This is a genomic window from Collinsella sp. AF31-11, from assembly GCF_003475605.1.
Lineage (GTDB): Bacteria > Actinomycetota > Coriobacteriia > Coriobacteriales > Coriobacteriaceae > Collinsella.
In genome coordinates, this window is the sequence record NZ_QRQS01000008.1 from 57672 (window position 1) to 115342 (window position 57671).

At 60.0% G+C, this 57671-nt stretch carries 48 protein-coding genes and 2 tRNA genes (2 of these 50 cut by a window edge); 42 read left to right on the forward strand and 8 right to left on the reverse strand.

The window, feature by feature from the left end; genetic code table 11:
- The 27 genes from ftsH to DWZ22_RS06650 form a co-directional block, all read left to right on the forward strand.
- Positions 1 to 1853 carry the 3' portion of an ATP-dependent zinc metalloprotease FtsH gene (gene ftsH / locus DWZ22_RS06515; RefSeq protein WP_199407087.1) on the forward strand. It extends 40 nt beyond the left edge of the window, so only the last 1853 of its 1893 coding nucleotides appear in the window; its start codon lies beyond the left edge, outside the window; it ends in the stop codon at positions 1851 to 1853.
- Between the two features lie 81 nt (positions 1854 to 1934).
- A complete protein-coding gene (locus DWZ22_RS06520) occupies positions 1935 to 2390 on the forward strand; it encodes a DUF523 domain-containing protein (protein ID WP_117799234.1) in 456 nt (151 codons plus the stop codon).
- A 563-nt stretch (positions 2391 to 2953) separates the two neighbouring features.
- Entirely contained in the window at positions 2954 to 5731 is a 2778-nt protein-coding gene (ileS, locus tag DWZ22_RS06525; protein WP_369833903.1) for an isoleucine--tRNA ligase, read from the forward strand.
- Between the two features lie 258 nt (positions 5732 to 5989).
- Entirely contained in the window at positions 5990 to 6571 is a 582-nt protein-coding gene (lspA, locus tag DWZ22_RS06530; RefSeq protein ID WP_118345419.1) for a signal peptidase II, read from the forward strand.
- A complete protein-coding gene (locus DWZ22_RS06535) occupies positions 6571 to 7584 on the forward strand; it encodes an RluA family pseudouridine synthase (protein WP_118405731.1) in 1014 nt (337 codons plus the stop codon). The genes lspA and DWZ22_RS06535 overlap by 1 nt, the downstream gene beginning before the upstream one ends.
- 82 nt (positions 7585 to 7666) lie before the next feature.
- Entirely contained in the window at positions 7667 to 8962 is a 1296-nt protein-coding gene (locus DWZ22_RS06540; protein WP_118405732.1) for a glycosyltransferase family 2 protein, read from the forward strand.
- A gap of 78 nt (positions 8963 to 9040) precedes the next feature.
- Entirely contained in the window at positions 9041 to 9466 is a 426-nt protein-coding gene (locus DWZ22_RS06545; protein WP_118273430.1) for a prepilin peptidase, read from the forward strand.
- 31 nt (positions 9467 to 9497) lie between these two features.
- Positions 9498 to 10745 (forward strand): deoxyguanosinetriphosphate triphosphohydrolase family protein, encoded by a 1248-nt coding sequence (locus tag DWZ22_RS06550; RefSeq protein WP_117742834.1) that lies wholly within the window; start codon positions 9498 to 9500, stop codon positions 10743 to 10745.
- A gap of 60 nt (positions 10746 to 10805) precedes the next feature.
- Complete coding sequence (locus tag DWZ22_RS06555; RefSeq protein ID WP_199406626.1) at positions 10806 to 12155, forward strand: replication-associated recombination protein A; 1350 nt, start codon at positions 10806 to 10808, stop codon at positions 12153 to 12155.
- 95 nt (positions 12156 to 12250) lie between these two features.
- A complete protein-coding gene (locus DWZ22_RS06560; RefSeq protein ID WP_117735058.1) occupies positions 12251 to 12829 on the forward strand; it encodes a hypothetical protein in 579 nt (192 codons plus the stop codon).
- A gap of 1 nt (position 12830) precedes the next feature.
- On the forward strand, positions 12831 to 13208 hold the full coding sequence (locus tag DWZ22_RS06565; protein ID WP_022094590.1) for a hypothetical protein: 378 nt from the start codon (positions 12831 to 12833) through the stop codon (positions 13206 to 13208).
- 1 nt (position 13209) lies between these two features.
- Positions 13210 to 14001, forward strand: a complete 792-nt coding sequence (locus DWZ22_RS06570; RefSeq protein ID WP_117735059.1) for an RNA polymerase sigma factor SigF — start codon at positions 13210 to 13212, stop codon at positions 13999 to 14001.
- On the forward strand, positions 13998 to 15410 hold the full coding sequence (locus tag DWZ22_RS06575) for an AI-2E family transporter (RefSeq protein WP_118405733.1): 1413 nt from the start codon (positions 13998 to 14000) through the stop codon (positions 15408 to 15410). The genes DWZ22_RS06570 and DWZ22_RS06575 overlap by 4 nt, the downstream gene beginning before the upstream one ends.
- Positions 15411 to 15850: 440 nt before the next feature.
- The gene (gene alaS / locus DWZ22_RS06585; protein WP_118405734.1) at positions 15851 to 18508 is read left to right on the forward strand and encodes an alanine--tRNA ligase; all 2658 of its coding nucleotides are present in this window, start codon (positions 15851 to 15853) and stop codon (positions 18506 to 18508) included.
- A gap of 17 nt (positions 18509 to 18525) precedes the next feature.
- Positions 18526 to 18954, forward strand: coding sequence for a Holliday junction resolvase RuvX (gene ruvX, locus DWZ22_RS06590; RefSeq protein WP_117742838.1), 429 nt, complete (start codon positions 18526 to 18528; stop codon positions 18952 to 18954).
- 355 nt (positions 18955 to 19309) lie between these two features.
- Positions 19310 to 20332: an endolytic transglycosylase MltG gene (gene mltG, locus DWZ22_RS06595; protein WP_117877143.1), complete on the forward strand. Its 1023-nt coding sequence runs from the start codon at positions 19310 to 19312 to the stop codon at positions 20330 to 20332.
- Position 20333: 1 nt separating this feature from the next.
- Complete coding sequence (locus DWZ22_RS06600; RefSeq protein ID WP_117646451.1) at positions 20334 to 20831, forward strand: YqeG family HAD IIIA-type phosphatase; 498 nt, start codon at positions 20334 to 20336, stop codon at positions 20829 to 20831.
- Between the two features lie 8 nt (positions 20832 to 20839).
- Positions 20840 to 21373: a shikimate kinase gene (locus DWZ22_RS06605; protein WP_117735064.1), complete on the forward strand. Its 534-nt coding sequence runs from the start codon at positions 20840 to 20842 to the stop codon at positions 21371 to 21373.
- Positions 21370 to 22479, forward strand: a complete 1110-nt coding sequence (locus tag DWZ22_RS06610; RefSeq protein ID WP_118405735.1) for a hypothetical protein — start codon at positions 21370 to 21372, stop codon at positions 22477 to 22479. Before DWZ22_RS06605 ends, DWZ22_RS06610 begins: the two co-directional genes overlap by 4 nt.
- A gap of 133 nt (positions 22480 to 22612) precedes the next feature.
- Entirely contained in the window at positions 22613 to 23743 is a 1131-nt protein-coding gene (locus DWZ22_RS06615) for a Xaa-Pro peptidase family protein (protein WP_117762923.1), read from the forward strand.
- Positions 23744 to 23902: 159 nt separating this feature from the next.
- Positions 23903 to 24466: an elongation factor P gene (gene efp / locus DWZ22_RS06620; RefSeq protein ID WP_118288930.1), complete on the forward strand. Its 564-nt coding sequence runs from the start codon at positions 23903 to 23905 to the stop codon at positions 24464 to 24466.
- 24 nt (positions 24467 to 24490) lie between these two features.
- The gene (locus DWZ22_RS06625; protein WP_006233982.1) at positions 24491 to 24853 is read left to right on the forward strand and encodes an Asp23/Gls24 family envelope stress response protein; all 363 of its coding nucleotides are present in this window, start codon (positions 24491 to 24493) and stop codon (positions 24851 to 24853) included.
- Positions 24854 to 24856: 3 nt separating this feature from the next.
- Positions 24857 to 25444: a transcription antitermination factor NusB gene (gene nusB, locus DWZ22_RS06630; RefSeq protein WP_147352276.1), complete on the forward strand. Its 588-nt coding sequence runs from the start codon at positions 24857 to 24859 to the stop codon at positions 25442 to 25444.
- A gap of 2 nt (positions 25445 to 25446) precedes the next feature.
- Complete coding sequence (locus DWZ22_RS06635) at positions 25447 to 25686, forward strand: exodeoxyribonuclease VII small subunit (RefSeq protein WP_006233978.1); 240 nt, start codon at positions 25447 to 25449, stop codon at positions 25684 to 25686.
- Between the two features lie 34 nt (positions 25687 to 25720).
- Positions 25721 to 26524 (forward strand): TlyA family RNA methyltransferase, encoded by an 804-nt coding sequence (locus DWZ22_RS06640; protein WP_233505053.1) that lies wholly within the window; start codon positions 25721 to 25723, stop codon positions 26522 to 26524.
- Positions 26521 to 27381, forward strand: coding sequence for an NAD(+)/NADH kinase (locus DWZ22_RS06645; protein ID WP_117735069.1), 861 nt, complete (start codon positions 26521 to 26523; stop codon positions 27379 to 27381). The genes DWZ22_RS06640 and DWZ22_RS06645 overlap by 4 nt, the downstream gene beginning before the upstream one ends.
- Positions 27371 to 28999 (forward strand): DNA repair protein RecN, encoded by a 1629-nt coding sequence (locus tag DWZ22_RS06650; RefSeq protein ID WP_118405736.1) that lies wholly within the window; start codon positions 27371 to 27373, stop codon positions 28997 to 28999. Before DWZ22_RS06645 ends, DWZ22_RS06650 begins: the two co-directional genes overlap by 11 nt.
- A 59-nt stretch (positions 29000 to 29058) precedes the next feature.
- Here the strand turns inward: DWZ22_RS06650 and DWZ22_RS06655 are convergent, their stop codons facing one another.
- Positions 29059 to 29916: a MurR/RpiR family transcriptional regulator gene (locus DWZ22_RS06655; protein WP_118273438.1), complete on the reverse strand. Its 858-nt coding sequence runs from the start codon at positions 29914 to 29916 to the stop codon at positions 29059 to 29061.
- Positions 29917 to 30188: 272 nt separating this feature from the next.
- Here DWZ22_RS06655 and DWZ22_RS06660 point away from each other — a divergent pair, with 272 nt between their 5' ends.
- The 10 genes from DWZ22_RS06660 to DWZ22_RS06705 all read left to right on the forward strand — a co-directional run bounded on the left by DWZ22_RS06660 (position 30189) and on the right by DWZ22_RS06705 (position 41029).
- Positions 30189 to 32198, forward strand: coding sequence for a fructose-specific PTS transporter subunit EIIC (locus DWZ22_RS06660; protein ID WP_118405737.1), 2010 nt, complete (start codon positions 30189 to 30191; stop codon positions 32196 to 32198).
- 421 nt (positions 32199 to 32619) lie between these two features.
- Positions 32620 to 32883 carry an HPr family phosphocarrier protein gene (locus DWZ22_RS06665; RefSeq protein WP_022094575.1) on the forward strand — a complete coding sequence of 88 codons (264 nt, stop codon included), beginning with the start codon at positions 32620 to 32622 and terminating at the stop codon, positions 32881 to 32883.
- 133 nt (positions 32884 to 33016) lie between these two features.
- Entirely contained in the window at positions 33017 to 34720 is a 1704-nt protein-coding gene (gene ptsP, locus DWZ22_RS06670; RefSeq protein WP_118405738.1) for a phosphoenolpyruvate--protein phosphotransferase, read from the forward strand.
- Between the two features lie 74 nt (positions 34721 to 34794).
- Entirely contained in the window at positions 34795 to 35727 is a 933-nt protein-coding gene (locus DWZ22_RS06675) for a 1-phosphofructokinase family hexose kinase (protein WP_117735074.1), read from the forward strand.
- 189 nt (positions 35728 to 35916) lie between these two features.
- A complete protein-coding gene (locus DWZ22_RS06680) occupies positions 35917 to 36849 on the forward strand; it encodes a 1-phosphofructokinase family hexose kinase (protein WP_118405739.1) in 933 nt (310 codons plus the stop codon).
- 198 nt (positions 36850 to 37047) lie between these two features.
- Positions 37048 to 38442, forward strand: coding sequence for a CCA tRNA nucleotidyltransferase (locus DWZ22_RS06685; RefSeq protein ID WP_118405740.1), 1395 nt, complete (start codon positions 37048 to 37050; stop codon positions 38440 to 38442).
- 227 nt (positions 38443 to 38669) lie between these two features.
- Positions 38670 to 38746 (forward strand) — tRNA-Glu (locus DWZ22_RS06690).
- Positions 38747 to 38768: 22 nt separating this feature from the next.
- Positions 38769 to 38845 (forward strand) — tRNA-Glu (locus DWZ22_RS06695).
- A gap of 148 nt (positions 38846 to 38993) precedes the next feature.
- Positions 38994 to 40301 (forward strand): lysylphosphatidylglycerol synthase transmembrane domain-containing protein, encoded by a 1308-nt coding sequence (locus tag DWZ22_RS06700; protein WP_118405741.1) that lies wholly within the window; start codon positions 38994 to 38996, stop codon positions 40299 to 40301.
- A 116-nt stretch (positions 40302 to 40417) separates the two neighbouring features.
- A complete protein-coding gene (locus DWZ22_RS06705) occupies positions 40418 to 41029 on the forward strand; it encodes a TetR/AcrR family transcriptional regulator (RefSeq protein WP_118405742.1) in 612 nt (203 codons plus the stop codon).
- A gap of 100 nt (positions 41030 to 41129) precedes the next feature.
- Here DWZ22_RS06705 and DWZ22_RS06710 read toward each other — a convergent pair whose 3' ends face one another.
- From DWZ22_RS06710 to metK, 6 genes are all read right to left on the reverse strand, one after another.
- Positions 41130 to 42344 carry an ABC transporter permease gene (locus DWZ22_RS06710; RefSeq protein WP_118405743.1) on the reverse strand — a complete coding sequence of 405 codons (1215 nt, stop codon included), beginning with the start codon at positions 42342 to 42344 and terminating at the stop codon, positions 41130 to 41132.
- The gene (locus tag DWZ22_RS06715) at positions 42341 to 43114 is read right to left on the reverse strand and encodes an ABC transporter ATP-binding protein (protein ID WP_118405744.1); all 774 of its coding nucleotides are present in this window, start codon (positions 43112 to 43114) and stop codon (positions 42341 to 42343) included. The genes DWZ22_RS06710 and DWZ22_RS06715 overlap by 4 nt, the downstream gene beginning before the upstream one ends.
- Positions 43114 to 44550: an efflux RND transporter periplasmic adaptor subunit gene (locus DWZ22_RS06720; RefSeq protein ID WP_158573309.1), complete on the reverse strand. Its 1437-nt coding sequence runs from the start codon at positions 44548 to 44550 to the stop codon at positions 43114 to 43116. The genes DWZ22_RS06715 and DWZ22_RS06720 overlap by 1 nt, the downstream gene beginning before the upstream one ends.
- Positions 44551 to 44682: 132 nt before the next feature.
- Complete coding sequence (locus DWZ22_RS06725; protein ID WP_158553112.1) at positions 44683 to 46398, reverse strand: L,D-transpeptidase; 1716 nt, start codon at positions 46396 to 46398, stop codon at positions 44683 to 44685.
- Positions 46399 to 46547: 149 nt separating this feature from the next.
- On the reverse strand, positions 46548 to 48155 hold the full coding sequence (gene sdaAA, locus DWZ22_RS06730) for an L-serine ammonia-lyase, iron-sulfur-dependent, subunit alpha (RefSeq protein WP_118405746.1): 1608 nt from the start codon (positions 48153 to 48155) through the stop codon (positions 46548 to 46550).
- A gap of 343 nt (positions 48156 to 48498) precedes the next feature.
- Positions 48499 to 49779, reverse strand: a complete 1281-nt coding sequence (gene metK, locus DWZ22_RS06735; protein ID WP_118405747.1) for a methionine adenosyltransferase — start codon at positions 49777 to 49779, stop codon at positions 48499 to 48501.
- A gap of 363 nt (positions 49780 to 50142) precedes the next feature.
- Between metK and gltX the strand changes: the two genes are divergently transcribed.
- The 5 genes from gltX (at position 50143) to DWZ22_RS06760 (ending at position 57489) form a co-directional block, all read left to right on the forward strand.
- The gene (gene gltX, locus DWZ22_RS06740) at positions 50143 to 51618 is read left to right on the forward strand and encodes a glutamate--tRNA ligase (protein ID WP_118405748.1); all 1476 of its coding nucleotides are present in this window, start codon (positions 50143 to 50145) and stop codon (positions 51616 to 51618) included.
- Between the two features lie 210 nt (positions 51619 to 51828).
- Complete coding sequence (gene priA / locus DWZ22_RS06745; protein ID WP_118405749.1) at positions 51829 to 54282, forward strand: primosomal protein N'; 2454 nt, start codon at positions 51829 to 51831, stop codon at positions 54280 to 54282.
- Positions 54283 to 54300: 18 nt separating this feature from the next.
- The gene (gene def, locus DWZ22_RS06750; protein ID WP_117742857.1) at positions 54301 to 54837 is read left to right on the forward strand and encodes a peptide deformylase; all 537 of its coding nucleotides are present in this window, start codon (positions 54301 to 54303) and stop codon (positions 54835 to 54837) included.
- A 328-nt stretch (positions 54838 to 55165) separates the two neighbouring features.
- On the forward strand, positions 55166 to 56086 hold the full coding sequence (fmt, locus tag DWZ22_RS06755; protein WP_118405750.1) for a methionyl-tRNA formyltransferase: 921 nt from the start codon (positions 55166 to 55168) through the stop codon (positions 56084 to 56086).
- A complete protein-coding gene (locus tag DWZ22_RS06760) occupies positions 56083 to 57489 on the forward strand; it encodes an RsmB/NOP family class I SAM-dependent RNA methyltransferase (RefSeq protein WP_233546465.1) in 1407 nt (468 codons plus the stop codon). The genes fmt and DWZ22_RS06760 overlap by 4 nt, the downstream gene beginning before the upstream one ends.
- Before the next feature lie 140 nt (positions 57490 to 57629).
- On the opposite strand, the gene DWZ22_RS06765 is transcribed toward DWZ22_RS06760, so the two are convergent.
- Positions 57630 to 57671, reverse strand: partial view of an FmdB family zinc ribbon protein gene (locus tag DWZ22_RS06765; protein ID WP_118405751.1) — the end only. 195 nt of this gene lie beyond the right edge of the window; the window shows 42 of its 237 coding nt (coding positions 196-237); the start codon falls outside the window, past its right edge; its stop codon occupies positions 57630 to 57632.

Genomic DNA, 57671 nt, shown 5'->3' on the forward strand with positions numbered 1-57671 from the left:
TCTACGTGCTCATCGCCTTCGTCGTCTACCTCGTGCTCTCGACCGTTCTGTTCCCCAACATCGGTCACACGCAGCAGATTACGAAGACCGATTACTCGACGTTTGTCAAAGCGCTCGATAAGAAGAGCGTTGACAAGGTCGAGTACAACACGGACGATTACTCGATTTATTACACCAAGAAGGGCGAGGACGAGAACATCGCCTACAAGACGACCGGTGTGCCGAATGACGCGGGCTTTACCGATCGCGTGCTTGAATCTGGCGCCTCGCTTGAGTCGGTCGTTCCCGATAAAAACTCGGGTTTGATGACCTACTACCTGCTCACCCTCATTCTTCCCATGGCGATTTTCTTCCTGATTGGCTGGTGGCTCAACCGCCGCATGAAGAAGGCCATGGGCGATGACGGTCCGTCGATGAACTTTGGCGGCGGCGGTTTTGGCGGCGGCGGACTGGGTAAGTCCGGCGCGCGCGTGATCGCCTCCAAGGACGTGGGCGTGACCTTTAAGGACGTCGCCGGCCAGGAAGAGGCCAAGGAGTCCCTCAAGGAGGTCGTCGACTTTCTGGAGAAGCCGCAGCGCTACGAGGAGATCGGCGCCAAGCTGCCGCGCGGCGCTCTTCTTGTTGGCCCTCCGGGTACCGGTAAGACCCTGCTTGCCAAGGCTGTTGCCGGCGAGGCGGGCGTGCCGTTCTTTAGCATTTCGGGCTCTGAGTTCGTTGAGATGTTTGTTGGTCGCGGCGCTGCTAAGGTGCGTGACCTGTTTAAGCAGGCAAAGGAAAAGGCCCCGTGTATCGTCTTTATCGATGAGATCGATACCATCGGTAAGAAGCGCGATGGCGGCGGCTTTAGCGGCAACGACGAGCGCGAGCAGACGCTCAACCAGTTGCTGACCGAGATGGACGGCTTCGATAACCACAAGGGTATTGTCGTCCTTGCTGCCACCAACCGCCCCGACAGCCTCGATCCGGCCTTGCTGCGCCCCGGCCGTTTTGACCGCCGCATTCCCGTCGAGCTGCCCGACCTGACCGGCCGTAAGAACATCCTCGAGCTCCACGCCAAGAGCGTGAAGACTCAGCCGCCGATCGATCTGACCGCGATTGCCCGCGCCACACCCGGTGCCTCGGGCGCCGACCTGGCCAATATCATCAACGAGGGCGCTCTGCGCGCCGTTCGCGAGGGTCGAAAGCGTGCAACCCAGGACGACTTCGAGGAGTCGGTGGAGGTCGTTATCGCCGGCCAGCAGCGTAAGTCCACGGTGCTGTCCGACCACGAGAAGCAGGTTGTTTCCTACCACGAGATTGGCCATGCCATCGTCGCTGCCCGCCAAAAGGGCTCTGCTCCGGTCACCAAGATCACCATCGTGCCGCGCACGAGCGGTGCTCTTGGCTATACCATGCAGGTCGAGGAGGACGAGCGTTTTCTGACCACGCGCCAGGAGGTGCTCGACAAGCTCGCTGTCTACTGCGGAGGACGTGCTGCCGAGGAGCTCATCTTTGGTGAGATGACGACCGGCGCGGCCAACGATATCGAGCAGGCCACCAAGCTCGCCCGCAACATGGTGACGCGTTTTGGTATGTCCGATGAGTTTGGCATGATGGCGCTCGGTACCGTTCAGAACGCGTATCTCAACCAGGACACGTCGCTCACTTGCGCCCCCGGTACGGCCGAGCGCGTGGACGCGATTGTCGCCAAGCTGATCGAGGATGCGCATGATCGCGCCCTGCAGATCCTCAAGGAGAACAAGTTTAAGCTTCACGAGCTGGCTCGTTATCTGTACAAGAAGGAGACGATTACGGGTGAGGAGTTCATGAACCTCCTCATGCGTGAGAATCCGCTGATGCCAAAGCAGCAGTAAAGCCGCGGCCGAGCCAGTGATCGCCGACGCCCCATTTGAGCAGCTTTCTCAAATGGGGCGTTTTGCTTGAGAGGGATGGAAATGAAGATCGTGGTGAGCGCCTGCTTGATGGGCGAGAACTGTAAATATAACGGGCTTGACAATTACCATCGCAAGCTGGTCGAGGCTTGCGAACGTACGGGGACCGAGGTCCTGCTGGTGTGCCCTGAGGTTTTTGGCGGTCTGCCTACGCCGCGCAAGCCGTCCGAGATTGTGGACGGTGAGGTCCGCACCTGCGAGGGCACCTCGGTCGATCGCGAGTTTCGTCTAGGTGCCCAGCGTGCGCTCGATATGTGCGAGCACTTTGGCGGCCCGTCCGAGATCGCTGCGTGCTTCCTTCAGGACCGCAGTCCCTCGTGTGGCGCGGGTCGTATCTATGATGGAACCTTTAGCGGTACGCTCATCGCGGGCAACGGTGTCTTCGTCGATCTACTGCTGCGCCACGGTTATCGCGTGATTCCGGCTAGCGAGTTCGACCCCAGCATGCTGGAGCAATAAAAAACCACCACAAAGGTGCCTGTCCCCTTTGTGGTGGTTTTGGTAGGTTAGGCGAGGAGCGTGTGACCGTAGGCGTTGGCCGCCCGGTATTTTGCTCCAAGAGAAAGTCCACAGCCGCGAGATTTTTCGAACGTATAAAACCAGTGTTGAGGGTTTTTTGCCGGCGTTGACCGTGCTACTATACAGCGCATAAGCGTTGATGGGGACGAGTAGTCGGCCATCCGCATGCTACAGAGAGCGGGGAGCGCTGAGAACCCGTGCATGCGACCGATGAAAATCACCCCGGAGCTGCGGTCCCAACGGACGCGCCGCACAGGCACGTCTTAGTAGACATCGCCGAGATGGTCGTCGATACAGGCCAGCCGAGTAACGGATGCGAGCGCGTGGCGACGCGGGCGAGGGCATCTAAGCTGGGTGGTTAAGCGAAGAGCTTTTACGGGCAGTCTGCCCGTTTTGTGGCGCTTCGTCCCAGCTTGTAGGGACGGGCGCTATTTTTGGTGCCCAGAGGGCGTGTGCGCCCACGACATGAAAGGGGTACCGTGGCAAACGAGTACAAGCAGACGATGAATCTGCCCAAAACCGGATTTCCCATGCGTGCCGGTCTTTCCAAGTCCGAGCCCAAGCGACTCAAGGACTGGCAGGACAACAAGGTCTACGAGCAGGTTTTGAAGAAGAACGAGGGTCACAAGAAATTCGTGCTGCACGACGGTCCTCCGTACGCCAACGGCCCGATCCATATCGGCCACGCCATGAACAAGATCTCCAAGGACATGATCAACCGTTACTGGATGATGCAGGGCTGCGAAGTTCCCTATGTCCCCGGTTGGGACTGCCATGGCCAGCCAATCGAGCACAAGGTCGAGGAGAAGCTCGGCACCGAGAAGTTCAACCAGACCTCCACGGCTAAGATTCGCGAGCTTTGCAACAAGTTCGCTGTCGAGAACATCGAGTTGCAGAAGGCCGGCTTCCGTCGCCTGGGCGTGCTTGGCGACTGGGACAACCCCTACCTGACGCTTTATCACCAGCACGATGCCGCCGACATCGAGGTCTTTAAGGCCATGTTCGACAAAGGCATGATCTATCGCGGCCACAAGCCGGTTCACTGGTGCAAGCATTGCCATACCGCGCTGGCCGAGGCCGAGATCGAGTACTCCGACGAGACGAGCCCCTCCATCTACGTCCGCTTTGAGATGACTTCCAAGCCCGCTGGCCTCGAGAGCTTCGATGGCCCGGTCGACTTTATCATCTGGACGACTACGCCGTGGACTATCCCCTCCGACCAGGCAGTCTCCCTCAAGCCCGGTGCCGCCTACGTCGCCGTTGAGCACGACGGCCGCGCCGAGGTCATGCTCGAGGACCTGGCTCCCAAGTGCTGCGAGGAGTTTGGCTGGGAGTACACCCCGGTCACGGTCGACGGCAAGCCCTATGTGGTTCCCGCCGAGACCTTCCACCACATCCACTACAAGCAGCCGATCTTTGACGGTGTTGAGGGCGTGGCGCTGCTGGCCGATTACGTCGGTGTCGATGACGGTACCGGTATTGTCCACAACTCGCCCGGTCACGGCGTCGACGACTACTTCGCCTGCCTCAAGGAGGGCATCACCGACATCTGCATGCCGGTCGACGACGACGGTAAGTTCTACACCGGCGAGGAGTTTGGCACCGGTGGTCCCTTCAGCGGTATGGACACCGACGAGGCTAACCCGCACATCATCGAGTTCCTGCGCGAGCGCGGCACCCTGGTTCTCGAGAAGAAGATCACGCACAGCTATCCGCACTGCTGGCGCTGCAAGCACCCGGTGCTCTTCCGTGCCACCGACCAGTGGTTTGTCTCGATGGACAAGACCGGTTTGCGTGAGCAGGCTGGCAAGGAGGTTCGCGAGAACGTCAAGTGGTATCCGGCTCACGCCGCCAACCGCATCGGCGCTATGGTCGAGCAGCGTCCCGACTGGTGTATCAGCCGCCAGCGCAACTGGGGCGTGCCTATCCCCAGCTACACCTGCGCCGACTGCGGCGAGAAGGTCATGAACGACGCCACGCTCGACGCCGTCATCAAGCTCTTCCACGAGAAGGGCTCCGATGCCTGGTTCACCGACGCTCCCGAGAGCTATCTGGGCGAGGCCTGCGTCTGCCCCAAGTGCGGCGGCCATCACCTCAAGGCCGATAAGGACATCCTCGACGTATGGTGGGACTCCGGCGTGTCTTGGAAGGCCGTCTGCGAGTATCGTCCCGAGCTGGAGTACCCGGCGGACGTCTACCTCGAGGGTTCCGACCAGCACCGAGGTTGGTTCCAGAGCTCGCTGCTCACCTCGGTGGGTGCCAACGGCCACGCTCCGTACAAGGCGGTCGTCTCGCAGGGCTTTACCCTCGACGGCCAGGGCCGCAAGATGTCCAAGTCGCTCGGCAACGTCATCGACCCCAACAAGGTCTGCGACGAGATGGGCGCCGACATCATCCGTCTGTGGGTTGCCTCCGTCGACACCAGCTCCGACGTCTCCATCGACCACGAGATTCTCGCTCGTACGTCCGATGCCTACCGTCGTTTCCGTAACACGCTGCGCTTCTTGCTCTCCGAGCTCGAGGGCCAGTTTGAGCCCGAGACCGACGGCGTCGCCTTTGCCGACCTGCTGCCGCTCGACAAGCTCATGGTCGCCCGTCTGACCCAGGTCCAGGCTGAGGTCGACGACGCCTACGCTAGCTACGAGTTCCCGCGCGCCTACCGTGCGCTCTACGACTTTGTGGTTACCGAGCTTTCCAACGTGTACCTTGACGCCCTGAAGGACCGTCTGTACTGCGACAAGCCCGGCTCGCTCGAGCGTCGCAGCGCCCAGACCGTGCTGGCCGAGCTCTTCTCGATGCTCATGCGTGACCTGCAGCCGATCTTGTCCTACACCGTCGACGAGGCCATGGCCTATGCGCCTGCTGGCTGCGTCGATCACCAGAAGTACGCCGCGCTGCTCGATTGGTACAAGTCGCCCATCACGGTCGACGAGGCCAACGAGTTTGAGGGTGTGCTCGAGGCTTCGCTCGAGCTCCGTGGCGCCGTGACCAAGGCCCTTGAGGATGCCCGTTCTGCCGGCACCTTCACCAAGAGCCAGCAGGTCCGCGTCAAGGCGGTCGTTCCCGCCGAGATGTATGCGCTGCTGACTGGCGATAAGGCTGTCGACTTGGCCGAGTTCTACATCGTATCCGATGTTGAGCTGACCCAGGGCGAGGAGCTTTCCGTTGCCATCGAGGCTGCCGAAGGCGAGTGCTGCGACCGTTGCTGGAACTACCGCACCACCGTCGGCGAGTACAACGGCCACGCGCACATCTGCAAACGTTGTGCCGAAGCTCTTTAGTTACGCGGTTTTACCAAACCGCGTAACCAGTTGACGCTGCAAACCCGCCAGAGCGGCAATCTGCCTTTCAACTTCGGCGGCATGACCAGAAGGTCAATGCCGCCTTGTTTCAAGGCACCTTGCTCGCTCTGGCGGGTTTTCGCTGTCGGTAACGAATCATCGGCTATTTCGTTGCTGGTCAATATAAGATATTGATTTGCGTTAAACGTAATTCGATGTTCTTGAGGGTAGGGGATTTCTTTGGGTCGTGGTGCGGATATGACGCCGTCTTTGCGTTGGCGGTTGGGTGTTGCTGGTAGCGTGGCGCTGGTTGTGCTGCTTCTTGACCAGCTGACCAAGCTTGCGGTTCGTGCCGTGGGCGATGCTCTGCATATGACCGTTATCCCCGGCGTGATTGACTTTCTGTTTGTCCGTAATATCGGAGCTGCCTTTAGCATGGGCGAGGGTCATGGCATTGCGTTTGTCGTGCTGGCACTTGTCGTCATCATTGCCATCGCGGTGTATCTTGTTCGTGTGCCTCAGCTTGCTCGCCTGGAGGTCGTTGGTATGGCTATGGTCGCGGGCGGTGCCGTCGGCAATGCGATCGATCGTTTGACCTTTGGCTTCGTGACCGATTTTATTGCCACCACCTTCATCGATTTCCCCGTCTTTAACGTTGCCGATATCGGCATTACGGTCGGTGTCGTGCTGGCGCTCATCGGCTACATGTTCTTGAGCCCTGCTGCTCGTGAGGTCGATGCGACTGCCGAGCTCAACGCTCGTGACGAGGCCCGCGCCAAACGCAAAGCCAAGCAGCGTGGGGAGCGCGCCCGCAAGATTCGCGAAAGGAATGAGCGCTAATGGCCGACATTCATATTCTTGTTGCTGACGATTCCGCTGGTCAGCGTCTCGACGCCTATCTGGGTGCCAACGACGGCTGTCCCACACGCTCTGCCTGCGCGCATCTGATTGAGGGCGGCGCCGTTGCCGTCAACGGCGAGACCTGTCTCTCCAAAAAGTACGCCGTGCGAGCCGGCGACCGTATTTCGGTCGATTTGCCCGAGCCGCACGACCCGACCGACGTGATACCCGAGGCCATCCCGCTCGACATTCGCTATGAGGATGACTATCTCATTGTGCTCTCCAAGCAGCGCGGCCTGGTGTGCCATCCTGCGCATGGTCATGAGAGCGGTACGCTCGCGAATGCCCTGGTCTATCACTGCGGTATCGACCATCTGGGCACCGTGCAGGGCGAGGATCGCCCCGGCATCGTGCATCGTCTGGATCGCGACACTTCGGGCCTTATGCTTGCGGCCAAGGACGACGACACCCAGCGCGCGCTCCAAAATCTTATCCGTACGCGCACGCTCGACCGCCGCTATATCACGCTCGTTCACGGACATATCGCTATGGATGAGGGGACCATCAACACTGGTATCGCCCGCTCTACGCGTGACCGCGTCAAGATGGCAGTCTCAGATGATCCCTTTGCCCGCCAGGCCATTACGACCTTTAAGGTCCTCGAGCGCTTCGATTCCACGCGTTTTGACGATGGCTATACGCTCGTCGAGTGCCACCTGTTTACGGGCCGCACACATCAGATTCGCGTGCATATGCGCCATATCAACCACGGCTGCGTGGGCGATCCACTCTACGGCAAGTGCGATGCACGCGCCGATCAGGGTCTGACCAGGCAATTCCTTCATTCCTGGCGCGTCTCATTCGACCATCCCGTGACGGGGGAGTGCATTGAGTGCCGCGACGAGCTGCCGTGGGATCTCGCTGCGGTTCTTGACGACCTGGCCCCGCGCTCGCTTGGTCGCACCGCTGCCGGCGACGAGATCGTTCCTCAGCTCGGTCTTCTCGAAGCCTAGTCAGTATTAGGTGGTTTCTTGAACGCCCCTAGCCTGCGGTAAAATATACTGTTGTTTACGTAACGCGTTCCTGGGAGCCTGCATGCTCGCCTATTTACAAACCAACACGCCCATCGTGATCTTTAACCAGATTGTGGTTACGCTGCTCACGGTCTGCTTTCTGTACCAGGTCGTCTTCTTTGTCATTGGCGCCCTGCGCGGTGAGGTTGCACCTCCCAAGGCCAAAAAGCTCCATCGCTATGCCTTCTTCATTGCGGCGCATAACGAGGAGGCGGTAATTGCCAATCTCGTGCGCTCCATCAAAGACCAGGACTATCCGTCCGAGCTTATCGAGGTCTTCGTGGTTGCCGATGCCTGCACCGATAACACGGCGCAGCTCGCTCGCGAGGCTGGCGCCATCGTCTATGAGCGTAATGACCTGGCCCGTAAGGGTAAGAGCTGGGTCATGGACTTTGGTTTTGACCGCATTCTTAACGAGTATCCCGATATCTTTGAGGGCTACTTTATTTTCGACGCCGACAACGTTATCTCCCGCGATTACGTCTCCAAGATGAATGACGCCTTTGACCAGGGCTTCCATGTGGTCACAAGCTACCGCAACTCCAAAAACTTTGGTAGCTCGTGGATCTCGGCTGCCAACGCCACTTGGTACCTGCGCGAGGCGCGTTTCCTCAATAACGCACGTAATATCTGCAAGACTTCCTGTGCCGTTTCGGGTTCGGGCTACCTTATCTCGGCGAGCGTGATCGAGGGCATGCACGGTTGGCAGTTCCATACGCTGACCGAGGACATCCAGTTCACCACGTTCTGCGCCATTCACGGCATCCGCATTGGCTATGCGCCGGCGGAGTTCTTTGACGAGCAGCCCGTGACGTTCAAGGCATCCTGGAAGCAGCGTATGCGTTGGACCAAGGGCTTTTACCAGGTGTTCTTTACGTATGGTAAGCACCTGGTCAAGTCGACCTTCCGCTATCATCGCTTTGCCGCATATGACATGTTTATGACCATCGCTCCGGGCATGCTTCTGTCCCTGATTTCCATGCTAGCCAACGCGACGTTCCTTATCGTGGGTGGACTCTCACACGGCTTCTTGGCTACCGAAGTCGAGATGCAGGCTTGTGCCGCCTCGCTCATTATGACCTTCGCGATGATGTACCAGACCTTCTTTATCCTGGCGCTGCTCACGACCATCTTTGAGTACAAGCACATTCACTGCGCTCAAAAGTGGCGCCTGGTGACCAACCTGTTTACCTTCCCGATCTTTATGTTCAGCTATATTCCCATCACGGTGGCCGCACTGTTCCTAAAGGTCGACTGGGTCCCGACGCAGCACGCCGTCAACGTTACCCTCGACGAGGTCATGCAAGGCGCTAAATAACCACCACCAAAACCACCACAAAGGGGACAGGCACCTTTGTGGTGGTTTTTGCTTTTGAGCAGCTGTTCATGGAGGTGCATGATGTTCTATATCCCATTTTGGATCTGCGCCTTTGCCGGTGCGGTGGTTGATGCCCGCGAGCGGCGGTACCCGAATGAGCTTGCCGGCGCGTGCGCGGTGGCGGCGTTTGCGGGCGTTTGGCTCGACCTTGGTTTGAGCACAGCGCTTGACCACGCGGGTCTAGCCGTCATCATGTATCTTGCTCTCGTGCTGACTGAGTCCCTCTGGCGTCGTCTTCGCCAAACCCCGGGCATCGGCATGGGAGATGCCAAGGCGCTCTTCGCGCTTTGCACGCTCGACCCTATGGGTGGCATCGTGGCATTTGCCGCCGCGCTCCTGGCCCTTGCCCTCTCCTGCCTCATCACAAAATCGCGCTCCCTGCCATTGCTCCCGTTTTTGGTGCCGATTTTTGCCATAATCGAGGTCGTGGGCTGCACATTGTAACCGATTGCGCATCCTTCTTAAGGAGCATGCCATGGCAACTAATCAAGAAACGGCCGTCATAAAGGCGCGCATGGACCGTATTCCCTCGGCGTTGTCGTCCGAACTTGTCGAGCGCATTGCCGCCGATCGTGCTTCGGGCTATGTCAACCCGTGTCGTTGCAACGACGACCAGGTCATTCGTCGTGTTGATCGTGTCGCCGACAAAGGTACGCTTATGCGTCCAGCGTTTATGCGCGATACCGAAAAGATACTTCATCTTCCGGCGTACACCCGTTATGCAGGCAAAACGCAGGTCTTTAGTTTCCGTAGCAATGACGATCTGTCACGTCGCGGTTTGCACGTGCAGCTTGTTTCGCGCATCGCACGCGATATCGGCCGCGCCTTGGGGCTCAACTGTGATCTGATCGAGGCGATTGGCCTGGGCCACGACTTGGGGCACACGCCCTTTGGCCATGCCGGTGAGCGATTCCTCAACGATATTTACCACGAGCGCACCGGCCGCTTCTTTTTCCATAACGTGCAGTCGGTGCGCGTGCTCGATGCCCTGTATGGCCGCAACGTATCGCTCCAGACGCTCGACGGCGTGCTATGCCATAACGGCGAGTACGAGCAGCGCGTGTTTGAATTGTCGGATATGGGCTCCTTTGACCAGTTCGATCGGACAGTTGAGGACTGTATCGCCACGGGCTATGGCGCTATTGAGCACCTGCGTCCCATGACGCTCGAGGGCTGCGTCGTTCGCATTTCGGACATCCTCGCCTACGTCGGTCGTGACCGTCAGGATGCGATCGCGGCGGGCCTGCTTTCGCCAGACGCTTTTGATGATGGCCGGGGCGGTGCCTACAACAGTTGGATCCTCACGCACGCTTCCATCGATATCGTCGAGCACAGCTATGGCAAGCCGCGCATCGAGATGAGCGAGGACCTGTTTGAGGAAATACGCCGAGCCAAGCGCGAGAACTACGAGAAAATCTATAGCAAGGGCGGTATCGAAGGCGACTCCGAAGCGGAGCTGCGAGAGGCCTTCGAAAAGCTCTACGGCCGTTGCCTGCGGGACATAAACGAAGGCGACGAGTCTTCGTACATCTTTAAGCATCACATTTCTCGCATTGAGCAGCAGCTTTCTTACTACGATCGCGTGTATGCCTGGCAGGACGACAAGGATCAAGCCGTGGTGGATTACATCGCGAGCATGACGGACGGTTATTTCTGCGAGCTCACGAGCAAGCTGTTCCCGGGTTTAAAGTTTCCGCACCGCACCTATATTAACGAACGGTAGTTCGTATCCTTTCGGTATACTGTTGGTCAACAACGATTTTGATTGATGCACGGGATGGCTATGGACGACCTTTTTTCTGCCTCGACGCGCGAGCGTTCCTTTAGAAATGCGCCGCTCGCGGTGCGCATGCGCCCCAATTCGCTCGATGATTACGTGGGCCAGCAAAAGGCCGTCGGTAAGGGCTCATGGCTGCGTGCCGCGATTGAGCACGACGTGCTATCGAGTGTGATTCTGTACGGGCCGGCCGGTACGGGCAAGACGACGCTGGCCCACATTATCGCCAACCATACCAAGAGCGAGTTTGTCGAGGTCAGCGCCGTCACGGGTACTGTGAAGGATCTGCGCCGCGTGATTGACGAGGCAAAGACGCGCCTGAATACCTACGACCGTCGCACCATCCTGTTTATCGACGAGATTCATCGCTTTTCCAAGTCGCAGCAGGATGCCCTGTTGCATGCAGTCGAGAATCGTACCGTCATTATGATCGGCGCCACGACGGAGAACCCGTACTTCGAGGTCAACTCGGCGTTGCTCTCGCGTGGTCGCGTGGTGGAGCTTGAGCACTTAAAGGACGAGGATATTGCGACGCTTATCGAGCGTGCGCTCGAGGCGCCGCAGGGTCTGAACGGCAAGTTCTCGGCCGATGAGGATACGGTTAAGACCATCTGCACGCTGGCCGCCGGCGACGCTCGCTCGGCGCTCACGACGCTCGAGCTTGCGAGCGAGATTGCCGTCACGCGTCCCGATACCGAGGGAACGCCAGCGCCTGCGGCGGGGGAGCGCTATCCCATTACCGTGGATGACGTGAAGATTGCCAATCCGCGTCGCGGTTTTTCGTATGACAAAAACGGCGACATGCACTATGACATTATCAGTGCGTTCATCAAGTCCATGCGCGGCAGCGACCCCGATGCCACCATTTATTGGCTCGCGCGCATGATCGATGCGGGTGAGGATCCTAAGTTTATCGCCCGCCGCATTATGATTCAGGCTTCTGAGGACGTTGGTAATGCCGATCCGCAGGCACTTTTGGTGGCGCATGCTGCCTTTAAATCTGCTGAAGTTATTGGCTATCCTGAATGTCGCATTAACCTGGCACAAGCTGCGCTCTATGTGTGCTTGGCGCCTAAGTCCAATGCGTGCGAGGCCTCGATCGATGCGGCGCTAGCCGATATCCACAGCAGTGGTCTTCGCGAGGTGCCCAGTTACCTACGCGATCGCCATCGCCCTGGTAGCGATGAGTACGGCGTTTACAAGTATCCGCACGATTATCCCGAAGGCTGGGTCGATCAGCGCTACTTGCCCGACGGCCTGGAACATGGTGCCTTTTGGCAGCCTGCCGGCCGCGGTTGGGAAGAGTGGCGTGTGGAGCAAAGCGAACGTGACCGTAGCGGTAACGCGCCCAAGTAGGTCATTGGCACCTCGCACATTCCCTTTGGGTATCTTTCCCCTTCTTTGGGGTACCATGAACAGCGTCTGTATTTCGATTTTTCCGGGAGGCTTGTATGAGTCCCATTCAAATTGCCCTGCTGGTGCTTGCCATTGCCGGCGTGTGGGCTATCGCTGAGCTCGCGCTCACGCTGCGCAAGACCCGCACCGTTGTCGACTCGCTCGATAAGACCGTAACCGACCTCAACAACACTATCGCCGAGGCGCAGCCGGTGGTGGCAAAACTCGATGGCGCTGTCGACGAGCTTACACCGGCACTTGCCCAGATTGAGCCGCTGCTTAAGTCGAGCAAGACCGCCGTTGACGCCCTGACGTCCAACCTCGTTGAGGTTGAGGCCGTCGTTCGCGACATTTCCGAGGTCACGGGCAGTATGGCCGAGGCCAGCAACGCCGTGTCGAGCGTGACCGATTCTGCCGCCGGTGCCGTGCAGAAGCTGTTCAATAAGGTGAAGGCACCTGCAGCTGACGCCGAGCGCAAGCTCGCCGCTGCCGCTGCGGAGGCCGAGCAGCCCACCGAGCGCGTCCTAATTGGCGAGGACGAGGCCGCCGATGGCGCAGATGTGGCTCACAAGTCTGTAGCCAGGCCGGCTCAGTATTACACCTATACGCCCGCCGAGACCTCTGAGGAGTCCTGAGATGAGTAGCGAAGCAACCTGCCCCATCACGCTTACCGTTGCTGGTGACCCGCGTCTCGCTCGCCTTGTGCGCATGACGGCGGCCAACGTTGGTGCCCTGTGCTCCATGTCTGTCGATCGCATCGAGGACATCCGCATGGCTGCCGAGGAAGCCTTCATCTTTGGCTGCACGGCTGTTGATTCCGACGATATCTCGATCAAATTCGATGTCGACGAATCGCACGTGGGCATGACCTTTACCTTTGGCGATCAGGCGACTGTCGATGAAGACGACCAGGCTGCGGTGTATGCCGAGCTCATCCTTGCAAGCGTGTGCGACTCCTACGAAAAGACCGCTGCGCCCCTGACGCTTTCCCTCGACCTCAAGGCGGATATCTAATATGACCGAACGTTCCCGGAGCGGCAAGACCGCTTGGGATAAGGAGAAAACCCGCGAGCTGTTTCGCCGCTACAAGGAGACCGGTGATCCGGACGCCCGCGAGCAGCTCGTCATGTCCCATATGAACCTGGTAAGGTTTCTTGCCAACAAATTTAAGAATCGCGGCGAGCCACTCGATGACCTTTTGCAGGTCGGCTATCTGGGCTTGCTCAAGGCTATCGACCGCTTTGACCCTGAACGCGGACTTGAGTTCACGACGTTTGCGACACCCACTATCCTGGGTGAGATCAAACGCCATTTCCGCGACAAGGGCTGGAGCGTACGCGTGCCGCGTCGTCTGCAGGAGCTCTCGGCCAAGGTCAACCAGGCTACTGACAAACTTACCAACGAGCTGCAGCGTTCGCCCAAGGTTGAGGAGATCGCTGAGTATCTAGATGTGACTGTCGACGAGGTCCTCGAGGCTATGGAATCGTCTTCGGCCTATACCTCGGTGCCTATCGAGGCTCCCGGTACATCTGATTCCGACGATTCGCCTTCGATTCTCGACCGTTATGCCGACGAGGACAATGAACTCGACTTTACCGATGACCGCTTGGTGATTGAGGAGGCCATTCGCGATTTCTCGCCGCGCGAGCGCGAGGTGATCGAGCTGCGCTTCGTGAAGGGCATGACCCAGATCGAGATCGCCAAGAAGTTGGGTATTTCTCAGGTGCAGGTTTCGCGTCTGCTGCGCCGCACGCTTAAGAAGATTCAGGACAAGATCGACCCCGACGGAGTGATGATTCGTTCATGAGTGAGCGCCCCCAGCAAACCGATCGCGCGCTGCGCGGCACCCGCATTATGACGCTGCGCATTTGGGCTGTTGTCGGCTGCATTGTTATTGCTGCTGTCATCTTTAACCTTATGGGCATCCTGGCACCGGTTATCGAGTTTCTCGCCGTCGGCTCCATTATTGCTTTTGTGATGTCCCCGATCACCAACTGGCTCGAGCATCACGGCGTCGGACGTGGCCTCGGTTCGCTCATCGCGCTCATTGTGGTTGTTGCCGTGCTCGTCGGCGTCGTCTGCATCCTCTCGCCTATTTTGCTCGGTCAAATCATGGATGTCCTGAGCCGCCTGCCCGAGCAGCTTCGTGTTGCGGGTGGCGATCTCAACGAGATGCTCTCGCACGCCAAGACGCTCAACAACACTCCGCTCAAGGAGTATCTGGACGACAATCTTTCTTCGCTGGTTACCGTAGCGTCCAAGTACGTCTCGCAAATCGCTGCCGAGCTCGGCCGCGGTGTGTTTCCGCTCATTACCAACACGGCCTCGCAGCTGTTCGTCATCTTCCTGGGTCTGGTGCTTGCCTACTGGCTTGCCTGCGATTATCCCCGCATGCACCACGAGGTCTGCACCATCATCGGACAGGAAAAAGAGACCTCGTACCGCTTTATGGTTGCCATCCTTTCACGCTCGGTCGGCGGCTATATGCGCGGCATGGTCGTGACGTCCATCTGCGGTGGCTTCCTTGCCTTTATCGGTTTTATGATCATCGGCCATCCGTATGCGGCGCTCATGGCTATCTTTACCGGCATCATGCATTTGGTTCCGGTCGTCGGTCCCTGGGTGAGCGCAGCAATCGCTACGGTACTCGGCTTTATGTTCAGCCCCATGTTGGCGTTATGGACGCTCATCGTGACGATGGTCGCACAAAACGTCACCGATAACGTGATTTCGCCTAAGGTCATGCAGAGCTCGGTGCAGGTGCATCCCGTCATGAGCCTTACGGCCCTCGTTATCGGTTCGGCACTCATGGGTCCCATCGGCATGGTTATTGCCATCCCGCTGTGTGCGGCCCTCAAGGGTATCTTCGTGTACTACTTCGAGAATGAGACCGGCCGCCAGCTCGTGGCCTATGACGGCGCCGTGTTTAAGGGCACGCCGTACCGCGATGCCGATGGCAACCCGGTCGCCGCCTACGACGCGCTCGGAGATGATACGTTCATTTACGAGTCTGAGCTCATCGGCAACGAGACTGCGCCCGAGGCCAAGGCCATGCCCAAGCCCGAGCTCGATAATCCCTGGATTAAGCTCTCGGGCCTGCAACCCGATGCCACGGGCTTCTTCAAGAACCCCTTCGCCAAAGACGATGATTCCAACTCGGACGACGATACCAATACCGACATCGACGGCTCCATGGACGATTCGGATTCTAAATAGGTTCTATTAACGTTTCTTGAAGTTGTAAATGACAAGAAACGCGACCAAAGCGATTGATAAGGGGCCGGCTACATAGAAAAAGAGAACGTCAATTGCGCGTAGAGTGTAATAAGCCTTATCGCCGGACATTACTGTATACAATACGTATCCAAATGATGGTTGGTTTGCGTACCAGCATGAGAAGGCTAAGAGCGCTAAAAGTGCTACAACCAGAAGTGCATTCAGGACAAATCGTTTGCTTTTCATCGATCGCTCCTTCCGGGTGAATCTTATATGCAATTATACAGCAGTCCTTTTTCAAAGGATCGCGCAGTACTAAATAACGTGCACTTTCGCTGGAGGGTCGCTGTTTGGCGACCCTCTTTTTTGCACTTGCGCGGTGGGATGGTAATATCGTTACGTTTGAACTGTTTCGATGTGAAACCGAGGAGATTCCCTCTATGAGTGCTGACTACCCGTCAATGACTACGGCCGAGATTCGCTCCAAGTTCCTCAACTTCTTTGAGGAGCGCGGTCTTAAGCTCTATTCTTCTTCGTCCCTCGTCCCCGACGATCCTTCGCTGCTGCTTGCCAACGCCGGTATGAACCAGTTTAAGGAGTACTACCAGGGCAAGAAGACCATGAAGGAGATCGGCGCGATCTCCTGCCAGAAGTGCGTCCGCACCAACGACATCGACTGCATCGGCGAGGACGGCCGTCACCTGTCCTTCTTTGAGATGCTCGGCGACTTCTCCTTTGGCGGCGTCTCCAAGCAGCAGGCTTGCGCTTGGGCCTTTGAGCTCATCACCAAGGAGTTCAAGCTGCCGCTCGACCGCCTGTACTTCACCGTCTTTACCGAGGACGACGAGACTCACGACGTGTGGCGCTCTCTGGGTGTTGCCGAGGATCACATCTCGCGTCTGGGCGAGGATGACAACTTCTGGGCCGCTGGCCCCACCGGCCCCTGCGGTCCGTGCTCCGAGATCTACTTTGACATGGGCGAGGAGGTCGGTTGCGGCAGTCCCGACTGCAAGCCCGGCTGCGACTGCGACCGCTTCCTTGAGTTCTGGAACCTCGTGTTTACCCAGTACGACCGCCAGGAGGACGGCTCCATGCCGGAGCTGCCGCACCGCAACCTCGATACGGGCATGGGCCTGGAGCGCATGGCCGCTATCATGCAGCATAAGACCGCCAACTACGACGGCGATCTGATGCAGCACCTCATCAAGCTCGGTGAGGAGATTAGCGGCAAGACCTATGACGCCGACGATTACTCCGGCGCCAGCCGCTCCCTGCGCATCATTGCCGACCACTCCCGTGCCGTCGACTTTATGATCTCGGACGGCATCCTGCCCGGTAACGAGGGCCGCGAATACGTCCTGCGCCGACTGCTCCGCCGTGCCGTGTTCCACGGCCGCCTGCTGGGCATCGAGGGCGCCTTCCTGACCAAGTTCATCGACGAGGTCAACGCTCAGATGGGCGAGGCCTATCCTGAGCTGCTCAAGAACGTCTCGCTCGTCAAGGGTATCGTTGCCTCCGAGGAAGAGCGCTTCTCCACGACTCTCGACAACGGCCGCGTTTATCTTGACGAGGCCCTGGCAGCGCTCGCCGACGGCGCCGTCCTTCCGGGCGACGTTGCCTTTAAGCTGCACGACACCTTTGGTTTCCCCATCGACCTGACCGTCGAGATCGCCGGCGCTGCTGGCCATGACGTCGACATGGACGGTTTCGCCGCCTGCATGGAGGACCAGAAGGCCCGCGCTCGCGCCAATGCCAAGGGCGACGCCTGGGGCAGCTTCAACGACGTGTGGGTCGAGCTTTCCGACAAGGTTGCCGCGACCGAGTTCGACGGTTACGACAACGATGTGATTGAGGGCGCCAAGGTTGTCGCCATCGTGCGCAACGGCGAGTCCGTCGAGTCCGCTGCCGCCGGCGAGAATGTTGAGGTCGTGCTCGACCGCACCCCGTTCTACGCCGAGATGGGTGGTCAGCAGGGCGACGCCGGCAAGCTTTCCGCCGAGGGCGTTGTTCTGACTGTTGCCGACACCAAGAACCACAATGGCCTGTATGCTCACGTCGCGCACGTTGCCGAGGGCACGCTGACCGTCGGTGCTACCGTGACCGCCGCGCTCGACGCCGAGCGCCGTGGTTTCCTGCGCCGTAACCACACCGCCACCCACCTGCTCGACGCTGCGCTTAAGCAGGTCCTGGGCGAGCATGTCTCCCAGGCCGGCTCGCTGGTGACGCCCGAGCACCTGCGCTTTGACTTCACGCACTTCGAGGCTCTGTCTTCCGAGCAGCTCAAGGCTGTCGAGGACCTGGTCAACCAGCAGATTTTCGCTTCCAAGCCGGTCGTGACCCGCGTCATGGGCATCGATGAGGCCAAGGCCGCCGGCGCTGTCGCCCTGTTTGGCGAGAAGTACGGAGACGTCGTCCGCGTCGTCTCCGTGGGCGCCGAGGATCAGCCGTTCTCCCGCGAGCTCTGCGGAGGTACGCATGCCGCCAATACCGCCGAGATCGGTCTGTTCAAGATCATTTCCGAGTCCTCCACGGGCTCGAACGTCCGCCGTATCGAGGCCGTGACCTCCAAGGGCGCTCTCGATTACATGGCCGACCGCCTGGCGCTCGTTGACGCTGCCGCCGCTGCGCTCAAGTGCCACGTCGACGAGGTTCCCGCCCGCGTGGAGAACCTGCAGGCCGAGCTGCGCGAGACTTCTAACAAGCTCAAGAAGGCTCTGACCGGTGGCTCCTCCGACGCCATTTCCAGCGCCATCGACGGCGCTGTCGAGCTGAATGGCTACAAGCTCGTCGTCGCTGAGCTCCAGGGTCTCGAGGCCGCAGACCTGCGCAACGTCTGGGATACCGTGCACCAGAAGGTTGCCGGCCCCGTCGCCTGCGTAGTTGCCAGCGTTACCGGGAAGGGCACCCCGGCCCTGCTCGCCGCCGGCTCCGATGACGCTGTGAAGGCCGGTTTCCACGCCGGCAACGTGATCAAGCAGATCGCGGGCCTGGTCGATGGTCGCGGTGGCGGTCGTCCCAACATGGCCCAGGCCGGTGGCAAGAACGCTGCCGGTATCGCCGATGCCATCGCGGCCGCCAAGACCGCGCTCGGCGCCTAAGAACCTAAGTAGTCGCTGTGGTCGCGCTCGCGCTGGACATAGGGGAGACTAGGATCGGTATTGCCGTCTCAAGCCGTGATGGCAAGATGGCAATGCCTGTCAAGGTGCTTCCGGCTGCTGAGGTCACCGGTATGTCCAAGACGTTTCGCTACATGGTCGAGGACTATGAGCCCGATATCCTGGTAAGCGGACGTCCCTTGACCATGGCCGGTGAGCCCGGCCCCCAGGCCGAGCGCGTCGCCGCCGTAGCGCAAAAGATTGCCGACGAGCTCGAACTTCCGCTGGAGTTTGAGGACGAGCGCCTGTCCTCGCAAGAGGCCAAGCGCATCTTGCGCGAGCAGGGACTCAACGAAAAGCAGATGAGGGGCAAGATTGACATGATTGCCGCTAGCCTGTTTTTGCAGACGTGGCTTGATCGTAAAAACGAGGAGGTCTCGCATGCCTAGCGCTTCCGATCCGCGCCAGCCGATTCGTACACGACAGCCTGTGCCGCGCCCTACCCAACCTGGCCAGCGTCCGGCACAGCCGACACAGCGCGCAGCTCAGCCTGCCGCGCGCCCGGTGCAGCCCTCCTCTCGTTCGGCCCAACCTGCTCAGCGGACGGGTCAGCAGCCCACTGCTCGTACAGCCCAGCCTACAGGCGGTACCCGCTTTAAGCAGCAGGCACCTATCCAGCGAACGCAGGCCCCCCAATCGCATTCGTATCACGCTCATGGCTCGCACGGCGTTGCTCCGGCCACGCGATCGAGCTATAACACGCACGCCCGCCGTGGTGCCCAAAAGAAAAGCTCCCCGGTGCCTATGATTATCGGTGGCGTTGTCGCCGTGCTTGCGCTTGTCGCGATCGTTTTCTTTGTCGTGCCAGTCGTCAAGGGCTTCTTTGCCGGCGAGGATTCGAAGGTCACGGCTGGTCAGCAGGTTACGGTGACCATTCCCGACGGTGCTTCGGGCGATACGATCGCCTCGATTCTCTCCGAGAACCATATCGTCGAAAATCCCAAGGATTACTATGCGGCGGTAAAAAAACTCAACGCCGATATGTCGCTTAAGCCCGGTACTTATTCGTTCACCACGCTCATGGATACGACTAAGGTGGTGCAGCAACTCATGGAAGGCCCCAACGCGGGCTCCAATGCGCTGACGATTCCCGAGGGCTTGACGGTCGATCAAGTCGCCGACCGTGTGGCCCAGGCCTACGACAGCATCTCTAAGGAAGACTTCCTCAACCAGGCCAAGGCCTCCAACTACGTGGACGATTATAGCTTCCTTAGGGGTGCTGCAAACGATTCGCTCGAGGGCTTCTTGTTCCCCAAGACCTATTCGCTGGGCGATTCGCCGACGGCCGATGAAGTGATTCGCGCCATGCTCGATCAGTTTAAGACCGAGTACAAGTCGCTTGACTTTGCCAGCTGCGAGGCCAAGATCAAGGAGCGCTACGGTGTGGAGATGTCCGATTACGACATCGTTAACCTTGCCTCTATCGTTGAGCGCGAGGGTCTCAACGCCGATCAACGGTCGCACGTGGCCTCGGTCTTCTACAACCGCCTTGCCGGTAAGCTTGACGGTCTGCGTTATCTCAACAGCGATGCGACCATGATGTATGTTACCGGCGGCGAGGTTACCGCCGACGACCTGCAGAGCGATAGCCCGTATAACACCTATAAGCACGAGGGCCTGCCGCCCACGCCCATCTGTTCTCCGTCGCTCGAGGCGCTCAAGGCCACCCTTGAGCCGACCGACTCCGATGACCTGTATTTCTACATTACACAGGACGAGGAGTATTTCTCGCAAACCTACGAAGAACATCAACAGTCTTGGAATTAGCATGAGGATTTTTAGCCCCAAACGATACGTTGCCTCGGTCGATCGCATCGACCTTGATACCCTGTGGGCCGACGGCAAACGCGCCATTCTGCTCGATCGCGATAACACCCTGGTGCCGCGCGATACCGAGCAGGTTCCCGCCGCGGTTTCCGCTTGGCTCGATGCCGCCCGTGCCAAAGGCTTTAAGCTGTGCATGGTGTCCAACAACTGGCATCGCGACCAGGTCATGAGCTCTGCACGCGAGTTGGGGCTCGAGGCCATCAGCCACGCCATGAAGCCGGCGCCGTTTGCCCTCAAGGCGGGTCTTAAGCGCCTCGGCGCCACGGCCGATGAAGCGGTGCTGATCGGTGATCAGCTCTACACGGACGTGTGGAGCGGCAACTTTGCCGGCGTCGATACCATCCTGGTCAAGCCGCAAGCAACCCAGGACCTGTGGTACACGCAGATCTTCCGTATCTTTGAGCGCCGTGCCCTGCGCGACCTTCCCTGCGAGGAATAGGTCTCGCTATGTCCCAGCACATCAAACACGGCTGCGACCATATCTTCTTTATCGGCTTTTTGGGCGCGGGCAAATCGACGCTCGCGCGCAACGTCGGCACCATGTTCAAGCGGCGTTTTATCGATACCGACCGCCTGGTCGTGCGTCGATGCGGCAAGTCGGTTACCGAGATTTTTGAGACCGAGGGCGAGGATCGTTTTCGCGAGCTCGAGACCTCGGCACTCCGTTCGCTTCAAAGCGAGCGCAGCCTGCTGGTATCGTGCGGGGGTGGCATCGTCGAGACGCCAGTGAACATTAAACTGATGCACGAAATGGGTACGTGCGTGTACCTCGAGGGCGACTTCGAGGACTCGTTGCGCCAGATTCGTCGGTGCGACACGCGCCCCGATTTCCGCTCGCCCGAGCATGCCGCGCGCCTGTTTGAGCATCGCCGTCCGCTGTATCGCCAGGCCGCCGATCTTACCCTTGATATTCGCAACAAGTCCTTCGAGGACGTTTCCTACCTTTGTGCCGAGATGCTTTTGGAGCGTGGACTGCTATGATTCGCCGTCAACTGATCAATTTCCAAAACCGCAGCGTCGATGTCCGTGTCGGATTGGGCGCGTTCGATGAGCTGTCGCGTATGTTTGCTTCGGCCGTGGGCAAGCCTAAGCGTGCGATGGTCGTTTGGAACACCGCCACGTCAGAGCGTTTTGGCGAGATCGTTGAGCACGCTCTGGTCGATGCTGGCTTTGCCGAGTCGCCGCTCGTCCTCGAGGTTTCGCCTGCCGGTGCTACGCTGGCCGATGCCGATGCTATCTTTGGCGCCCTGTCTGCCAACGGCGTTACCTGCGACGATCTGGTTGTCGCCGTTGGCGATGCCGCAACCTGCTCGGTTGTTAGCTGGTGCGCCAACCAGTGGTGCGGCCGAACTGAGTGCGCGCTGCTGCCGACGACCTTCGACGCCATGCTCACGGTCGCGACGACCATGAAGCCGCTCGTCGCTTCGTCGGCGAATGCGCTTCCCGCTATCGCGTTTCGTCCCGAACCGGGCTTGGTCGTGTGTGACCTCGACCTTGTTCGCGAAGCGGACCCCGAGGACCTCAAGCTCGGCTATGCGGTACTTGTTGGCACCATGCTTTCGAGCAGCAAGTCGCGCTGGAATCAGTTTATTGAGACTGTCCCCGAGATTCTTGCTGGTGAGGAGGTCGCGCTCGTCAATGCCGTCCAATGGTCTCAGACTGCCCGCAAGGACGTGCTGACGGCCACGAACCCGAGCGCTCGCCATGCGCTCGATTTTGGCAAGATGGGGGAACGCACCCTGCGCGCCTGCTTGGGCGATGCCGCTTCGCGGATCCCTGCCTACCAACTGTTGTCCGAGGGCATGCGCTTTGAGGCACGCCTAGCACATGATGCCTGCGACTTCGATATCGACTATGTGTTTGATGTCGATGACTGCCTGGAGGACTTTGGTATCGAGGAACTTGCCTTCGACCTGGAGCCTACCGCGTTTGTCGAGGAGTTCCGCAGGCAGCAGTTTGCGCGCTCGAACCGTAGCATGCTGCCGTTGCCCGCGGCGCTTGGCGCTATACGTTTGACCAGCGTGGAGGACGAGGTTCTCGAGCGCCATGTCCAGGCGTATCTGGCTTCTCGTAAGGAACTTCTCTAAGATTTATTGACATCCATCGTCTTTCGTATCATGTTGAGGGACGGGTTTTCAATCGGTTACGAATCGCTTGCGTTTTCGTACGCTGATTGAGCCCGTCCCGTCTTTATGTGACGACAACAAGAAAGGAATCTGCATGTCTGAGTTTGCTGCCGGTCCTGCCGGTCGTATCGAGCGTGTCCGTGCCCTGATGGTCGAGCGTGGCTACGACGCCATTGTGGTGCGCGACGAGGCAAATCTTCGTTGGCTTACGGGCGTGAAGGGCGTCTTCGATTACACCTTCGAGTTTCCGCACGCGGCGTTTATTACGGCTGACCAGTGCCTGTTCCATACCGATTCGCGCTATCTCAACAGCTTTGAGGAGAACACGCCCGCCGGCAGTCCCTGGGTCTACGACATGGACGAGGGCACCATCCCCGGTTGGGTCGCCGGCAAGATCGCGGCCAACAAGTGCCGCGTCTGCGCTGTCGAGGACGATATGCAGATTAACTTCTACCAGGGCATTCAGCGCGGCCTGGAGGACCGCTCCGTCGCTTGCATGCTGCCGCTGATGCACGACGACATCCGTAAGATGCGCGCCGTCAAGGATGCCGAGGAGATCGAGCTCATGCGCCACGCACAGTCGATCACCGACGCCGCCTTCCAGCATATGCTCGGCTTTATTAAGCCTGGTATGACCGAGAAGCAGGTTCGCAACGAGCTCGAGAACTTTATGTTCGCCAACGGCGCCGACAGCTTGGCCTTTGGCTCCATCGTCGCGAGCGGTCCCAACACTGCGAACCCGCACGCCGTCCCGAGTGACCGCGTGATCGAGAAGGGCGACTTCGTCCTCATGGATTACGGCGCGGGCTATTGCGACTACCGCTCCGATATGACGCGTACCGTCGTGATGGGCGAGCCTACCCAGGAGCAGCTCGACCTGTACGCGCTCGTGCGCCGTACGCACGAGGAGTGCGTCGCCGCCATCCATCCGGGCGTCGAGGGCAACGACATTTTCAAGCTTTCTAAGAAGATTATCGGGGATGCCGGTTATGGCGATTACTACAACCATGGCCTGGGCCACGGTGTCGGTATCGACATCCACGAGCTGCCCAACTTCAACCGTAGCAAGAACATCATCGAAGTTGGCTCGGTTATTACCATGGAGCCCGGCGTGTACCTGCCTGGTGTGGGCGGCGTGCGCTTGGAGGACTACGGCGTGGTCACCGAGAACGGCTACGAGCCCTTCACCAAGACCCCGCATGACCTCCACGTTATCGACTGCTAGTCTACTTCGTAGATAGTTTGGGGTGGGGCGTCCGAAATGATTCGGGCGCCCCGCGTTCTCTTTTTATGCGCTCGCTGCAGGCGCCGTCTGCAAGTGTATAATTTCGGTCGTATGTAATTTGGACGCTTGTGCGTTCTGCCTATAACAAGAAAGGTCGCTATGCCTACCATTTCTACCGCCGACTTCAAGAACGGCCTCGGTCTCCGCATTAAGGACAAGGTCTACACCATCGTCGAGTTCCAGCATGTCAAGCCGGGCAAGGGTGGCGCGTTTGTGCGCTACAAGACCCGCGACATCAAGAGCGGCCGCGTCGTCGAGAACACCTGCAACGCCGGCACCAAGTTCGAGAGCGTCATGCTCACCACCCGTGAGTTCCAGTACCTCTACAACGATGGCGCCGACTACATCTTCATGGACAACGAGTCCTATGAGCAGGTTCCCGTTCCCGAGGACATGGTGGGCGAGAACTCCAAGTGGCTGCGCGAGAACGACATCTGCCAGCTGCTCTTCGCCGACGATGAGCTCATGGGCGTGACCCCGCCGATGTTCATCGAGACCACCATTGTCCAGACCGACCCGGGCTTTAAGGGCGACACCGTCCAGGGTTCCACCAAGCCGGCCACGATCGACACCGGCGCTGTCATCCAGGTCCCCATGTACCTCAACGAGGGCGAGGTCATCAAGGTTGACACCCGCGACGGCAAGTTCGTCTCCCGCGTCTAGCAACCAACTCTTCTAGGAGGACTCATGCCCCAGGAAATCAAGATTGACGGTATCGGCATTTCGCCCGATGTTCTGACCGCCATCGTCTCGCGCGCCGTGTCCGATGTCGAGGGCATCGCCTCCGTTGGCGTCAAGGACCTTGCCACCAACCTTGTCTCCATGATGCTCTCGTCCAAGGCCCCGGCTTCTGAGCCGGCGGTCGAGGCCGAGGTCGTCGGTGACAAACTCGCACTCACCGTGCGTGTCGTGGTGTTCTTTGGCTATCCGTTCAAGAAACTCGCCGAGGCCGTTCGCGCCGCCGTGGTCGCCGCCATCGATGCCCAGGTGGGCGTTGAGGTCGAGCGCGTTGACGTTTGCATCGACGGCCTCGTTTTCCCCAAGGAGTAACCTTTGAGCCTTAAGGTTTATCGCGGGCGCACGCTTGCCCGCAGTCAGGCGCTGCAGCTGCTGTTCCAGGCCGAGGCCACGGACAGCCCGCTCGAGCGTGTCCTCGAGGGCGATTTCCTGATCTCGAAGGGTCCCCTCGACCCCTATGCGCTGGAGCTTTGCCGCGGTGCCTACGAGCATATTGATCGCATCGACTGTGCCCTGCGCGCCGTCGCCAAGAACTGGGATCTTATGCGCATGCCCGGTGCCGACCGCAATCTGCTGCGTATCGCTGTCTATGAGATGCGCTTCCTCACCGACGAAGAGGTCTCGGACGCTATCGTGATCAACGAGGCCGTCGAAATCGCTAAGGCTTATGGTACCGACCAGTCTGCATCGTTTGTCAACGGCGTGCTGGGCAAGATCGCTCGCAGCGAGGAGCTGCCGGGCGAGGACCTGTACCAAGAGCTGCTGGCCGAGGATCGCGCTCGCGAGGAGGCACAGGCTGCCGAGGCGGCCGCCAAGGTCGCTGCCGCTCAGGCTGCCGCCGGCGTATTTGCCGAGGATGCGGACGCTGCTGAGGCCGTCGAGGCCGACTCCGTCGAGGAGTAGTCATGCCAGAGGGTTCTGTCCGCAACTTTGACGAGATCTCGGACCGTCTAGACCAGATCATCGCTACCGTTCGCTCCAAGGATACGTCCTTGGAGCGTTCACTCGATCTGTTTGACGAGGCTATTGAGCTGGGCTCCCGCGCGGTCGATATGGTCGACAAGTTTGAGCTGACGCCGCGTGAGGCCGATAAGCTCGAGCAGGAATACGATGAGGATGCGGCAAACGAATCCCAGGATAGCTAGCCGCATCTCCGGATACGAATGGTTGATGGCATTCATGAAACGCGTGCGTCTTGATGACGAACTGATTTCACAGGGCATCTGCGCCGATCGCGCGGATGCCCTTCGCACTCTTATGGCCGGCTTGGTCTCGAGTGGCGGCGAGCGCTTGACTTCGCCGGGCCTTAAGGTGACCCCGGGTCTGCCGCTGCACGTGAAGGGGCGCATTCCCTATGTCGGCCGCGGCGGTCTTAAGCTCGAAGGCGCGCTTGATGCGTTTGGCATCAATCCGACGGGCCTTGCCTGTCTGGATGTTGGCTGCTCTACCGGCGGCTTTACCGATTGCCTGCTCAAGCGCGGAGCTGCGACCGTTGTCTCGGTGGACGTGGGTCGCGCCCAGTTCGATTGGTCGTTGCGTCAGGACGATCGCGTGACACTGCATGAGCGCACAAACGTGACGCAGCTGCCCGAGCTTGGCTATGCGGGCGCCATCGACCTGGCTGTGTGTGATGTCTCGTTTACCAGCATTGCGAACATTATCGATGCGGTGCTGGCGTGCTTGGCACCTATGGGCGCATTCTGCACGCTCGTAAAGCCGCAGTTTGAGGCTCCGGCGGCGCTGGTGGGTGAGGGCGGCATTGTGACCGATCCCGCTGTTCGCCGCGATACGCTTGTAGCGGCGATTGAGCTTTTTGCCGCCAAGGGCCTGTTTCCGGTCGATGTGTGCGTGTCACCCATTCATGGTGCCAAGGGCAACGTTGAGTTTTTCCTGTACGGCACGAGGTTTGCCCCCGGTGAACGCACCGACGATGAGCTGCAATCCCAGGTATCGGTTTTGAGCGAGAAAGCTGCAACGCTATGAAGGTCTTTCTGGTTCCCAATTACTACAAGCAAGAGGCGGTCGAGAGTGGCCTGATGCTCGAGCTTTGGCTTTCGCGCCAGGGCTACGAGGTGGCATGGGCTGCCGATCAGCGCTCCAAGATCCAGAGCGCGCCCGATGTTGACGATGCCGACCTGGTCATTACGCTCGGCGGCGACGGCACGCTGCTGCGCGCGGCTCGTATCCTCAACTATCGCGAGATTCCTATCCTCGGTCTTTCCTATGGTCACCTGGGCTTTTTAACTGCTGCGAGTCCGGAGGAGCGCGACATCCTGCAGGTCGTGAGCGATGCCCTGTCCGGCGAGCTGCACGTGAGCCGTCGCGCCACGATCGCCGCGGATATCGTGTCCGTGCGCGACGATGGCACGAAGGATGTCGTGCGCACGTTCGCCCTCAACGACATGGCGCTTACCCGCGGCCCCCTTTCCGATATGGTCGAGTTTGACATCACGGTTTCCGGCCACCATATCGATCGCTTGCGTGGTGATGGCGTGGTCGTGTCCACGGCGACTGGTTCTACGGGGTACGCGCTGAGTGCCGGTGGCCCCATCGTGAGCCCCGACTATACGGGCATGGTCTGCGTACCCATTGCCCCGCACACCATTCAGGCTCGTGCCTTTTTGACTTCGCCGAGTGATGTCGTCGAAATCTTTATGTCTGATGACCGCCCGAGCGTTCCGGCGATCGCTATCGATGGACAGTTTATTACCTGCGATGGCACCGTCGAGAGCGTGGCGGCGCGCCGTGGGCCCGGAGATGTGCTGCTGCTCGATTACGGCCCCGAGAGCTTTTATAACTCGGTGAGCCGCGTATTCTACGGAGTCCGTCATGATCGATGAGCTGCAGGTTTCTAACATTGCACTCATTCGCGAGGCGACGTTGGTGCCGAGTGCCGGCCTGACTGTCCTGACCGGCGAGACCGGCGCCGGCAAGACCGCGCTGCTCTCGGCGCTCAAGCTCATTTTGGGCGAGCGCGCGGATTCGTCGATGGTGCGCGAGGGCGAGGCGCTGGCGAGCGTCGAGGCGCGCTTGTTCGACGGGCCGCACGACACGGATGGCTTCACCGTGCAGCGCAGCCTTTCCGCCGAGGGCCGCAGTCGCGTAAAAATTGACGGCCGCATCGCCAGCGTGCGCGAGCTTTCGGAGCGCGTTGGCGTGATGATGGATTTGTGCGGGCAGCATGAGCATCAGCGCTTGCTCGATCCGGCGCATCACGTTGCGATGGTCGATGCCTGGGCGGGGCGCTCTGCGCTCGAGGCGCTGGATGCGTACCGCACCTGCTTTAAGGCATCGCGCGCTGCCGCCAAGGAAGTTCGACGTGTCGAAGAGGCCTCGCGTGCGCAGGGGAGCCGCGTCGAGGAGGCGCGCTTTGCCCTCGAGCGCATCGGCGAGGTCGACCCCAAGCCGGGCGAGTATGAGGAGCTCGAGGAACTGCTACCGCGCTCCGAACATGCCGAGGTACTGGTTGCCACAGCTAACGATGCCCATGCATCGCTTGCCGCCGAAGGGGGAGCGCTCGATGCCGTGAACAGTGCCGTGGCAGAGCTTTCCCGTATGGCTGCCGTCGATCGCAAACTGGGTGACATTGCCGATGCGCTTTCGGATGCCTGTATCTCCCTTGAGGATTGCGCGAACGAGCTTCGTGCCTATCGCGATGGCATCGCCTTCGACCCGCGCGAGCTCGCTCGCATGCGTGAGCGGTATTCCGACCTCAAGGGCCTGTTGCGTCAGTGGGGTCCCACCATGGACGATGTGTTTGCCATGCGCGATCGCTCGCAAGAGCTGCTGTCCCTGGTCGATGATGGCGATGAACAGATCAAACAGGCGCGTGAGGTGCTCGGGATCGCCGAGCGCGAGTTGTTTGCCGCTGCCAAGGCACTTAAGCGCGCTCGCAATACGGCGGCCCCGCGCTTCTGCCACGAGGTTGGCCGCCAGATGGCGCGCTTGGAGATGGGTAGTGCCGAGCTCGTCTGGGAGTCACGTGATCTTCCCCGTGCTGAGTGGACGCCCGTTGGTCCTTCGAGCTACGAGCTGCTATACCGCAGCGGTGCCGGTTTGACGCCGCGCCCCCTGCGCCGAATTGCGTCGGGCGGCGAGCTAAGCCGCGTCATGCTGGCAAGCAAGGTTGTCCTCGGTAACGCAGACGGTGTCGATACGCTGGTGTTTGACGAGGTTGATGCTGGTGTTGGTGGCTCCACGGCGCGTGCGCTTGCAGGCGTGCTGGCAGATCTCGCCGCTACGCATCAGGTGATTGTCGTAACCCACTTGGCACAGGTCGCCGTCATGGCCGACAAGCATTATGTTGTCAGCAAGGAACCGGGCGATGTTCCCCAGACGCATTTGGACGAGGTAACCGGCGAAGCGCGTACCGCCGAGATCGCTCGCATGCTCAGCGGCGATCAGTCCGAGGCAAGCTTGGCCCACGCCAAGCAGATGCTCGAAGAAGCTCGAGGTTAGGTCGTATCAGCGGTGTTGGTGGGACAAAATAGACTGAAATTTTTGTCCCACAACGCGTTTTACTCAACGACCTTGTCCGGCTGGATTAGCTCCTCGTAGTAGCTGATATGCTCGCGCGCGTCCTCGATTTCGGGCAGCAGGAAGTTGTAGATAACCTCGATGATCATCGTTGCACTGATTTTAGAGAACGCAAAGTCGCCCGTCGTCAGCAGCGCTTCGTGGTTGACGGTATTAAAGGTGTAGTCTGCCAGGCGCGCGAGCGGGGATTTGCTGTCGCTGCTGATGACGACTATGGTTGCGCCGCAGTCGCGAGCCGCTTTTGCCATGCGATTCAGTCGGCGCGATTTGCCGGAGTTTGAGATGAGCACGATGACGTCACCCGGGCGCAACGTGAGCGCAAAGCCGATTGATGTCTCGCTAATGGTGCTCGCCATGCAGCGCAGGCCCAGCTGCGAAAACTTAAACGTCGCATCGAGCGCGACCGCGTTCGTATTGCCCACAGCCGCAAACTCAATAACCCCTGCATGCTTAAGGGCATGCACAACAGCCGCCAGCGTATCGTGGTCGATCCCGTCGATGGTCGCATTAAGCTCGCTCACCTTGGCAGCCAGAATGTTCTTGAGGCTCTGCTCCATATTGTCGAGCGAGACCTCGTCAGTCAGGCCCTCGTTGCGCTGGCTTTCCAAATCCCTTGCCAACGAAAACTGAAAGCTGCGGAAGCTACCAAAGCCCAGCTTGCGGCAGAAGCGCGAAACGGTCGCCTCGGACGTGGCGGCGGCGCGCGAGAGCTGAGCCGCCGTGAGGCGTGGCGCCTCGGACTGGTGCTCCAATATATAGTCGACAATGCGCTGCTCGGACTCGCTGTATCCCTGATGGGTACTAATGAGGGAAAGTGCGCTCTTGCTACTATCGGTCATGGATGGCTCCTGGTTGGCATGAAAATCGGACTCGTTTTGTATTCTCATAGTATAGGGGGATTTTCAATTACAAGATACACCTTGCCGTTTCAAGAGTTGATGGTAAACTTTCACCTACCGTTTACGGTTATGAAAGAACCTTTCACCGGAGAATTGCGCCTTGTCTCTTCTCACGCGGACGGTAGGTTGGTATCTTTCAGTTGTGGAAAAGCGCGCAAGGACGCGCGTGTAGGGGAGCGCCTGCGGGCGCAAAACTTAAAAAGGAGGGACACATGGCTAAGTTTGACATCATTGCCGCGACCGGTTGCCCGACCGGCATTGCGCACACCTTCATGGCGAAGGAGGCGCTGGAGAAGGCAGCTGCCGAGCGCGGTCTGACCATTAAGGTCGAGACTCATGGCCAGGTCGGTGTCGAGAACGAGCTCACTAAGAGCGAGATCGCTGGCGCCAAGGCCGTCGTCGTCGCAGCTGACAAGGATGTCCAGGCCGAGCGTTTTGCCGGCAAGCCCATGGTTTCCGTTGGTGTTTCCAAGGCCCTGTCCGTTGAGGCCGCCGGTAAGCTGATTGACCGCGCGCTCGCCGCCAAGGGCGACAGCACGGTTGCAGCCGCTGCCGATGTCGAGGACGAGGTCGAGGAGAAGGAGTCCATCGGCCACGTCATCTACAAGCACCTTATGAACGGCGTCAGCCATATGCTGGTCTTCGTCGTCGCCGGTGGTGTCCTGACCGCCGTTTCGTTCCTGTGGGGCATCACGTCCTTCGATTCGACGGCTGCCGACTACAACAGCTTCGCCGCTATGCTCAAGATCATCGGCGGCATTGCCATGAACCTCATGGTTCCCGTGCTTTCCGCCTATATCGCCGAATCCATCGGCAAGCGCCCGGCGCTCGTCCCCGGTTTTGTTGCCGGTATGATCGCCATCCAGGGCCTGCCTGTTAACGCCGAGACCGGCATGATCGACGCCGGTGGCGCCGGCGTGGGCTTCGGCTTCCTCGGCGGCATCGTCGGTGGCTTCCTCGCCGGTTATGTCATCCTACTGCTCGAGAAGGTCTTTGCCGGTCTGCCCAAGAACCTGGACGGCCTCAAGGCAATCTTTTTGTACCCGCTGTTCTCGACGGCTATCGTCGGCCTGGTCATGCTCGGCATTTCCGGCCCCATGGCTGCCATCAACACCGCCATGATGGACTTCCTCAAGGGTCTGTCCGCCTCTGGCGCCGTTGTTCTGGGTCTTGCTATCGGCTGCATGTGCGCTTTTGACATGGGCGGCCCGGTCAACAAGGCTGCTTATGTCACCGGTACCGCTATGCTCACCGAGGCCCTGGCCGCCGGTGTTGGCACCGACACCTACAACTTCGGTACCAACTTCATGGCTGCCGTCTCCGCCGCTTGCATCGTTCCGCCGCTGATCACCACCTTCGCCGTCGTTGTCGGCAAGAAGTACTTCAGCCAGGAGGATCATGACGCCGGTATCGTCAACCTCATCCTTGGTTGCACCCACATCACCGAGGGCGCCATTCCGTTCATGACCAAGAACATCTGGCCCGTCATGCCCATCATGATGCTCGGTTCCTCTATCGCTTCGATCCTGACCATTATGTTCAACGTTCACGATCCGGCGCCTCACGGTGGCTTCCTGGTCCTGCCCGTTGTCGAGAACGGTCCGCTGTGGGTCCTCGCGATCCTCATCGGCGCCGTGGTCGGTGGCATCCTGTTCGTGGCCTTCAAGAAGCACGACTTCGAGAAGAATCAGAAGGCCGCTCCTGCTGCTCCCTCTAAGTCGGTCGAGGCTCCCAAGCCCGCTGCTGTCGAGGCCCCCAAGGCCGAGGCTGCCGACTTCGTGAAGGTCGAGAACGTTTTTGTCGCCGAGGACTTCACTTCTCGTGACGAGGCTCTGAGCTTCGTTTCCAACCAGGCTGTCAAGGCCGGTATCGCCAGTGACGCCGACGCCGTGATGAACGCCTTCCTGGCTCGCGAGGCCGAGGGCACCACGGGCATGATGGAGGGCTTCGCCATTCCGCATGCCAAGTCCGACGCCATTACCGAGGCTGCCGTCATCGTCGTCAAGGACGAGTCTGGCGTGACCGGTTGGGACACCATGGACGGCGCTCCCGTCAACGTGGCCATCGCTCTGCTCATCCCGGGTGCCCAGGCTGGCACCACGCACCTCAAGATCCTGTCCAAGGTCGCCGAGGCGCTCATGGACGAGGACTTCCGTGCCACCGTCAAGGGTTCCACCGACGCCGCCGAGATCGCAAAGACGATCAACGCCCGCCTGGTCTAATCCCACAGTTCGCGAATTACATCGCCCCCTGTAATAAAGGCGGAGACCCTCTCCAGGGCCTCCGCCTTTTTCGAAAATAGAGAACACACCGGTTGATCCCATCAGCCAGAATTCCTTTCAGCCGACATTGCTCTGGACCGACCGAGTTTCCGCAGCTTGCTCGCCGGGCGGGGCGATTAAGTTTGTCGCGTGTTCCGCACGCAAAGGAAAGCACTTAATGTGCTTTCCGTCTTGCGCAGGACTGTAGAGCAGCAAACTTAATCGCCCCGCCCTGCGAGCAAGCGGACGACAAACACATCTGTCCAATAATTCGTCTGAAACACAATGAAAAACCGTTTGATGTGAGTTAATATAAACAACGTCGTGAATCTGACTCCTGTCGCATGCATGACAGGGGTTAAACACAAAAAAGGAGTCAATTATGGTTTCTGAGAAGGCTACCCTCGTTAATCCTCAGGGTCTGCACATGCGTCCGGCTGGCCTGTTCGCCTCCACCATGGGCAAGTACGCCTGTGACGTGACGGTCGTCACCCCCGAGAAGGAGGTCAACGGCAAGTCCCCGATGGCCCTCATGGCTGCTGGTATCCCCTGCGGCACCGAGGTTGAGGTCAAGTGCGACGGCGCTGACGAGGCCGAGGCTCTGGCTGCTGCCATCGAGCTCATCAAGAGCGGTCTTGGCGAGTAGAACTCAAACGGGTCGCATGTTGAACAACTAAGTTCATATTTGGGGGCGCAGTGACCTGTTTTAAGGTAGCTGCGCTCTTTTGTCATGGATATGGCAAAACGCTTTATCACATGACACGGAGAGAGGAATGGGAATGTATCAGGGAGTCAACGCTTCTGAGGGCATCGGTATCGGCACCGTCATGGTCGCCGTCGATCCCGACTTGACGTTTGAGCCGCACGAGGTTGCTGATTCGGCAGCAGAGAAGGAGCGCTATCAGACCGCTCTTTCGGTCTTCTGCGATAAGACCCAGGCTCAGGCCGACCACATGAAGGAAACGGTGGGCGAGGCCGAGGCCGAGATCATGAGCGGACACATTGTCCTGGCTCAGGACCCGGGCATGACCGACGCCATCAACGCCGCCATTGATGGCGGCACCTGCGCCGAGCAGGCGCTCATGGACACCTCGACCATGTTCGAGAACATGTTCCTGTCCATGGACGACGAGATGTTTCGTCTGCGCGCGGCCGACATCGCCGACATCCGCACCGGTATTCTGGCCGAGCTGCTGGGCAAGGAGGTCGTCGACCTCTCCGTCCTGCCCGAGAACACCGTCGTTGTCGTGCACGACCTCACGCCGTCCATGACCGCCACGATCGACAAGGCTCACGTTGCCGGTATCGTCACCGAGACCGGTGGCCGTACGTCGCACTCCGCGATCATCGCACGTGCCCTCGAGATTCCAGCCGTCCTTTCGGTTTCCAACAGCTGCACCGCACTGCGCAACGGCATGACCGTCGTCGTCGACGGTGGCAAGGGTGTTGTCGAGGCCGATCCCGACGAGGAGACGCTTGCCGCCTACACCGCCAAGGCCGAGGCCTTCGCTGCCGAGAAGGCAGCCCTCGAGTCCTTCCGCGGCAAGCCTTCTGTGACTGCCGATGGCATCAAGAAGATCATCGCCTGCAACATCGGCAACCCCGGTGACGTGCCCAACGCGCTCGATCACGACGCCGAGGCTATCGGCCTGTTCCGCTCCGAGTTCCTGTTCATGGACTCCGCCGAGCTTCCTTCCGAGGAGGAGCAGTTCAACGCCTACCGCAAGGTCGCCAGTGCGCTTAAGGGCGCTCCGGTCATCATCCGCACGCTCGATGTGGGTGGCGACAAGGAGATTCCGTACCTGCACATGGTCAAGGAAGAGAACCCCTTCATGGGCTTCCGCGCCGTGCGTTACTGCCTGGCCAACCCCGACCAGTACAAGGTGCAGCTCCGCGCCCTGCTGCGCGCCAGCGCCTTTGGCGACGTCAAGATCATGATCCCGCTCGTCACCTGCGTCGAGGAAGTCGTGGCCGTTAAGGAGCTCGTCGAGCAGTGCAAGGCCGAGCTGACCGAAGAGGGCCGCAAGTTCAACGAGAACATCGAGGTCGGCATTATGGTCGAGACGCCTGCCGCCTCGCTGCTCGCTGACCGCCTGGCCGAGGTCGCCGACTTCTTCTCCATCGGCACCAACGACCTGATTGGCTACACCATGTGCGCCGACCGTGGCAACGACACCATCTCCAACCTGTACCAGGTGTACTATCCCGCCGTGCTCCGCTCTCTCAAGAACATCATCGAGAGCGGCGTGAAGGCCGGCATCATGGTCGGCATGTGCGGCGAGGCCGCTGCCGATCCGCTGCTTGAGCCGCTGCTGATCAGCTGGGGCCTGGAGGAGTTCTCGATGAGCGCTCCGTCGATCCTGCGCGCTCGCAAGACCATCAGCCAGTGGACCAGGGCCGAGTGCGACGAGCTCGCCGAGAAGGCGCTCGCCTGCAACACCGCCGCCGAGGTCAAGGCGCTGCTCGAGTCCGCAGCTCGTTAATTTGGTATCAGAGGTAACCGCGTGGCTGGAATGGGCCGGCCACGCGGCCCTCACGTATACAGGGGGTACTGTAAATGTTCTACACGCTAACTGCTAACCCGGCTGTCGACATGACGGTTTCGAGCTCTCCGCTTGAGCCCGATGAGAACGTCCGCACCGGTTCGGCCAGCTACACGGCCAACGGCAAGGGCCTCGACGTGTCCTTCGCCTTCAAGAAGATGGGGGTCGACACCGTCGCGCTCGGCTTCTTCGCTGGCTTCACCGGCAAGTTTATCGTCGAGGAGGTCATGAACCTCGGTTGCCTGTGCCGCCCGGTCTGGACCGACGGTATCACGCGCATCAACACCTACGTCAACGATGGCCAGCACGAGTACGGCATCCTGAACCCCGGCGCTCCGATTACGCCGCAGCACCAGGAGGAGCTCTACAACATCCTGGACACCGCGGGCGATCTTGAGTGCCTGATCGTCTCCGGCTCCGTGCCTCCCAAAGCCACGCCCGACTTCCTGGCTCAGGTCATGGAGCACGCTCAGGCTCGTGGCGCCGACGTCGTCCTGGACCTGTCCTCCGACAAGCTCAAGGAGCTCGCTCATAAGAAGCCGCTGCTCATCAAGCCGAACCATCACGAGATGAAGGCTATCTTCGGTGTGCCGGTCGATACCGACGACGAGGTCCGCATTGCCATGAAGCTGGCTCACGAGGCCGGCGTTCAGAACGTGCTGCTCACCCGTGGTAGCCGCGGCGACGCCTACTTCTCCAACGGCGAGGACATCTGGTACGCGAAGCGTGAGTTCAACATCAAGCTGGTCTCTTCCGTCTGCGCCGGCGACTGCACCCTCGCTGCGTTCCTGCACAAGTGGTACAAGAACCGCGACAACGTCGAGGAGGCCATGAAGCTCGCTATGGCCACCGGTGCCAACGTTGCCGAGTCCGTCGGCATTGGCGACTTTGGTCACGTCGACGAGTACAGCAAGCGCATTGCTGTCCGCAAGCTCGATCGTCAGTAATCGAAACGCGACATATTCGTGCGCATGCGGCGCCCCGGTTTCGGCCTGGGCGCCTTTTTTGTTCGCCCATGGGGGAGACATGTTCTGCCGTACTTCATCGCTTCCACACCGTTTACCGAGTTGTCCTAGCCTTTTACCGATGTGTGGAATATACTTTCATTAACACGTTGCCTTGTGAAAGGAACATTCATGATTTACACGCTCACTGCAAATCCCGCCATCGACTACAACATCGCCTGCGACGGTCTTGACGCCAACACCGTCACGCGTACCCGCAACGCCGTTTACACGCCCAACGGCAAGGGTCTCAACGTCTCGTTCACCCTCGATCACTACGGCGTCGACACCACGATCCTGGGCTTCTTCGCCGGCTTTTCTGGCGAGTTTATCGTCAAGGGCGCCGAGGCCCTGGGCGTACCCGTCAAGCCCGTGTGGACCGATGGCATCACGCGCGTCAACGTGTTCCTCAACGCGGGCCCCGATACCGAGTACAACATGGTCAACGCCGGTGCCGCCATCAACGAGGCCAACGAGCAGGAGATGTTCGAGCTCATCGATTCGCTCGACGACATGACCTGTCTGGTCATTAGCGGCTCACTGCCCCCCAACACTTCCGAGGGTTTCCTGTCCGAGGTGCTTCGCCGCGTCAAGGCCAAGGGTGCCGAGTTCGTGCTCGATATCTCGAGCCATCAGCTGGCAGACCTCATTGCCATGGAGCCTCTGCTGATTAAGCCTAATGACGACGAGCTGCTCGATATCTTTGGCATTAAGGTAAGCGGCGGCGACGATGAGTCCGTCAAGCGTGCCATGGCCGAGCTGCACGCCAAGGGCGCTAAGAACGTACTGCTGACCCTTGGCGGCGATGGCGCGTACTTCTCCAACGGCGAGCACATCTGGTTTGCCAACCGTACTTTTGAGGTTAAGCTGCTGTCGACGGTGTGCGCGGGCGACTCCTCCCTGGCCGCTTTTCTGTCCGTGTGGCACGACGCCCCCGAGCGCGTCGAGGACGCCCTGCGCCTGTCGATGGCAACCGGCGCTAACGTGGTCGAGTGCCCGGGTCTGGGTGACTTTGCCAAGGTGGAGGAGTACAAGAAGGGTATTGCCATCCGTCAGGTTTGCTAGCGCGGCACGCGGTTACATTCTTTGCTTGTCGAGCACCCGTCTCGGATTTTCGAGACGGGTGCTTTTTTAAGCCTGCTGTCGAGCCCTTGGGGCTCAATCGTGCGCGAAGTGGGTTCGTGTGTGCGCCTTCTTCTGTTTCTTGCTAGACTTCTTGAGAACCAACAATCAATACACTCGCAATTGCAGGAGGCCACAGGAATGTGCACAGTTTCGCTTAACGCTACGCAGCCGTCAGCCGCCTCCCTGCGCGTCCTACGCGCGCTCGAGGCAGCTGGTCTTGAGGCTTGGTACGTAGGCGGTTGGGTACGTGATGCCCTTATGGGATGCCCCAGCCACGATGTTGATATGTGCTGCAGCGGCCTGTGGCAGGAGTCCAAGGTAGCACTCGAGGCTGCCGGCATTGCGGTGGTTGAATCGGGCATTAAATTTGGCGGCATCACCGCCATTAGTGATGGCGAGCGTATCGAGGTCACTACGTACCGCCTGGACGGCTTTTACACCGATGGCCGCCATCCGCAAAGCGTGGAGCGTGCGGCGTCGCTTGAGGACGATCTGGCGCGCCGCGACTTTACCGTCAACGCCATGGCCTGGCATCCCGAGCGCGGGCTTGTCGACCGCTACGACGGCCAGGGTGATTTGGAACGAAAGCTGATCCGTGCCGTCGGCGATCCCAAGCGTCGCTTTAACGAGGATGCCCTGCGCATGCTGCGTGCGGTGCGTTTTGCCTGCCGCCTGGACTTTGTGATTGAGCCCGAGACTAAGCGTGCCCTTGCCGAGTGCGCGCCGCTGCTCGATGCCGTGGCGCGCGAGCGTGTGGGCATTGAGCTCGAGGGCATCCTTTCGACCGGCCACGGGGGAGACGCCATGCTGCGCTACCCCGAGCTTGTTTGCGCCGCCGTGCCCGAGTTGGCAGAGGGTCGCGGGTTTGATCAGCGCAGCGTCTACCATGCCTTTAACGTTTACGAGCATATTGCCCGCGTGCTGACGGTGGCAGGTGAGCTGGCGCTGTGTGACGGCGTCGCGCCCTCGTCGAGCCTGATGTGGGCGGCGTTTTTGCACGACGTTTCCAAGCCCGAGTGTTTTACGGTCGACCATGCGGGCAGCGGCCACTTTTACGGTCATCCCGAGCTCGGGGCCAAGAAGGCGCGTGTCATTATGGATCGCCTGGCGCTTTCGCACGACCTGATCCGTGACGTGTGTCTGCTCATCAAGTATCACGATAAACCGTTGCGCCCCGAGCGTTCCTGTCTGCTCAATATGATGCGCTTGCTTTCGGGCGAGGGCGTCGACACCGCCCGCCTGATGGACGAGCTCATGGATCTCAAGCGTGCCGATACGCTCGGCAAGGCCCCGTCGTGCTTCTATTACGTCGAGACCATCGAGGAGATGCGCGCGCTGGCGCACGAGCTACTGGAGGCAGGGGAGCCCTATACGCTCAAGATGCTCGCCATCAACGGCGGCGATCTGATCCGCGCCGGCGTGAAGCCGGGGCCCGAGCTAGGCCAGCTACTCAACGCCGCCCTCGACGCCGTGATCGAGGACAACATCCCCAACGACCGCGAAGCTCTTTTGGTCCATCTCAACCTAGGGTAGTTAATTTGGGACGGGGCTTTTTTAGCTACCCCTGCCGGCAGCACCGGCGGTTCGGTCGATTGACGGCTAGGGCAGCTAAAAAAGCCCCGTCCCAAATTAACTACCTTGCTGACCTGCGCGTTCCATAACCTGCCGACAAATTTTCGGCAATTTGGATTTTTTTCTTGCGCTCACGTTTTTTGTCCCGTAATATGTTTCCTTGCAGCACGGCAGTGCAGATGTCATGTGGCCCGTTCGTCTAGCGGTTTAGGACGCCGCCCTCTCAAGGCGGAGATCACCAGTTCGAATCTGGTACGGGCTACCATTTCTTTTCTGCCGAGGCTTATGGCCCGTTCGTCTAGCGGTTTAGGACGCCGCCCTCTCAAGGCGGAGATCACCAGTTCGAATCTGGTACGGGCTACCACGCATCTGTTACCCGGACTTCCCACGGAAGGCCGGGTTTTTTTATCAAACAACCGTCTGCAATTCCCGTTTAAACAAGAGCTTTGCGTTCTGCTTATGGCCCTTACGGGTACAATAACCAAAATATTTTGACTGTTAGAAGGAGTCTCATGACGGAGTCCTCACAGTATACGTCCAAGCCCCAGGTCGAGGTTGAGGCCTCGGGCGGCGATGACAATAAGAGCGCACGTCGCGGCGCCATCTTTATCGGCGTTGTGCTGGTGGGTTATATCGTCTATCTGGTGGTAACCGGGCAGATGGGGCAGTTCTGGGCTGCTATGTCGAGCGTCCAGGCGCCCTGGCTCGTTGTCGCGTGTCTATGCATGTTCATGTATTTGTTCTTTGGCATTGTGGCCTATGCGATCGCCGTCTGGCTCGACCCCAATTCACCCGTCGGCATTCGCGACCTGATCTCTGTCGAGGCGAGCGGCATCTTTTTTGGCAACCTGACGCCCATGATGATGGGCTCGACTCCTGCCCAGATTTACCGCCTGACCAAAGCGGGCCAAAATGTCGGCGAGGCCGGCGCCACGCAGTTCACGCGTTTTATCGTGTATCAGTTTGGCCTTGTTGCCTGGGGTGCTATCCTGCTACTTGCTCGCATGCCGTTTTTCGCCGAGCGCTATGGCGACATGACACTGCTGTGCGTCTTTAGCTTTGGCGGACACTGCTGCATCTTGCTAGGTATCTTTGCCGTCGCGCTCATGCCTAAGACCGTCACGCGCGTCGCCCATTGCATCATTAATTGGCTCGAGCGCATAGGTGTCTCGTCCACTAAGATCGAGGGATGGCGCACGTTTGTCGATGGCGAGGTCTATTCGTTCTCCGAGAAGTTCAAGCTTTCGGCTGGCCATTTTTCGTCCATGCTGCTCACCGTGTTTATCACCATGCTGCAGCTCGCGTTTTTCTATCTGGTGCCGTATTTTCTGATGCTTGCCTTTGGCCACCACGAGGTCGACTTTTTCTCGGTCATGGCCGCGAGCGCCTTTGTTCAGCTCCTCAGCTCTGCTGTTCCCCTGCCCGGTGGCACCGGCGGTGCCGAGGGTGGCTTCGCGCTTTTCCTGGGTCATTTCTTTGGATCGGCTTCGACCGCCGGCTATCTGCTGTGGCGCCTCATTACGTTTATTGCGCCGACCATTTTGGCTGCGCCCCTGCTGGGCCTTAAGAGCGCCCACAACGAGAGCATCCATGCGCGCTGGGATCGCGTGATGCGCAAGCTCGGCCGAACGCCTCAGACGCCCTCTGCGCCCACTAAGCCGCACCCCACGAATGCTGTTACCGTTGATCCCAAGAAGCACGCTCAGAAGGCTTCTGGGACCGCTAAGCCGGCTCATAAAGCCTATGTGCGCCAGACAGGCGATGGTATTCGCGTATCTCCGTCGGCACTCAATAAGAAGAAGCACCCTAAGTCGCAGTAGGGCAGTCGTGCGTTCTTCATGATGCGGGGCATATTTGTGCTGTATGGGGGATAATCCTCTTACGTAGATTATCTCTCATCTGTTGATGAGTGCCCGTATATCGAAGGGACACGCCCATGGCCACCAGCAAACCGCGTATTGATCGCCGCATCGTTCGCAGCCGCACTGCCATCCTTTCCGCTTTCGAGCGCCTGCTCATGGAAAAGCCGCTGGCAGACATTACGGTGAGTGCCATCGCGCGCGAGGCCAATGTCGACCGCAAGACCTTTTACGTTCACTTTGGTACGGTTGACGGCCTGCTCGATGCCATTGCCGTCGATGTGGTGGAGATGATTGTCGACTCGGTCGAGAAAACGCTTGCTTCCATGAACGGCGACACCAACGAGCGCGCCCTGGGCGCGGCGGCGACCTTCTTTAAAACCGTTAATGAGGCGCTATGCAACAACCTGGTGCTCAATCGTCAGCTGATCGAGAATATTCCGCTCGATGATTTTATGGCTCGTCTTCGTGTGCCGCTCGAACACGAGATTGCTGATCGCGATCTGCTGCCCCAAGGTCTCAAGGACGAGATGTTCGACTACTATCTGGCGTTTTTGCTATCGGGTATCATCGGTATCTATCGCACGTGGGCGCTGTCTGACGGCTCGGTTCCCATCGAGCGCGTCTCGGAGGTTGCCAATAATCTGACGTTGAGCGGCCTTTCGAGCCTGGAATCTCGTTTCGAATAGCACTTGCGCCTTACCCCCTGAGTTGCGGTGAAATAGTGTCTGTTTTTGCTGCTAGATAGCATATTCAGTCCCTAATTCACCGCAACTTGTTGGTGGTGGCTTACTGGTAGCGTAGGCACTCCACCGGGTCGAGCTTTGCCGCGCGGCGAGCGGGGTAGAAGCCAAAGATTACGCCGATGCCGACGGAGACGGCGAAGGCCAGCAGCACCGTGGCGATTGAAAAACTCGGTGTGATTTGCCCGCTGGCACCTAGCTCGCCAAGAATCCCGGATCCGGAGGCAAACATCGCGAGGCCCCAGGCCAGCAGATAGCCTATCAGGACACCCAGCAGGCCACCTGTGACGCACAGCGCCGAGGACTCGGCCAAAAACTGCGCGGTGATATCGCGACGACTGGCGCCCAGAGCGCGACGGATGCCGATCTCGCGGATGCACTCAGTCACGCTGGTGAGCATCATGTTCATAATGCCGATACCGCCGACAAGCAGCGAGATACTGGCGACAGCACCCATGATGAGCGAGAATGCGCCCATAAAGGAGTTGAGTGCATCGATGGCGCTTTTCATGGAGGTCGCCGATACACTGTCATACTCATCATCCTCCGCGATGCCTTTCATCGCGCGCACCTTGGACTCGATGGTCTTGCAGAGCTCATCCATGTCCGTGCCCTCGGCGGCAAGTGCCGTCACGCTGGGGAATGAAGGATTCTCGTCGCCAAATAGGCCGGAGATGGTTTCGCGTGGCATATACAAAGTGAGCGAGCCCATGGAGTCGCTGCCGCCATCAATCACGCCTACAATCTGCACCTCGCCGTTGGACACCTTGATGGTTTTTCCCAGCGCATCTCGTTCGTTGCCGCAAAGCTGATCGGCGCCGCCGCGGCTGATGAGCGCCACGCGCGAGCCTGCCTTTGACTCGACATCGGTGTAGGTGCGCCCCGCAACGAGCTTACTGGCACCCACGGCGTCGAGCATGTCGCTATCGACACCCTGTGCCATGACGGTATAGCTTTTATCGCCGGTCTTGTACTCGGTGTACGCGCTGTTGACAATGCCGATCTGTTCTATCTGCGGCACCAGTTTTTGAAGCTTCTGGACGTCAGAATCCGAGAGTTCTTGGGACGAATAGATCTGAACCATGCGAGCTGCGTTGAGGCCCAGGCTGTTTACCAAGCTGTTTTGGATGCCACCGATGAGCGAAGTCATGGCAATGACCGAGGCGATGCCGATGACAATGCCCAGGATGGTGAGCAGGCTGCGCCCCTTGTTGGCCTCGAGCGAGTGAAGGGCTTCCTGGATGAGATCACGGGCGCTCATGCCATCGCTCCTTTCGGCGGGTTGGCGGAGGCGGAAATCACGGGCAGACTATCTACGGCGCTGCGCAGGGTCCGCGGTGCATGCGGAATATACGCGCCGTCGTGAATGCGACCGTCGCGGATGGTCACGGTACGGTCGGCCTCGGCGGCGATGCCGGGGTCGTGTGTGATAAGCACGATGGTTTTGCCGCGCTCCTGGAGCTTGTGGAAGGTTTCCATGACGAGCGCTCCCGTGGCGGAGTCCAGGTTTCCCGTCGGCTCGTCAGCCAAAATGATGGGCGGATCGTTGACGAGGGCGCGTGCGATGGCGACACGCTGCATCTGGCCGCCCGAGAGCTCGGATATGCGGTGGTCCCAGTGGTCGACGGGCAGCGTGACGGCCTGCAGCGCGTGCACGGCGCGCATTTCACGCTGGCTACGGGGCACGTTAGTGTATGCCAGCGGCAGCATGACGTTTTCGATAACCGACAGGCGCGGCAGCAGGTTGAAGCTCTGAAAGACAAAGCCGATGCTCAGGGCGCGGACTTCGGTGAGCTCGTCATCATCGAGCTCGGCCACGTTGAGGCCCTGCAGGTAATAATCGCCTGCCGTCGGTTTGTCCAGGCAGCCCAGGATGTTCATGAGCGTTGACTTGCCCGAGCCCGAGGGGCCGGTGATGGCGACGAATTCGCCGGGATTTACCGCCAGGCTCACGTTGTGCAGGATGTGGGCGCACCCCGCCTCGCTCTCAAAGATGCGGTGCACGTTGCGGATGTCGATAACGGGACGCATTACATACCCTCGTCGGCAGACATGCTGCCCGAATCCGCGCTGTAGCCGCCGTCAGCCGTTGCGTCCGCTCCGGTGTCCATGACGAGGGTGTCGCCATCGCACAGTTTGGTAACCGGCACGTTGGGGTTGATCTCGTTGCCCTGGTCGTCGCGCTTGACCTGTGTCTTGCCGACTACGGCTTCGTTGTCGTTTTGCGTCACGACGGTCACCTTCACGCGGCGCGTCTTTTTGCCCTCCGAATCGGTGGCCAGATTGACGTAATAGTGCTCGCCATCTTCGGTCATCAGCGCCATGGTCGGCACCATCACCACGTCGTCGAGCTTCTCGGTCACTACCGAGACCTCGGCAGTCATACCCGGCTTAAGGCGACTGTCGGGTGCTTCGATGAGGATGTCGACGTTAAAGGTCACGCTGCCGCCGCTCCCGGAGGAGAAGTCGGAGGTTGCCACCGAGGCGATAGCCGTGACGGTGCCCTGGCTCTCGATATCGGGAAACGCGGGATAGGTCACGTTGGCGCTTTGGCCCACGGCAATTTTGGCGATATCCTTTTCGCCCACCTGAACCGTCACCTTCATCTTGGACAGGTCGGCGATCTGCATGCACTGCTTGCCGCCGCTCGTATCGCTTTCGCCCATGATCATGCCGCCTGTTACCGTGGCGCCCACCTTGGCGTTGAGCTCCACGATGCTGCCCGAGCTCGGGGCCGTGATCGTACGGCTGGCGGCCTTGGCGTTCGCCTGATCGAGGTTTGCCTGGGCCGATGCGAGGCTGCGCTGCGCGGCCGATACGGCGTTCGTGTCCGCTGATGCGGCGGAGATGCCAGCCGCTGCGGAAGCTTCGTCGACGTCCGTCGTTGGGGTGGCCTGCGTGGCAGTTGCGGCTTTCTGCGCGTTGGCGAGGTCTTCCTGAGCTGCTGCAACTGCGCGCTGCGCCTCGGCAACGTTGCGATCGAGCTCGTCGTTTTTAATGGTCATAAGCACGTCGCCCTCGTTGACGGATTGGCCTGCCTGCACGTTTATCGAATCGACCATGCCGTCGACAGAAGGGGAGACCACTGAGGACGAAATGGGTTTGAGCTGGCCTTTCGCTTCGACCGTTGTGCTAAACGTGCCCTCGGTCACCATGTCGGTCGCAGGCCCGATATCGCCCTGTGGCTGCGCATTGATAACCAGGGTTGCGACAATGGCAATGAGCGCGATGACACCCACGATGCCGGCGGCAATGCCGCGTCGAATCAGCTTTTTGCGTCGACGTTCGGCACGTTTTGCCTTGAGCTTGGCATATACCTCTTCATCGGAAATCTCGGCCGTGTCGTTCGTGCGTCCGCTCTCCTTGTCGGCATGTACGTCTGTGATCAGAGGAAGCGTTTCGGTGATACCTTCGGGCGTGTGCTCGGTATTATCCGGACCCGGGGTGATCGTGGGGACATTCGGCATAGCGTCTCCTTTATAGAAAGAACCTCGATAAGTATATGCGCCCACCGGTTGGGGCGGGCGCATAGGACGGTTTCTTTCGGAACTGTTAGATTGGTCGCAGCGGTTCCACGCTGTATGAATGCGCGCGTTGCACTACGAGTGGACAACCACGCACAGGCCGACTTTGATGCAGTCGTGAAGTGCCTTGGCGTCGGCCAGGCGCAGGTTGATGCAACCGTGGCTGCCGCACCACTTGTACGACTCGGCGTTATCGAAGCTCTTGTCGTTTTGCCAGGTGGCATCGTGGAAGCCGATCATGTTGCCCTCAAACGGCATCCAGTAGCTCACCGGGCTCTCGTATTTGGGCTTGCCCGTCTCGGGGTCCTTGGCGCCAATCAGCGTGCTCGCGCCGTCGTTGCTGTTGATCTGCCAGACGCCTTCGGGAGTGGCGTCCTCACCCGGCTTTCCTGAGATAAAGTTGGCCTCCCACACGATATTGCCGCTCTCGTCGTAGTAGCGCGCGTGCTGCTCGGACAGATCGACATCGACGTATGCCTTCCAGTCGGGCTCTCCCTTTGCGGTAAAGGCGTCGGCCTTCTGGGAGTACTTGATCTCGATTTCGCCGGTCTGCTTGTTGTTAATGGCGTCCTCGACCTGCTTGGCGAGCGAGCCGCTGTCGATGGACCAACCAAAGTCGCCGCCTTCAACGGCGCATTGCTTGCCATCGGCGCGCGTCCACCAGCGAGTGGAGCCCACGGTGTTAAAGCCGTTGGCGAGCTCGGTTGCCCAGCTGCTGATCTGTGACGTATCAAGTGTGGGGTTGGCCGGATCGGCAAAGCTGATCCACTGCAACACGGAGCTGCCATCAACCTTGCCGGCATCCTCGCCGTTGAGCTTGAGGGTCACGTTGACGCCCAGGAAGTTGTTGGCGGCATCGCATGCGGCCTGAATCTGATCATCGGTAAGCGTTCCATTGAGCGGCTCGTAGGCATCGCTGCCGAGCTTGGAAAGGTCTACGGTCTCGGACAGCGAGGCAAGCTCGAGCTCGGCATACTTAATGACATGCTCGCGGTCGAGTTTTTCGTTGGAGCGCGCCTTCTCGACGGTAAACTTGCCGGCCTGCTCGTCATAGGAGCTATTGGCCTCGAACGTGCCCGAACGCCCCTCGTTAAACTCGTCGATGGCGGCGCCCAGATCCTCCTCAAACTTCTTTTGGTCAAAAGTGTCGGAGAGCATGGACAGGTCGACGTCTTGATCAAGATCGACTTCGTTGGAGGTAGCGGTTGTTTTGATCCTTCCGCTTAAGGATTCCACAAGGCGGACCGGCCATACAAAGGCTTCGTTGTGGCTGATAATCTCTTTTGCGGCTGCTTCGCCGTCGACGATGGGCTCATCGGACTCGGGCTGATAGGTCCAGCTAAAGTCATCGCCTGTCACGGTGAGCTTATAGTGCTTCCATGCCGAGTTGACCTTGGTGGCGGCAGACGAAGCGTTGGAGAACGAGACGTCGACGCCGGCGATGGTGGTATTGGGGTAGGCTAGCTGGGAAAACGCTACGACGCCTACGATATAAACAATGACGATAAGACCAAGGACGACAAAGAGCGTCGTCTTTTTGCCCGACTTATTGTTCTCGGCGGGTTTGCGCGCGGGGCCGCGATCGCCTCGACCGTGCGCGGGGGGCTGCTTGGGCGCATTGCCGTTTGCCTGGCGCTGCTGACGTTGATGGTTCGGGCGTTGGGGAGCGTTTGCCGCACCACGCTGCTGACCGTGACTCGGCGCGATAGGACGCGGCGACTGAACGCCACCGGTGTGCCTGCTCGGCTGCTGCGGATCGGGAATCAGTTGAGTTCGATCGTTTTGCGACATCGTATGCATATCCTTCGAATTTCGCCTTGCGGCTCATCGTGTTTTTACTGGGCTTGCATTATAGCGATTACCTAGTTGTTTGTGGTACGGAAACGGTGGCATTCAAAAGAGGTGGGACAGTTGTCCCACTATCGAGTCGTTCTTGGTCACTACCCGCACACACCGCATTTTGCACAGGCCGAAAGCGCGGCCGGAGCCTGCGCGATGCCGCCCTTTGCCGTCTCGCGCAGCGTGGCCGGCAACGCGTGGCCCACCGAGAGCATGACATGTGCCATCTGGTCAAACGGCACCAGGCTCTTAATGCCGGCGAGGGCGAGTTGTGCCGAGCTAAAGGCCGCTGCCACGCCGATGGCATTGCGGTTTTGGCAGGGCACCTCGACCAGGCCTCCGACGGGGTCACAAACGAGGCCCAGCAGGTTACTCAGCGCGATGGAGCTGGCGTCGAGCGCTTGCTCGGGCGTGCCGCCGAGCATCTGCACCAGCGCGGCGGCAGCCATGGCGGCGGCGCTTCCCACCTCGGCCTGGCATCCGCCCTCGGCGCCGGCGACGCAGGCGCCCGTGGTGAGGTTGAGGCCGATGGCAGCTGCGCAGTAGAGCGCGTCCATCACCTGCTCGTCGTCGAGCTGAAGGTGATCGGCGAGCGCCAGCACGCAGCCGGGCACGACGCCTGCGGAGCCTGCCGTGGGGGCAGCGACGATCACACCCATCGTGGACGAGCGCTCGAGCACGGCCATGGCGCGGGCCACGGCATCGGTCTGGACGGGGCCCATTAAGTTTGAGCCAAGATCGTTGCGGCCGGTGGCATCGACAAGCTTGGCCTCGCCGCCGATAAGCCCGCCGAGCGAGCGCTGCGGATTGACGATGGGGGCTGTGGTCTCCTCGCGCATGACGTCGAGCACGCGGCGCATGGCGGCGACGGCGTGGGCCTCGCCGGTCAGACGCGCCTCGCGCACGGCCATGACGGCGCCGATGCTGAGTCCCAGTTCCTCGCACGCATCGAGCAGCTGCTCGCCGTCGTCGAAGATTTCCTTTGCTGAGACGCCGGGGGAGAGCGACGAGGCAGAACCGGGGAGCTCGATAAAGGTCGCGTAATCGACATTGTCGAGCTTGCGCAGCATAGGGACGACGGTGTCGTCGGGCGCGCCGTCGGTCTCAAAGACGGAGTAGGCCTGGCCGCCCACTTCGGTGCGGTAGGTGCGGCAGAAGGCGATGTTCACGTGTGCGTAGGCGAGCAGGTTCGTGAGCGCGGCGAGCACGCCGGGAACATCCTGGTGCGCCACGAAGAGCGTGGAGTACATACCCGAGATGTCGACGCCGACGCCGTTAATGCGGCTGATGCGCATCTTGCCGCCGCCCAGGCTCTCGCCGCGGACCTGTGCCGTAGCGCCCGTGTCGTCGACCATGTCGATGTCGACGGTGTTGGGGTGGATGGAGGCGTCGTCGCCCTTAATTTCAAAGTGATATTCGAGGCCCTGCTCGCGTGCGAGGTCGAAGGCCTGCTTGATGTTCTCGTCATCGGTGTCGAGGCCTAGGATGCCCGCGACGAGTGCACGATCGGTGCCGTGGCCGCGGTAGGTGTGGGCGAAGGAGTTCCACAGGCCAAAGGTGACTTTGGTGATGCGGCCTTCCAGCAGGCTGGCGGCAACTTGGGCGCAGCGCAGGGCGCCGGCGGTGTGCGATGAGCTGGGGCCGACCATGATGGGGCCCAAGATCTCGAATGCCGAGGTCGTAGCTAGTGTTTGCGGCTTGCCTGCCATGGGTGCTCCTTTGTTTTGTCCCATCGTCCCGAGGGCGGGGCATACACTGTCCCGCCGTTCCGAGGGCTTTAGTATTTGGTCGCCTGCTCGGACAGTCCTGCTCGCACGGAGGCCACATTAAGTGGCCTCCGGCTCGTGCGGAACTCGCGATCGACCAAATACTAAAGCCCTCGGAACTTAGGATACATGGTTGGAGTCGCTCTGCTGCAATATTTATCGGCATGTGACCTATTCCATGTCCCAGGTCTGCTTATCTTCACCACCGTTTAAATAAAAAGAAGTACCGGTTGGAGTCGGTACTTCTTTTGGTGCGTTGTTATTTGCTGTAGCTTTTCGGGTTAGCTTACAGGCCGCAGGCTGCTTTGAGTTCTTCGACTCGGTCGGTTTTTTCCCAGGTGAAGTCGGCGTCTTCTCGGCCAAAGTGACCGTAGGCTGCCGTCTTTTCGTAGATGGGGCGACGCAGGTCTAGGTCGCGGATGATTGCGCCCGGGCGCAGGTCGAAGGTTTTCTCTACGGCTTCAACGATCTTGTCCTCGGCAACATGCGCGGTACCGAAGGTGTCGACCATGATTGAGAGGGGCTTGGAAACGCCGATTGCGTAGGCAAGCTCGACTTCGCAGCGGTCGGCCAGACCGGCGGCGACCACGTTCTTGGCGACCCAGCGCGCGGCATACGCGGCGGAGCGGTCGACCTTGGTGCAGTCCTTGCCGCTAAAGGCACCGCCGCCGTGACGGCCGTAGCCGCCGTAGGTGTCGACGATGATCTTGCGGCCGGTGAGGCCCGTGTCGCCCATGGGGCCGCCCACGACAAAGCGACCGGTGGGGTTCACGTAGATGTCCGCGTTGTCCCACGGCATGTTCTCGGCGGCCATGACCGGGGTGATGACGTGCTCGATGAGGTCGGCCTTGATCTTTCCCATGTCCTCGATCTCAGCGGCGTGCTGCGTGGAGATGACGATGGTCGTGACCTCGACGGGCTTGCCTTCCTCGTAGCGCACGGTGACCTGGGTCTTGCCGTCGGGACGCAGATAGGCGAGGGTGCCGTCGTGACGCACGGCGGCCAGGCGCTCGGCCAGGCGGCTTGCCAGGTAGTGTGGCATGGGCATGAGGGTCTTGGTCTCGTTGGAGGCATAACCGAACATCATGCCCTGGTCGCCGGCGCCGATCAGGTCGATCGGGTCGGTGGTAGCGCCGGTCTGGGTCTCGAAGGACTCGTCGACGCCCTGGGCGATATCGGGCGACTGCTCGTGGATGAGGCTCATAACGCCGCAGGTGTCGCAGTCAAAACCGAACTTGGCACGGTTGTAGCCAATGCGGCGGATAACGCCGCGGGCGATTTCCTGTACGTCGACGTAGGCCTGGGTGCGAGTCTCGCCGGCGACGATGACGGTGCCGGTGGTCACGAGGGTCTCGCAGGCGCAGCGGACGTTCTCCACGTTGGCAGGCACGCCGTTGGGGGCGATGTAGCCCTGTTCCTGGAGCTCTATTTCTTTGGCGAGGATTGCGTCGAGGACGGCGTCGCTGATCTGGTCAGCGATCTTATCGGGATGACCTTCGGTCACCGACTCCGACGTAAAAACAAAGGACCCGTGTTGGGGTGGGATGGAACGAAGTTCTTCTGACATGATTGTCCTTTCAAAAACGTGTCCCGGCGACCGTTACCATTCCGCCGGGCTCTCTATGCAAGGGCACATCATATCGCGTAAATCAAACATTCACACCCTTTCCGCACCTAGTCATTGGGGACAGACTTAAATGAGTAGCCTTGCGGCACTTGGGGACGTTCCTCTTCTGCCGGCCTTTTAGGAACGTCCCTAAGTGCCGGCAGTTTGGGACACTCCCGTTCGACCAGCTCCGAAGAGTGTCCCCAACGACTACTCATTTAAGTCTGTCCCCAATGAGTAGGTCGGTGCCCTTTGTGCGGAGGTGGGCATTGTTGCTTTATACTGGTGCGGTTAGACATCCATCCTGCAATCGAGGAGATTTCCATGGCATCAGACGTTCGCGTCCGCTTTGCACCCTCACCGACGGGCAAGCTGCACATCGGCGGCGCCCGCACCGCTATCTATAACTGGGCTTTCGCCCGCGCAAACGGAGGCACGTTCATCCTGCGCATCGACGACACCGACCCCACCCGCTCCACCGACGAGAATACGCAGATCATCCTGCGCGCCATGCGTTGGCTGGGCCTGGACTGGGACGAGGGTCCCGAGGTGGGCGGCGACTTTGGCCCCTACGCCCAGACCGAGCGCCTGGACCTGTACAAGCAGGCCGCCCAGAAGCTCTGGGACGAGGGCAAGGCCTATCCATGCTTCTGCACCAAGGAGCAGCTCGACGCCGATCGCAAGGCCGCCCAGGAGCGCAAGGATCCCTTCCAGGGCTATCAGCGCCGCTGCCGCGATCTTGATCCCGAGGAGGCACGCCGCCGCATCGAGGCCGGCGAGTCCTACGTCCTGCGCATCAAGGTGCCCGAGGACCGCGGCGACGTCCGTATCCACGACGCCGTCCACGGCGAGGTGACCTTCGACGCCAAGGAGCTCGATGACTTCGTCATCTTCCGCTCCGATGGCACGCCTACGTATAACTTTGCGACCGTCGTCGACGACGCCATGATGAAGATCACCCACGTCATTCGCGGCGACGACCATCTGTCCAATACCCCGCGCCAGGTCATGGTCTACGAGGCCCTCGGCGCGCCCGTGCCTACGTTCGCCCACATCTCCATGATCCTGGGCGCCGACGGCAAGAAGCTCTCCAAGCGCCACGGCGCCACCTCGGTGGAGGAGTACCGCGACGCCGGCTACCTGTCCGACGCCTTCGTCAACTACCTGGCGCTGCTCGGCTGGTCGCTCGACGGCGAGACCACGATCATCCCGCGCGATGTCCTGGCCAGTAAGTTCTCGCTCGACCGCATCTCCAAGAATCCGGCGACCTTTGACCCCAAGAAGCTCGACTGGGTCAACGCCGAGTACATCAATGGCATGTCCGATGCTCAGTTTGCCGACGAGATCATGGTCCCCGAGCTGCACGAGGAGGGTCTCATCGAGGGCAACGTCGAGTACGGCGAGGACTGGATCGACGCACTTGCCGCCATCGTCAAGCCGCGCACCAAGATGCCGGCCGACGCCGTGACCGTCGCCGCTCCCATCTTTGCTACGGCCGAGACGCTCGAGTATGATGAGAAGTCCGTCAACAAGGGCCTGGCCAAGGAGGGCATGGGTGCCATTCTGGATGCCGCCAAGGCCGCGCTCGAGGGCCTGACCGACTGGACCGCCGAGGCTATCGACGCCGCGCTTGAGCCGCTGCCCGAGCAGATGGACCTCAAGAAGCGCGTGGTGTTCCAGGCCGTGCGCGTCGCCGTTTGCGGCAACATGGTGAGCCCTCCGCTGGGCGAGACCATGGCGCTCGTCGGCCGCGATGACTGCCTGGCGCGCATCGACCGCGCCCGCACGATGGCACTGTAATCGCTGCGCACACGTATGTATCCGAGCCCCGTTCACCCGAGCGGGGCTCTTGTTTCTGTACCGATGAGCGGGTTGCTGGGACAAAATAATCAGTAGTGTTTGTCCCATGTTCGAGCGACGCAACACGCTCGACACTCGTATCGGCCATGGGACAAACACTACTGATTATTTTGTCCCAGCCCTTTCAGGTCCGTTCGTTAGAGGTGGTGTATGGCTCAACAACTGTCGCTGTTTGGTTCGCCGGAACCGGAGGAGGTTCTAGCGGCGCCCGTACCTGCCGCTGCACCGGCCAAGCCCGAGCATACACCTGACCCCATCGCCGCCTACGCGAGCGTGGTCCTCGACATCCCGACGCGTGCGCTGTCCGAGCCATTCGCCTACGGCATCCCGCAAACCCTTGCTAACGAGGCACAGATCGGGTCCACGGTCCTGGTCCACTTTGGTAACCGTGCCGCCGCGGGCTATATCGTCGACATTGCGCCTGAGCTGGGCGACCTGCAGGGCAACAACGCCTTCGACCCCGCGCGCATTAAAGCCATCGAGGCCATCCTCAGCAAACCGCTCTTTACCGCCGAGGCTGCCCGTATCGCACGCTGGATGAGCCGCGAGTACGTCGCAACGCTTTCCGAGTGCCTGCGCCTGTTCTTGCCTCCGGGCGGCAGCCCGCGCGTGGTCAAGGGTGACGACGGCGTATGGGCGGTTGAACGTCCCGCCGTCAAGCCAATCCAAAACCGCTGGGTCATGCTCACGCCCGAGGGTTTCGACTATACGCCGCCCAAGACTGCAGTTCGTCAGCGTCAGCTCATTGAGGCGCTCCAGTGCGGCCCGGTCACGACGCGCGACCTCAACCTTCTCTATAACAGCATGTCGGCGACCATCAAGTCGCTCGAAAAACGCGGCGTCGTGGTTGTGGAGGAGCGCCGCGCTTGGCGTGGATGCAGCGAGCAGACCACGCTGTCCTCGGCAAGCGGCAAGGCGCCGGTCGCACTTACCAACGGCCAGCAGCAGGCGCTCACGCAGATTGAGCGCGCCCGTCTTGACGCCCACGGAGACGTGGTCCTTGTCGACGGCGTCACCGGCTCTGGCAAAACCGAGGTTTATCTTTCGGCGATCGAGCGCGTGCTCGCAGCCGGCCGTTCGGCCTGCGTGCTGGTGCCCGAGATCTCGCTGACGGCCCAGACCGTCGGCCGCTTCCGCTCGCGCTTTGGCGAGACGGTCGCCGTTTTCCATTCGCGGCTTTCGGCCGGCGAGCGCCTGGACCAGTGGGATATGGTCGTCAGCGGTGCCGCCCGCGTGGTCGTCGGTGCACGCTCGGCGCTCTTTTGCCCACTTAACGACCTGGGCCTCATCATCATTGACGAGGAGCACGAGACCAGTTACAAGCAAGGCTCCAGCCCGCGTTACCACGCGCGCGAGGTGGCGGCCGAGATGGCGCGGCGCTATCGTTGCCCACTCGTGCTGGGCTCGGCCACGCCTTCTGCCGAGGCCCTCGACCGCTGCCGCCGCGGCACGTATAACGGTGCCACCTGGACGCGCGTCGAGATGCCCGAGCGCCCGGGACAAGCCGTGCTGCCTACGGTCCGTATTGCCGACCTGCGCCGCGAGTTTTCGCACGGCAGCCGCTCCATGTTCTCAAAGCCGCTGATGGAGGGCTTGGAGCGTGTGGTCGAGCGTCGCGAAAAGGCCGTGTTGCTGCACAACCGCCGCGGTTTTGCGCCGTTTTTGATGTGCCGCGAATGCGGCTGCGTGCCCACCTGCAACCACTGCTCCACCGCACTCACGTATCACGAGCGCACGCACACCCTGCAGTGCCACACCTGCGGATCGTCCTGGCGCGTGCAGCCGTATCCGGCGCCCACGAGCCGTTGCCCCAAATGCGGTAGCCGCTACCTGGCAAAAATGGGCCTGGGCACGCAGCAGATCGAGGACGCACTGCACCAGATGCTTCCTGAGGACGTCGCCATCATTCGCATGGACGCCGACTCCACGCGTGGCAAGGACGCGCACAAAAAGCTGCTCGAGCAGTTCGATGCCGCCGATTGCGCGGTGCTGCTGGGCACCCAGATGATCGCCAAGGGGCTCGACTTTCCCGAGGTCACGCTCGTGGGCGTGGTCAATGCCGACTTTGCGCTCAAGCTGCCCGATTTTCGCGCGGGGGAGCGTGCCTACGATTTGCTGGAGCAGGTGGCGGGGCGCGCCGGCCGCGGCGATCGCCCCGGCGAGGTCATCATCCAGACCTACCTGCCCGATGATCCGGTCATTCGCGCCGTTGCCGAGCATGACCGTTCGATCTTTACCGACCACGACCTGGACCAGCGCCGCGACGCGCTGTATCCGCCGTTTGTTCGACTAGTCAACATTTTGGTGTGGTCGGCGAATGCAGATGATGCACGGGATTATATTGGGCGCATCGCGAAGCTCCTCAAGCGTCGCTGGCATGCCGCCGCGCCCGATTTTTTGCGGGCGGGGAGTGCCGTGCCGCAGGTGCTGGGCCCGGCTTCGTGTGTAATCGAAAGAGCCAAGGACCGTTATCGCTTCCACCTGCTTGTGAAGTCGCCCGTGGGGTACCATGTCTCTGACGATATCGACGCCTGCCTCAAAGAGGTGGGCTCTGTGCGCGGCGTGAGCGTGAGCGTTGACGTCGACGCCTATGATTTGATGTAACAACCCGAAAGGATGGCCATGGAAGCCAACGGAATCGTACTGTCGCCCGACCCTCGTCTGCGCCAGGAGTGCGCCGTCATCGAGGAGATTACCCCGGCGATCGAGGCACTTGCCGAGAAGATGAAGAAGATGATGTTCGAGAACGCCGGCTGCGGCCTGGCTGCCCCGCAGATCGGCGAGCTTATTCAGCTCGTCACCATCGACTGCGACTACACCGACAAGAACGACTACGACCCGTACGTGCTTATCAATCCCGTCATTGTTGAGCAGAGTGACCATCTGGTGCCCTTTAGTGAGGGTTGCCTGTCCATTCCGGGCATTAACTGCGAGATCGAGCGTCCCGACCATGTCGTCGTCGAGGCGTACGATCTGGACGCCAACCTGATTCGCTACGAGGCTTCGGGCGATTTGTTCTGCGTGTGCCTACAGCACGAGATCGATCACCTGCACGGCAACACCATGTTCGAGCGTCTTAAGCCCATGCAGAGACTCAAGGCTGTCAAGGAGTACCAGGACGCCCTGGCCCGCGGCGCTCGACCGGGCGAGACGGAGTAAGTCCTACCGTCCCCGGTGCCGAGCGCCCACATATCATCCCTTGCTCAAACATTCTCGCTTTGCTGCGAAACTGCGCGCGGGACGATATGTGGGCGCTCGGCACCGGGGACTGCGTTGTTCTGGCTCGGTTCGCCCGGGTGCCGCTGGGTCAGGGATGGGCGTCTTCGCTGATAATTACTTTGCTGAAAGAGCTGCTTTTTATTGCGGCTCTTTCTTTGGTTTTGTGTATATTCGTTCTTGTTGAATTGTTATTGCGGATGGGCTGGGTACTTGGCATTCCGCTGCTCTTTCTAGCCGTCTCGGCTTTGGTTGAGAGGAGACGATCTTTATGCGTATTGTGTTTATGGGTACGCCCGATTTTGCGGTGCCTTCTTTGACTTCGCTTGTTGAGGCTGGGAATGAGATTGCACTTGTTGTTACTCGTCCTGATGCTGTTCGTGGGCGTGGTAAGAAGCTGGAGCCGTCTCCTGTTAAGGCTCGCTCGCTTGAGCTGGGGTTGCCTGTTGTTGAAGCTAATCGTATGACGCTTGAGGTTGTTGAGGCGCTCCGGGCTGCCCAGGCTGACATTTTCTGTGTGGCTGCCTATGGCTGCATTTTGCCCGATGAGGTGCTGCATATGGCGCCGCTCGGTATTGTGAATGTTCATGCGTCCCTGCTGCCTCGTTGGCGTGGGGCTGCTCCTATTCAGCGTGCGATTCTCGCTGGTGATGAGATTGCTGGCGTTTCTATCATGCGCATTGGGCATGGCGTGGATACCGGCGCTTATTGCGCCCAGGCGTCTACGTCAGTCGCCGGTAAGCATGCCGAGGCTTTGACCATGGAGCTTGGTGAGCTTGGCGGCAAGTTGCTTGCCGATACGCTTCCCTCGCTTGCCGATGGTTCGGCTGTTTGGACTGAGCAGGATGAGGCGCTCGTCACTCATGCTGCCAAGATTTCTAAGCAGGAGATGCGCTTGGATCCGCACATGGCGGCGCTTGATTGCGTGCGCCATGTGCTGGCTTCGTCCGATACCGCGCCTGCTCGTTGCGTGATTGCCGGTAAGACCGTGCGCGTGCTCGATGCTTCGCCGGCTGATGTGTCGCTTGGAGAGGGCGCCGTTGACGTTAAGAACAAGCGTGTTTACCTTGGTCTTTCCGATGGCACGGTTGAGTTGCTCGAAGTTAAGCCCGATGGCAAGCGTGCTATGGCCGCTTCTGCTTGGGCTGCTGGCCTGCAGGGTGCCGATCTTATCTGGGGTGTTTTGTCGTGAGCAAGCTATCTCCTGCGCGCAAGCTTTCACTCGATGTGCTAATGGAAGCTGACCGCCGCGGCATGTATGCGCGTGACGTGCTGTCCTCTCGCGCATCGGCCAAGGCTATTGACCAGCGCGATTCCGCTTTTGCTGCCCGCTTGGCGCTGGGCGTTGCCGCCACGCAGGGCATTTTGGATGAGCTGCTCGACCAGTTTCTCGATAAGCCCAAAAAGGTTGCACCGCGTGTTCGCATGGCGCTTCGTATCTCGGTCTTCGAGATGCTCTATCTGCATACGCCTGGCCGCGTTGCCGTAAGTCAGGGTGTTGAGCTGGTTCGCTGCGGTGCTAAGTCCGCCGCTGGCTTGGCCAATGCCGTGCTGCACAAGGTTGCGGACAATGTTGAGGACTTTGCTACTGCGTCCGATGTGGATGAGCCTGAGCGGCGCTTGGTCCGTCTGTCGCGCCTGATGGGTCTGCCGCGTTGGCTGTGCGCTCGCATTATGGCGTCGTTTGACACGCCAGAGGGTGCGCTTAACTTTGCCGGCAATCTGGCCCCCGCGCCGCTGGCCCTGCACGAGAATGCGTTTGCGACTAAGCCCGATCCGTATATCTCGCAGCTCGTTGCGCCTGTCTTCCCGGGCTGCCATGCTCCGGTCGATGCGCAGGTCACGGTTGCGTCGGGCGTGTTTGAGCGCGCTGCGGCCGTGGCCTCGGATCTCAATGCCCAGCTTATCGCGACCGCGGCGACCCGTCCTGGGCGTTGCCTTGAGATTGGCGCCGGCCGTGGCACCAAGACCTATGTGATGATGTGCCAGGCCAAGCGTGCGGGCTATGAGCGTCAGCATACGGCGCTCGATCTGCATGATCGCAAGTGCGATCTGAATCTCGCTCGCCTGCATAAGGCCGGTATTCAGGGCGTTCGTACGGTTTCGGGCGATGCTTGCGAGCTTGATGAGGTGCTCACATCGTTTGATGCCATGCTTGGCGAGCCGGTAAAGTTCGACACGGTCTTTATCGATGCACCGTGCTCGGGCACCGGCACCATGCGCCGTCATCCCGAGATCCCATGGCGCCTAACTGAGAATGACGTTACGACCGAGTTGCCCAAGCTGCAGCTGGCAATGCTCAAGGAAGCAGCCGTGCGCGTGGCTGCCGGCGGTGAACTCATCTATGCGACGTGCTCGGTCTTCGACGAGGAGAACACGCAGGTCGTGGACGCGTTCCTTGCTTCTCCCGAGGGTGCCGGCTTTACCATGGCACCGCTTTCCGGGGCACAGATTCTGCAACTGCCCGACTTCGAGCAGGCCAAGAAGCTCGTTTCTGTACGCCAAAACGACCGAGGCCTCTTCCAAAGCGTGCCGGTAAACGCCGACTCCTACGACGGCCACTTCTGCGCCCGCCTGGTCCGCCAAAGTAGCTAATTTGGGACGGGGCTATTTAGCTACCCAGACCGTATTGGCGCAAAGGCGTTGACATTACGAAAAAGGGCGGCCTGCGACTGGTGTAGTCGCAGGCCGCCCTCGTTTGTGTTTATGTTGGCGTGTGGTTGGTTGCTCGGCTGTTAGTGGTTGTGCGGGCAATTGGCGCAGCAGCCGCTGGTGGC

Coding starts and splice junctions, on each gene's coding strand:
- DWZ22_RS06520 (WP_117799234.1), top strand. CDS start 1,935: ATGAAGATCGTGGTGAGCGCCTGCTTGATGGGCGAGAACTGTAAATAT.
- ileS (WP_369833903.1), top strand. CDS start 2,954: ATGAATCTGCCCAAAACCGGATTTCCCATGCGTGCCGGTCTTTCCAAG.
- lspA (WP_118345419.1), top strand. CDS start 5,990: ATGACGCCGTCTTTGCGTTGGCGGTTGGGTGTTGCTGGTAGCGTGGCG.
- DWZ22_RS06535 (WP_118405731.1), top strand. CDS start 6,571: ATGGCCGACATTCATATTCTTGTTGCTGACGATTCCGCTGGTCAGCGT.
- DWZ22_RS06540 (WP_118405732.1), top strand. CDS start 7,667: ATGCTCGCCTATTTACAAACCAACACGCCCATCGTGATCTTTAACCAG.
- DWZ22_RS06545 (WP_118273430.1), top strand. CDS start 9,041: ATGATGTTCTATATCCCATTTTGGATCTGCGCCTTTGCCGGTGCGGTG.
- DWZ22_RS06550 (WP_117742834.1), top strand. CDS start 9,498: ATGGCAACTAATCAAGAAACGGCCGTCATAAAGGCGCGCATGGACCGT.
- DWZ22_RS06555 (WP_199406626.1), top strand. CDS start 10,806: ATGGACGACCTTTTTTCTGCCTCGACGCGCGAGCGTTCCTTTAGAAAT.
- DWZ22_RS06560 (WP_117735058.1), top strand. CDS start 12,251: ATGAGTCCCATTCAAATTGCCCTGCTGGTGCTTGCCATTGCCGGCGTG.
- DWZ22_RS06565 (WP_022094590.1), top strand. CDS start 12,831: ATGAGTAGCGAAGCAACCTGCCCCATCACGCTTACCGTTGCTGGTGAC.
- DWZ22_RS06570 (WP_117735059.1), top strand. CDS start 13,210: ATGACCGAACGTTCCCGGAGCGGCAAGACCGCTTGGGATAAGGAGAAA.
- DWZ22_RS06575 (WP_118405733.1), top strand. CDS start 13,998: ATGAGTGAGCGCCCCCAGCAAACCGATCGCGCGCTGCGCGGCACCCGC.
- alaS (WP_118405734.1), top strand. CDS start 15,851: ATGAGTGCTGACTACCCGTCAATGACTACGGCCGAGATTCGCTCCAAG.
- mltG (WP_117877143.1), top strand. CDS start 19,310: ATGATTATCGGTGGCGTTGTCGCCGTGCTTGCGCTTGTCGCGATCGTT.
- DWZ22_RS06600 (WP_117646451.1), top strand. CDS start 20,334: ATGAGGATTTTTAGCCCCAAACGATACGTTGCCTCGGTCGATCGCATC.
- DWZ22_RS06605 (WP_117735064.1), top strand. CDS start 20,840: ATGTCCCAGCACATCAAACACGGCTGCGACCATATCTTCTTTATCGGC.
- DWZ22_RS06610 (WP_118405735.1), top strand. CDS start 21,370: ATGATTCGCCGTCAACTGATCAATTTCCAAAACCGCAGCGTCGATGTC.
- DWZ22_RS06615 (WP_117762923.1), top strand. CDS start 22,613: ATGTCTGAGTTTGCTGCCGGTCCTGCCGGTCGTATCGAGCGTGTCCGT.
- efp (WP_118288930.1), top strand. CDS start 23,903: ATGCCTACCATTTCTACCGCCGACTTCAAGAACGGCCTCGGTCTCCGC.
- DWZ22_RS06625 (WP_006233982.1), top strand. CDS start 24,491: ATGCCCCAGGAAATCAAGATTGACGGTATCGGCATTTCGCCCGATGTT.
- DWZ22_RS06635 (WP_006233978.1), top strand. CDS start 25,447: ATGCCAGAGGGTTCTGTCCGCAACTTTGACGAGATCTCGGACCGTCTA.
- DWZ22_RS06640 (WP_233505053.1), top strand. CDS start 25,721: ATGAAACGCGTGCGTCTTGATGACGAACTGATTTCACAGGGCATCTGC.
- DWZ22_RS06645 (WP_117735069.1), top strand. CDS start 26,521: ATGAAGGTCTTTCTGGTTCCCAATTACTACAAGCAAGAGGCGGTCGAG.
- DWZ22_RS06650 (WP_118405736.1), top strand. CDS start 27,371: ATGATCGATGAGCTGCAGGTTTCTAACATTGCACTCATTCGCGAGGCG.
- DWZ22_RS06655 (WP_118273438.1), bottom strand. CDS start 29,916: ATGACCGATAGTAGCAAGAGCGCACTTTCCCTCATTAGTACCCATCAG.
- DWZ22_RS06660 (WP_118405737.1), top strand. CDS start 30,189: ATGGCTAAGTTTGACATCATTGCCGCGACCGGTTGCCCGACCGGCATT.
- DWZ22_RS06665 (WP_022094575.1), top strand. CDS start 32,620: ATGGTTTCTGAGAAGGCTACCCTCGTTAATCCTCAGGGTCTGCACATG.
- ptsP (WP_118405738.1), top strand. CDS start 33,017: ATGTATCAGGGAGTCAACGCTTCTGAGGGCATCGGTATCGGCACCGTC.
- DWZ22_RS06675 (WP_117735074.1), top strand. CDS start 34,795: ATGTTCTACACGCTAACTGCTAACCCGGCTGTCGACATGACGGTTTCG.
- DWZ22_RS06680 (WP_118405739.1), top strand. CDS start 35,917: ATGATTTACACGCTCACTGCAAATCCCGCCATCGACTACAACATCGCC.
- DWZ22_RS06685 (WP_118405740.1), top strand. CDS start 37,048: ATGTGCACAGTTTCGCTTAACGCTACGCAGCCGTCAGCCGCCTCCCTG.
- DWZ22_RS06700 (WP_118405741.1), top strand. CDS start 38,994: ATGACGGAGTCCTCACAGTATACGTCCAAGCCCCAGGTCGAGGTTGAG.
- DWZ22_RS06705 (WP_118405742.1), top strand. CDS start 40,418: ATGGCCACCAGCAAACCGCGTATTGATCGCCGCATCGTTCGCAGCCGC.
- DWZ22_RS06710 (WP_118405743.1), bottom strand. CDS start 42,344: ATGAGCGCCCGTGATCTCATCCAGGAAGCCCTTCACTCGCTCGAGGCC.
- DWZ22_RS06715 (WP_118405744.1), bottom strand. CDS start 43,114: ATGCGTCCCGTTATCGACATCCGCAACGTGCACCGCATCTTTGAGAGC.
- DWZ22_RS06720 (WP_158573309.1), bottom strand. CDS start 44,550: ATGCCGAATGTCCCCACGATCACCCCGGGTCCGGATAATACCGAGCAC.
- DWZ22_RS06725 (WP_158553112.1), bottom strand. CDS start 46,398: ATGTCGCAAAACGATCGAACTCAACTGATTCCCGATCCGCAGCAGCCG.
- sdaAA (WP_118405746.1), bottom strand. CDS start 48,155: ATGGCAGGCAAGCCGCAAACACTAGCTACGACCTCGGCATTCGAGATC.
- metK (WP_118405747.1), bottom strand. CDS start 49,779: ATGTCAGAAGAACTTCGTTCCATCCCACCCCAACACGGGTCCTTTGTT.
- gltX (WP_118405748.1), top strand. CDS start 50,143: ATGGCATCAGACGTTCGCGTCCGCTTTGCACCCTCACCGACGGGCAAG.
- priA (WP_118405749.1), top strand. CDS start 51,829: ATGGCTCAACAACTGTCGCTGTTTGGTTCGCCGGAACCGGAGGAGGTT.
- def (WP_117742857.1), top strand. CDS start 54,301: ATGGAAGCCAACGGAATCGTACTGTCGCCCGACCCTCGTCTGCGCCAG.
- fmt (WP_118405750.1), top strand. CDS start 55,166: ATGCGTATTGTGTTTATGGGTACGCCCGATTTTGCGGTGCCTTCTTTG.